At 64.1% G+C, this 57,193-nt stretch carries 49 protein-coding genes and 1 tRNA gene (2 of these 50 running past the window's edge); 19 read left to right on the forward strand and 31 right to left on the reverse strand.

Translation table 11 applies throughout. The features are described 5' to 3' along the window. The 4 genes from AC1PLU_RS14635 to AC1PLU_RS14650 form a co-directional block, all read right to left on the reverse strand. Positions 1-740: the start of an efflux RND transporter permease subunit gene (locus AC1PLU_RS14635; protein WP_006451893.1), read on the reverse strand. Its footprint begins 2,434 nt before the window's first position; 740 of the gene's 3,174 nt are visible here — the first part of the coding sequence; its start codon is at positions 738-740; its stop codon lies off the left edge, out of view. A gap of 181 nt (positions 741-921) precedes the next feature. Beyond that, positions 922-2,112 (reverse strand): efflux RND transporter periplasmic adaptor subunit, encoded by a 1,191-nt coding sequence (locus tag AC1PLU_RS14640; protein WP_481106598.1) that lies wholly within the window; start codon positions 2,110-2,112, stop codon positions 922-924. Beyond that, positions 2,109-2,876, reverse strand: a complete 768-nt coding sequence (locus tag AC1PLU_RS14645; RefSeq protein WP_168959963.1) for an SDR family NAD(P)-dependent oxidoreductase — start codon at positions 2,874-2,876, stop codon at positions 2,109-2,111. Before AC1PLU_RS14645 ends, AC1PLU_RS14640 begins: the two co-directional genes overlap by 4 nt. Then, positions 2,873-3,100 (reverse strand): hypothetical protein, encoded by a 228-nt coding sequence (locus AC1PLU_RS14650; RefSeq protein ID WP_085462307.1) that lies wholly within the window; start codon positions 3,098-3,100, stop codon positions 2,873-2,875. The genes AC1PLU_RS14645 and AC1PLU_RS14650 overlap by 4 nt, the downstream gene beginning before the upstream one ends. A 129-nt stretch (positions 3,101-3,229) precedes the next feature. On the opposite strand from AC1PLU_RS14650, the gene AC1PLU_RS14655 reads away from it, so the two are divergent. Beyond that, a complete protein-coding gene (locus AC1PLU_RS14655; RefSeq protein WP_023903516.1) occupies positions 3,230-4,264 on the forward strand; it encodes an XC_2801 family transcriptional regulator in 1,035 nt (344 codons plus the stop codon). 519 nt (positions 4,265-4,783) lie between these two features. On the opposite strand, the gene AC1PLU_RS14660 is transcribed toward AC1PLU_RS14655, so the two are convergent. From AC1PLU_RS14660 to AC1PLU_RS14700, 9 genes are all read right to left on the reverse strand, one after another. Further along, positions 4,784-5,509: a YiaD family glycine zipper/OmpA-like lipoprotein gene (locus AC1PLU_RS14660; protein WP_023903499.1), complete on the reverse strand. Its 726-nt coding sequence runs from the start codon at positions 5,507-5,509 to the stop codon at positions 4,784-4,786. A gap of 134 nt (positions 5,510-5,643) precedes the next feature. Further along, entirely contained in the window at positions 5,644-7,071 is a 1,428-nt protein-coding gene (locus AC1PLU_RS14665) for a cryptochrome/photolyase family protein (protein ID WP_481106599.1), read from the reverse strand. A gap of 718 nt (positions 7,072-7,789) precedes the next feature. Then, positions 7,790-9,220 (reverse strand): replicative DNA helicase, encoded by a 1,431-nt coding sequence (locus AC1PLU_RS14670; protein ID WP_006451927.1) that lies wholly within the window; start codon positions 9,218-9,220, stop codon positions 7,790-7,792. Positions 9,221-9,440: 220 nt separating this feature from the next. Beyond that, entirely contained in the window at positions 9,441-9,995 is a 555-nt protein-coding gene (locus AC1PLU_RS14675; protein ID WP_168959965.1) for an NADPH-dependent FMN reductase, read from the reverse strand. A 259-nt stretch (positions 9,996-10,254) separates the two neighbouring features. After that, positions 10,255-12,195, reverse strand: coding sequence for an asparagine synthase (glutamine-hydrolyzing) (gene asnB, locus AC1PLU_RS14680; RefSeq protein WP_481106600.1), 1,941 nt, complete (start codon positions 12,193-12,195; stop codon positions 10,255-10,257). 40 nt (positions 12,196-12,235) lie between these two features. Then, a complete protein-coding gene (locus AC1PLU_RS14685; protein WP_481106601.1) occupies positions 12,236-12,880 on the reverse strand; it encodes a glutathione S-transferase family protein in 645 nt (214 codons plus the stop codon). 267 nt (positions 12,881-13,147) lie between these two features. Then, positions 13,148-15,652, reverse strand: coding sequence for a DUF3857 domain-containing transglutaminase family protein (locus AC1PLU_RS14690; protein ID WP_481108527.1), 2,505 nt, complete (start codon positions 15,650-15,652; stop codon positions 13,148-13,150). A gap of 121 nt (positions 15,653-15,773) precedes the next feature. Next, positions 15,774-16,949 (reverse strand): acyl-CoA dehydrogenase family protein, encoded by a 1,176-nt coding sequence (locus AC1PLU_RS14695; protein ID WP_481108528.1) that lies wholly within the window; start codon positions 16,947-16,949, stop codon positions 15,774-15,776. A gap of 172 nt (positions 16,950-17,121) precedes the next feature. After that, on the reverse strand, positions 17,122-17,913 hold the full coding sequence (locus AC1PLU_RS14700) for a glycine zipper 2TM domain-containing protein (protein WP_168959969.1): 792 nt from the start codon (positions 17,911-17,913) through the stop codon (positions 17,122-17,124). A gap of 145 nt (positions 17,914-18,058) precedes the next feature. Here AC1PLU_RS14700 and AC1PLU_RS14705 point away from each other — a divergent pair, with 145 nt between their 5' ends. Beyond that, complete coding sequence (locus AC1PLU_RS14705; protein WP_006451920.1) at positions 18,059-18,274, forward strand: DUF6116 family protein; 216 nt, start codon at positions 18,059-18,061, stop codon at positions 18,272-18,274. After that, positions 18,274-19,056 carry a TatD family hydrolase gene (locus tag AC1PLU_RS14710; protein ID WP_481106602.1) on the forward strand — a complete coding sequence of 261 codons (783 nt, stop codon included), beginning with the start codon at positions 18,274-18,276 and terminating at the stop codon, positions 19,054-19,056. The genes AC1PLU_RS14705 and AC1PLU_RS14710 overlap by 1 nt, the downstream gene beginning before the upstream one ends. Before the next feature lie 36 nt (positions 19,057-19,092). Here AC1PLU_RS14710 and AC1PLU_RS14715 read toward each other — a convergent pair whose 3' ends face one another. Then, positions 19,093-19,929 (reverse strand): tRNA threonylcarbamoyladenosine dehydratase, encoded by an 837-nt coding sequence (locus tag AC1PLU_RS14715; RefSeq protein ID WP_481106603.1) that lies wholly within the window; start codon positions 19,927-19,929, stop codon positions 19,093-19,095. Between the two features lie 75 nt (positions 19,930-20,004). Between AC1PLU_RS14715 and AC1PLU_RS14720 the strand changes: the two genes are divergently transcribed. Both AC1PLU_RS14720 and AC1PLU_RS14725 read left to right on the forward strand, forming a co-directional pair. Further along, the gene (locus AC1PLU_RS14720) at positions 20,005-20,433 is read left to right on the forward strand and encodes a hypothetical protein (protein WP_481106604.1); all 429 of its coding nucleotides are present in this window, start codon (positions 20,005-20,007) and stop codon (positions 20,431-20,433) included. A gap of 121 nt (positions 20,434-20,554) precedes the next feature. After that, positions 20,555-21,034, forward strand: a complete 480-nt coding sequence (locus AC1PLU_RS14725) for an outer membrane lipoprotein (RefSeq protein ID WP_180315864.1) — start codon at positions 20,555-20,557, stop codon at positions 21,032-21,034. Positions 21,035-21,122: 88 nt separating this feature from the next. On the opposite strand, the gene AC1PLU_RS14730 is transcribed toward AC1PLU_RS14725, so the two are convergent. Further along, the gene (locus AC1PLU_RS14730) at positions 21,123-21,338 is read right to left on the reverse strand and encodes a cold-shock protein (RefSeq protein WP_003483561.1); all 216 of its coding nucleotides are present in this window, start codon (positions 21,336-21,338) and stop codon (positions 21,123-21,125) included. 227 nt (positions 21,339-21,565) lie between these two features. Here AC1PLU_RS14730 and AC1PLU_RS14735 point away from each other — a divergent pair, with 227 nt between their 5' ends. From AC1PLU_RS14735 to AC1PLU_RS14745, 3 genes are all read left to right on the forward strand, one after another. After that, the gene (locus AC1PLU_RS14735; RefSeq protein WP_481106605.1) at positions 21,566-22,051 is read left to right on the forward strand and encodes a DUF456 domain-containing protein; all 486 of its coding nucleotides are present in this window, start codon (positions 21,566-21,568) and stop codon (positions 22,049-22,051) included. A 204-nt stretch (positions 22,052-22,255) separates the two neighbouring features. After that, positions 22,256-23,389 carry a phospholipase A gene (locus AC1PLU_RS14740; RefSeq protein ID WP_481106606.1) on the forward strand — a complete coding sequence of 378 codons (1,134 nt, stop codon included), beginning with the start codon at positions 22,256-22,258 and terminating at the stop codon, positions 23,387-23,389. 170 nt (positions 23,390-23,559) lie between these two features. Beyond that, positions 23,560-24,669, forward strand: a complete 1,110-nt coding sequence (locus AC1PLU_RS14745) for a sterol desaturase family protein (RefSeq protein ID WP_115036566.1) — start codon at positions 23,560-23,562, stop codon at positions 24,667-24,669. 459 nt (positions 24,670-25,128) lie between these two features. Here the strand turns inward: AC1PLU_RS14745 and AC1PLU_RS14750 are convergent, their stop codons facing one another. From AC1PLU_RS14750 to AC1PLU_RS14765, 4 genes are all read right to left on the reverse strand, one after another. After that, positions 25,129-25,767, reverse strand: a complete 639-nt coding sequence (locus AC1PLU_RS14750) for a carbonic anhydrase (protein WP_481108529.1) — start codon at positions 25,765-25,767, stop codon at positions 25,129-25,131. Positions 25,768-25,954: 187 nt separating this feature from the next. Continuing rightward, the gene (locus tag AC1PLU_RS14755) at positions 25,955-26,590 is read right to left on the reverse strand and encodes a glutathione S-transferase family protein (RefSeq protein ID WP_023903479.1); all 636 of its coding nucleotides are present in this window, start codon (positions 26,588-26,590) and stop codon (positions 25,955-25,957) included. 14 nt (positions 26,591-26,604) lie between these two features. Next, positions 26,605-27,030, reverse strand: coding sequence for a hypothetical protein (locus AC1PLU_RS14760; RefSeq protein WP_317062893.1), 426 nt, complete (start codon positions 27,028-27,030; stop codon positions 26,605-26,607). Positions 27,031-27,224: 194 nt separating this feature from the next. After that, positions 27,225-28,742 (reverse strand): fumarate hydratase, encoded by a 1,518-nt coding sequence (locus AC1PLU_RS14765; RefSeq protein ID WP_481106607.1) that lies wholly within the window; start codon positions 28,740-28,742, stop codon positions 27,225-27,227. A 264-nt stretch (positions 28,743-29,006) separates the two neighbouring features. Between AC1PLU_RS14765 and AC1PLU_RS14770 the strand changes: the two genes are divergently transcribed. After that, positions 29,007-30,887 carry an ABC transporter ATP-binding protein gene (locus AC1PLU_RS14770; protein ID WP_481094415.1) on the forward strand — a complete coding sequence of 627 codons (1,881 nt, stop codon included), beginning with the start codon at positions 29,007-29,009 and terminating at the stop codon, positions 30,885-30,887. Positions 30,888-31,082: 195 nt separating this feature from the next. Beyond that, complete coding sequence (locus tag AC1PLU_RS14775; RefSeq protein ID WP_481106608.1) at positions 31,083-31,862, forward strand: ferredoxin--NADP reductase; 780 nt, start codon at positions 31,083-31,085, stop codon at positions 31,860-31,862. A 162-nt stretch (positions 31,863-32,024) separates the two neighbouring features. Here AC1PLU_RS14775 and AC1PLU_RS14780 read toward each other — a convergent pair whose 3' ends face one another. Continuing rightward, positions 32,025-32,510: a glutathione peroxidase gene (locus AC1PLU_RS14780; RefSeq protein ID WP_481106609.1), complete on the reverse strand. Its 486-nt coding sequence runs from the start codon at positions 32,508-32,510 to the stop codon at positions 32,025-32,027. A 497-nt stretch (positions 32,511-33,007) separates the two neighbouring features. Here AC1PLU_RS14780 and AC1PLU_RS14785 point away from each other — a divergent pair, with 497 nt between their 5' ends. Beyond that, positions 33,008-35,206, forward strand: a complete 2,199-nt coding sequence (locus AC1PLU_RS14785) for a M3 family metallopeptidase (RefSeq protein WP_481106610.1) — start codon at positions 33,008-33,010, stop codon at positions 35,204-35,206. A 99-nt stretch (positions 35,207-35,305) separates the two neighbouring features. Here AC1PLU_RS14785 and AC1PLU_RS14790 read toward each other — a convergent pair whose 3' ends face one another. The 3 genes from AC1PLU_RS14790 to AC1PLU_RS14800 all read right to left on the reverse strand — a co-directional run bounded on the left by AC1PLU_RS14790 (position 35,306) and on the right by AC1PLU_RS14800 (position 37,055). Continuing rightward, positions 35,306-35,806 (reverse strand): MarR family winged helix-turn-helix transcriptional regulator, encoded by a 501-nt coding sequence (locus AC1PLU_RS14790; RefSeq protein WP_115038071.1) that lies wholly within the window; start codon positions 35,804-35,806, stop codon positions 35,306-35,308. Positions 35,807-35,872: 66 nt separating this feature from the next. Next, complete coding sequence (locus AC1PLU_RS14795; RefSeq protein ID WP_481106611.1) at positions 35,873-36,718, reverse strand: DUF3298 and DUF4163 domain-containing protein; 846 nt, start codon at positions 36,716-36,718, stop codon at positions 35,873-35,875. A gap of 49 nt (positions 36,719-36,767) precedes the next feature. Continuing rightward, complete coding sequence (locus AC1PLU_RS14800) at positions 36,768-37,055, reverse strand: GNAT family N-acetyltransferase (protein ID WP_115038067.1); 288 nt, start codon at positions 37,053-37,055, stop codon at positions 36,768-36,770. Positions 37,056-37,282: 227 nt separating this feature from the next. Between AC1PLU_RS14800 and AC1PLU_RS14805 the strand changes: the two genes are divergently transcribed. Continuing rightward, positions 37,283-37,471: a hypothetical protein gene (locus tag AC1PLU_RS14805; protein WP_006450869.1), complete on the forward strand. Its 189-nt coding sequence runs from the start codon at positions 37,283-37,285 to the stop codon at positions 37,469-37,471. 147 nt (positions 37,472-37,618) lie between these two features. Here AC1PLU_RS14805 and AC1PLU_RS14810 read toward each other — a convergent pair whose 3' ends face one another. After that, positions 37,619-38,227: a rhomboid family intramembrane serine protease gene (locus AC1PLU_RS14810; protein ID WP_006450868.1), complete on the reverse strand. Its 609-nt coding sequence runs from the start codon at positions 38,225-38,227 to the stop codon at positions 37,619-37,621. Positions 38,228-38,234: 7 nt separating this feature from the next. Continuing rightward, positions 38,235-39,800 (reverse strand): POT-type proton-dependent oligopeptide transporter, encoded by a 1,566-nt coding sequence (locus AC1PLU_RS14815; protein ID WP_481094411.1) that lies wholly within the window; start codon positions 39,798-39,800, stop codon positions 38,235-38,237. Between the two features lie 296 nt (positions 39,801-40,096). Here AC1PLU_RS14815 and AC1PLU_RS14820 point away from each other — a divergent pair, with 296 nt between their 5' ends. From AC1PLU_RS14820 to AC1PLU_RS14835, 4 genes are all read left to right on the forward strand, one after another. Continuing rightward, on the forward strand, positions 40,097-41,866 hold the full coding sequence (locus AC1PLU_RS14820) for a M14 family metallopeptidase (protein ID WP_481094410.1): 1,770 nt from the start codon (positions 40,097-40,099) through the stop codon (positions 41,864-41,866). 181 nt (positions 41,867-42,047) lie between these two features. Continuing rightward, entirely contained in the window at positions 42,048-44,228 is a 2,181-nt protein-coding gene (locus AC1PLU_RS14825; RefSeq protein WP_481094517.1) for a beta-glucosidase family protein, read from the forward strand. A gap of 142 nt (positions 44,229-44,370) precedes the next feature. Then, positions 44,371-44,457, forward strand: a tRNA-Leu gene (locus tag AC1PLU_RS14830). 201 nt (positions 44,458-44,658) lie between these two features. Continuing rightward, entirely contained in the window at positions 44,659-45,528 is an 870-nt protein-coding gene (locus AC1PLU_RS14835) for a DUF2884 family protein (RefSeq protein WP_481094409.1), read from the forward strand. Between the two features lie 29 nt (positions 45,529-45,557). Here the strand turns inward: AC1PLU_RS14835 and AC1PLU_RS14840 are convergent, their stop codons facing one another. The 5 genes from AC1PLU_RS14840 to AC1PLU_RS14860 all read right to left on the reverse strand — a co-directional run bounded on the left by AC1PLU_RS14840 (position 45,558) and on the right by AC1PLU_RS14860 (position 52,324). Beyond that, positions 45,558-47,123, reverse strand: coding sequence for a serine hydrolase domain-containing protein (locus AC1PLU_RS14840; protein ID WP_481094408.1), 1,566 nt, complete (start codon positions 47,121-47,123; stop codon positions 45,558-45,560). A 458-nt stretch (positions 47,124-47,581) separates the two neighbouring features. Further along, on the reverse strand, positions 47,582-49,162 hold the full coding sequence (locus AC1PLU_RS14845; protein ID WP_115038057.1) for a DHA2 family efflux MFS transporter permease subunit: 1,581 nt from the start codon (positions 49,160-49,162) through the stop codon (positions 47,582-47,584). 6 nt (positions 49,163-49,168) lie between these two features. Continuing rightward, positions 49,169-50,362, reverse strand: coding sequence for an HlyD/EmrA/EmrK family protein (locus AC1PLU_RS14850; RefSeq protein WP_115038055.1), 1,194 nt, complete (start codon positions 50,360-50,362; stop codon positions 49,169-49,171). A 10-nt stretch (positions 50,363-50,372) separates the two neighbouring features. After that, positions 50,373-51,860: an AdeC/AdeK/OprM family multidrug efflux complex outer membrane factor gene (locus AC1PLU_RS14855; protein ID WP_481094516.1), complete on the reverse strand. Its 1,488-nt coding sequence runs from the start codon at positions 51,858-51,860 to the stop codon at positions 50,373-50,375. Positions 51,861-51,883: 23 nt separating this feature from the next. Then, the gene (locus AC1PLU_RS14860; RefSeq protein ID WP_006453275.1) at positions 51,884-52,324 is read right to left on the reverse strand and encodes a MarR family winged helix-turn-helix transcriptional regulator; all 441 of its coding nucleotides are present in this window, start codon (positions 52,322-52,324) and stop codon (positions 51,884-51,886) included. A 123-nt stretch (positions 52,325-52,447) separates the two neighbouring features. On the opposite strand from AC1PLU_RS14860, the gene AC1PLU_RS14865 reads away from it, so the two are divergent. From AC1PLU_RS14865 to AC1PLU_RS14875, 3 genes are all read left to right on the forward strand, one after another. Beyond that, entirely contained in the window at positions 52,448-53,299 is an 852-nt protein-coding gene (locus tag AC1PLU_RS14865) for an AraC family transcriptional regulator (RefSeq protein WP_481094407.1), read from the forward strand. A gap of 62 nt (positions 53,300-53,361) precedes the next feature. After that, complete coding sequence (parC, locus tag AC1PLU_RS14870; RefSeq protein ID WP_023903461.1) at positions 53,362-55,605, forward strand: DNA topoisomerase IV subunit A; 2,244 nt, start codon at positions 53,362-53,364, stop codon at positions 55,603-55,605. A gap of 435 nt (positions 55,606-56,040) precedes the next feature. Further along, positions 56,041-56,697: a thiopurine S-methyltransferase gene (locus tag AC1PLU_RS14875; protein WP_481094406.1), complete on the forward strand. Its 657-nt coding sequence runs from the start codon at positions 56,041-56,043 to the stop codon at positions 56,695-56,697. Between the two features lie 281 nt (positions 56,698-56,978). Here the strand turns inward: AC1PLU_RS14875 and bfr are convergent, their stop codons facing one another. Further along, positions 56,979-57,193, reverse strand: the end of a protein-coding gene (gene bfr / locus AC1PLU_RS14880) for a bacterioferritin (RefSeq protein WP_043889738.1). Its footprint extends 271 nt past the window's final position; only the last 215 of its 486 coding nucleotides appear in the window; the start codon falls outside the window, past its right edge; it ends in the stop codon at positions 56,979-56,981.

Raw genomic sequence — 57,193 nt, forward strand, 5'->3', positions numbered from 1 at the left:
TCTTCGGTGGTGAGGCGGCCCTGCGCGTTGATCGACAGCAGGAAATCGCTCTTGTTGGGCATCGGCTCGGCACCGAGCTGACCGGCGGAGACCTGCACGTTCTGCTCGCGGATCGCAGCAACCACGTCGCTGGCAGTGAGCCCGCGTGCGGCGACCTTGTCCGGATCCAGCCAGATGCGCATGGCGTAATCGCCTGCACCGAAGATCTGGATCTGGCCCACGCCCGGCAGGCGCGACAGCTCGTCCTTGACCTTCAGCAACGCGTAGTTGCTCAGGTACAACGAGTTGTACTTGCCTTTGGGCGAGGTCAGATGCACGACCATGGTCAGCGTCGGGGACTGCTTCTGGGTGGTGACACCCTGCCGGCGCACGTCTTCGGGCAGACGCGCCTGCGCCTGGCTGACGCGGTTCTGCACCTGCACTTGCGCCTGGTCCGGATCGGTACCCGGCTTGAAGGTCACGGTGACCACCAGCACGCCATCGGAGCCGGCGACCGACTTCATGTACATCATGTCTTCCACGCCGTTGATGGCTTCCTCAAGCGGCGTGGCGACGGTCTCGGCGATGACCTTGGGATTGGCGCCCGGATACACCGCACGCACCTGCACGCTCGGCGGCACCACTTCCGGGTACTCGCTGATGGGCAATAGCGGCATGGCGATCAGGCCGGCAGCGAAAATGATGATCGACAGCACCGCGGCAAAGATCGGCCGGTCGATGAAAAAACGGGAAAAGTCCATTGGGGTGGTCCTGAAAGAGGTTGCCGCCAGGTGGCGGCGCGGCACGCGCCGCCCTGAACCGGCCCGATGAGAAGGCCGGTGGTCATGGGCGTGCGATGCAGCGATGAATCAGTGCAGCGGTCGAACCTGCTGCGCAGTCGCACTGCGGACGCGACTGCATGCGAGGTGTAATCGACGCGATTTATTTCGACGCAGTGCGCTTGTCCGAGGTGGGCACCATCGCCACGGTCTTGGCATCGACCGGCATGCCAGGCATGAAGATCTTCTGCACGCCGTCGACCACCACGCGGTCGCCAACGGCCAGTCCCTTGCGCACGATGCGCAGACCATCGGCATTGCGGCCGAGCTCCACATCGCGCCGCTGCGCCTTGCCGTCCTTTTCCACCACGTAGACGTACTTGCGGTCCTGGTCGGTCAGCACGGCTTTTTCGTCGACCAGCATGGCCTTGAACTGGCCGCTGCCCAGCAATTGCACGTGGGCATACAGGCCCGGCGTGAACTGCCGCTGCGCGTTGTCCAGCACCGCGCGCACGCGGATGGTGCCGGTGCTGCGGGTGACCTGGTTATCCAGGAAATCCACGCGCCCGGCATGCGGGAACCCCTGCTCGCCGACCAGGCCGATGCGCACCGGCAACTCGCCGCCACGCGCGTCCGGACGCTCGCCATCGCGGGTCATCTGCGAATAGCGCAGGAAGGTGCCTTCGTCGGCATCGAAGTAGACGAACATCTTGTCCAGCGACACCAACGTGGTCAGCACGCTGGCGCTGTCGCTGGCCGTGACCAGGTTGCCGGCAGTGACCATCGCACGCCCGGCGCGGCCGTCGATCGGTGCGCGGACGCGGGTCCAGTCAAGATTGAGCTTGGCGGTATCCACTGCGGCCTGCGCAGCCAGCACTTCGGCATCGGCCTGGTCGCCAGCGGCGCGGCGCTGCTCCCAGGTTTCGGTGGAAATGGCCTGCTGCTCGGACAACTTGCGCGCGCGTGCCGCTTCGCTGCGGGCCAGGTTGGCCTGCGTGCGGGCACGCACCAGCGCTGCATTGGCGCGTGCGAATTCGGCGCGGTAGCTGCGGTCATCGATGCTGAAGAGCACATCGCCCTTCTTCACTTCGGCGCCTTCGACATAGTTGACCTTGTCGATATAGCCGGACACGCGCGGGCGCAGCTCGACGCTTTCCACCGGCTCGATACGGCCGCTGAATTCGTCCCACTGGCTGATTTCCTTGCTCAGCACCGGGGCGACGCTGACGCTGGGCGGCGGCGGTGCACCGGTCTCGGCGGCCTGGCTGCCGCAACCGGCCAACACGACCGCCAGTACGGCGCCCGTCAATACGGTACGCAAGGGAAAACGGAACGGGGTGGCGTTCGTAGTCATGGGGAAATCTCTCGGGTGGGGATGGGGAAATGCAGACCAGCCAGCCGGTCCGCCGACGGAGCGGCATGCAGGCGACGACTGACGGTCACGACAGGTTGTCCGGGCTGGCCAGGCCCGACGATCAACGACACGGCGGCGCGACCGACATCCACGGCGCGGATCCATTCCGGACACGCATCCTTGGCACGGCCGGGCGTACACACCGGTTGCTCGATCGACAGCAGGTGGACACGCACGCCCAGCGGCTTGGCTTCTTCGTGCAGCACCTGGGCGAGCATGCGGGTGGCCGCAGCGGCGATGGAAATATCGCCATGCGCGGCCCAGGCGCGCAGCGGGCTGCCGAGCAAGAGATAGCGGCCACCGCCATCGGCCTCGCTCAGCAGCGGCAACAGATGGCGGGCAGCAGCCAGATGCGGCAGCACGTCGCGCTCCAGGCGGCGACGCAACGCGGTGACCGGGCGGTCCAGCAAGCGGCCGGCCTTGAGCGGGCTGCCCAGGCTGGCGATCACTGCCGCCAACGGATGTGGGCGTTGCGCCAGTTCGGTCGCCAGCGCCTGCGCGGAGGTGTCATCGGCCACCGAGCCTTGCAGGGTGTCCAACAGGGGAGAGTTGCCGTGCTCCGCGCGTAGCGCATCGAGCTTGGCAGCATCGCGTCCAATCACGAGTACCCGCATGCCGGCGTCGAGCAGCGCGGCGACGATACCGGCGCCCACATTGCCCGCGCCACCGATGACAGCCGTCTCGGATTGAACCATCCCATTCATGGGACTTTCACTCCCGACATCGGGACAATTCCGCTCTGCATCCAGCGCGCCGGCAGTCCAGCCCGTTTGGCCGGCGCACCGCCGGCCTGACGCTTCGGCGACGCTGCAAATGTGCGCGAAACGCCGGCACGCGGGCTTTTCGCCGACGAAATCACTGGATCGAAGGCACCTTCAATCGCGTTGCGTGAGGTGGAGGACAAACCGAAAACGTCGCACAACCACATGGCCGTGCTCCTGCATGAAGGGGATGACGTACAAGTTAGGCCTCAAAGCAGGACTTGATTAGTCCTGATTTAGGGGAATAATCGTCCCGTAAGCGGTCCAATCCTCCTGACCCCCTGGAAGGCACCCCCATGATCCACGATCTCAACGACACCCTGATCTTCGTCAAGGTGGTCGAGCAAGGTAGTTTCATCGCCGCCGCCAACGCGCTCGGTCTGCCCAAGACCACCGTCAGTCGCAAGGTGCAGGAACTCGAAACCCGGCTCGGCGCGCGCCTGCTGCATCGGACCACGCGCCGGATCGGCCTGACCGAAGCCGGCTCGGTCTATCACGAACATTGCCAACGCATCGCCCGCGAACTGGAAGAAGCCGAAAGCGCGGTCGGGCAATTGCAGTCAGGCCCGCGCGGCTGGTTGCGCTTTACCGTGCCCTACTCGCTCGGCATCACCTGGATCGCACCGTTGCTGGGCGAGTTCCATGCGCAGTATCCGGAGATCCAGCTGGACATGCACCTGGGCAACGAGAAGCTGGACCTGATCGGCGGCGAAGCCGATCTGGCGCTGCGTGTCGGTGCGCTGCCGGATTCGAATCTGGTCGCACGCAAACTCGGCAGTCTGCGCACGCAGGTCTTCGCCAGCCCGTCCTATATCGAACGCTATGGCGAGCCGCTGCATCCGGACGAGCTGCAATTCCATCGCACGCTGGCACTGCGCAAGAACCGCAACGTGCACAACAACCGCTTTTTCTGGTCGCTCAGCGACGGCAGCGACGTGCGCGACTTCCCGGTCAATCCGCTGATGGTGGCCAACGATCCGGCCGCGCTCAACGGTGCAGTACTCTGCGGCGAAGGCCTGCTATTGACTGGCGATGTAATGGCCAAACCGTTCGTGCAATCGGGCTTGGTACGCCGCGTGCTCGCTGGTTGGACAGGCCCGGAGGTCGACTTCAACGCAGTGTTTGCCGGCGGCCGTCTGGTCTCGCCGAAAGTGCGTGCCTTCGTGGACTTTCTGGTCACCCGGATGAACTTCGACGCCGACTACATGATGGCGCAGTGCCCGGCACGACTGGCTGCGCAGAAAGCAGACAACGATGCGAAAGTGGAGGTGGTCACAGAGGCGAAATTGCGCGCCGAAGGCAAGCGCATCCTGGAAAACGTCACCGCGTAATACCGAATCAAACAGCCGCCCAACGGAGTAACCCTTCTCTCTCCGGCAGAAGGTGCCGAAGGGCGGATGAGGGTACGGTTGCACGTTTGGATGCAGTCACTTGGTTAGGTCAAAAGCAGCGTTAGTCGAGGGCGCGGTGCCCTCACCAGAAAGTTTGTAGGTCGCTTCGTTGAAAGCCTGCCTATTATCTGGTGTGCGTTGCAATGCTGATCGGACGCGCCGTCATCAAAAAATGCGTCATGCACTGCTTGCAACCATGCATACCGACACTCTCGATTGGCCCTTGCCCGCCCACCGTCGCGGGACCTTACGCGGCATGGATGCCGCGTAAGAGCCTACACGGACGTACTTGCGGCGTGTCCCGCGACGGTGGGCGGGCAAGGGCCCTGCAGCCAGGTCTCAGATCAGCCGCACTTAACCAACAAAATCCGTAGCACAAAAAAACAGGCGGCTTTCGCGACCTGTTTTTTTGACATCGCGGTTTCGTCAATCGATTCGCCGCGATCCACTGCGTCAAACTCAACGCATACCCGTGTTGTTACCAGTGCCCTCAGAGCGCAGCGGAATCAAACGGATTTCCACGCGACGGTTCTGTGCGCGACCGGCGTCGGTGTTGTTGTCGGCGATCGGGTAACGCTTGCCGGCACCCATCGTTTCCATGCGCTCGCGCTGCACGCCTTGCGCGGTCAGATACTGCGCAACTGCGCCGGCACGTTCTTCGGACAGACGCTGGTTCACCGCATCGCTGCCGACGCTGTCGGTATGACCGACTACTTCCACCATGGTCTGGTTGTACTCGCGCAACGTAGACGCCACACCATTGAGCGCGGTGTAGAACTGCGGCTTCAACGCCGACTTGCCGAAGTCGAAGGTGATGCCGTCGGGCAGGTTCAAGGTGATGTTGTCGCCCTGGCGCTGCACTTCGATACCGGTGTTGGCGGTACGCTCGCGCAGTGCGCGCTCCTGACGATCCTGGTACTGACCCACGGCCGCGCCACTCAACGCGCCGATACCTGCGCCGACCATCGCGTGCTGACGGCGCTCGGTGGCGCTGTCGCCGGTAAGCAACCCTGCAGCGACACCAATGGCGGTGCCGATCAGCGCATTGCGGCCGGTGCGGTTCTGCTGTTGGGTCTGATCGCCGTACTGGTCGCGCTGCACATACGAGCCGCCGGTGGCGCAAGCGGACAGCGCAATGGCGCTGGCCAGGGCAACGGCCAGACTCTTGGTGGCTGCTGGGGACATGGTGTTCTCCTGTGGCCGGACCATCCGGCACTCAATCGTGTGGGCGAGGATAAACAGACCAACGCGACTGGCACATGATGAAAGCGGCCGCAGATTGCCTGCGACAGGTACTGCATTCAGGAAAACGTTTCCGGCTATCCCCGCGTCTTCGCATACGCCGCCAACGCCGCATCGCGACCTTCGGCCAATCCGATAATTGGCGTGCGCGGGTACTCCGGCGCGAATCGCGCCAACGATAATGGAGACAACCACGGCGCGAAACGCTCCTTCACTGCAAGCTTGCCGAGCTCCGGCACCCAGCGCGTGATGTAGGCTGCCTGCGGATCGAATTTCTCCGCCTGCGTCACCGGATTGAACACGCGAAAATACGGCGCCGCATCCGCGCCGGTACCGGCCACCCATTGCCAGCCCAAGGTGTTGTTGGCCAGGTCCGCATCCACCAGCGTATCCCAGAACCAGCGCGCGCCTTCGATCCAGTGGATGCGCAAATGCTTGCACAACAGACTCGCCACGATCATGCGCACACGGTTGTGCATCCAGCCGGTGTGCCAGAGCTGACGCATGCCGGCATCGACGATCGGAATACCGGTGCGGCCGCGCTGCCAGGCCTGCAACGCGACCGGGTCGACCTTGGCCCAATCGAAGCCTTCGAAGCGCGGATTGAGATTCTGGTTGGTGGTGTCGGGAAAGTGATGCAGCAGGTGATAGGCAAAATCGCGCCAGCCCAACTGGCGGATGTAACCATCGATCTCTGCGCTGTTGCGCGCGTTGCGGTTGGCTTCCAGCGTGCTGGCGATCCGCCATGGCGCGATCTCGCCGAAATGCAGATGCGGCGACAGCTGCGAGGTGCCGACCCGATCGGGCCGATCGCGGTTTTCGCGATAGCCGGACAGCGCGCCGTCGATGAAAATTTCCAGCATCTCGTGCGCACCGGCCTCGCCAGGCTGCCAGTGCTCCCAGAAACCCTGATCCCAGTCCAGCTTCGGCACTAACTCCAGCGTCTCCAGCGTCTCCAGCGCGGCGCCTTTCAACGTCGCAGGCAGCGGCGGCAGGCTGCGTGGCGCAGCAACTGCAGCGGGCAACTGCAGTTGCGTGAGTGCGTTGCGCCAGTACGGAGTGAAGACCTTGTACGGGCCGCCCTGCTGGGTCGACAACTGCCACGGCTCCATCAACAGCGCGGCATTGCAGCTCTGCACTTCGATGCCGCGCTCGCGCAAGCTGCGCTTGATCTGCGCATCGCGCGGCTGGGTGGCCGGTTCGTACTTGCGGTTCCAGTACACCGCCACCGCACCGGTCTGCGCGATCACCTCGTCCAGCACCTGGGCGCTGTCGCCCGCACGGACCACCAGGCCGCTACCGAGTACGCGCAGCGCTGCATCCAGGGCCGCCAGCGAGCGATGCCGCCAACTGCGCGAGGCGGCACCGGGCGTCCACTCGCCTTCTTCGTGCGGTGCATCGATATACAGCGGAATCGGGGCATGCCCGGCCTCCAGCGCAGCGCGCAAGGCCGGGTTGTCCTGAAGGCGCAGATCGCGACGGAACCAGACGATGGCGTAAGACATACGAACTCGGCAGCGACGATAAGGCTGCGCAGCATAAGCCAGCAGGTGCAACGATGGCGCGATGCAGAGGCGAACACTCCTCGCCCGGCTGAGAGTAGCCAACAAACCCTCTCGAACGCTGTAGCGATGGCGGTAACGTGTTGGCCACGATCGCCTTCGTTGACGAGTGAAGTAATGTCGGGAATGGCAGCGACATCGATCGGATCGAAAGGCGCCGATCAGACCGCACCGCATCAACCGGACGCGCAGCATCCACTGCTCGCAACCATGCACACCGACCATCTCCACTGGTCCTTGCCCGCCCACCGTCGCGGGACCTTATGCGGCATGGATGCCGCAGAAGAGCTTACAGGGACGTACTTGCAGCGTGTCCCGCGATGGTGGGCGGGCAAGGACCCTGCAGCAGACCCGCAGATCATCCGCTCTACAACCGACACATCCAAATGGTTCGAGCAGCTCTCAAGGCGCCCGAGAGCTTGAGCTTCAGCGTCGTCTGGATGTTCCCAACCGAGTAGGTCGAGGGTGCGATGCCCTCACCGCTCGCGGGACACGCCGCAAGTACGTCCATGTAGGCTCGGTGGCGGCATCCATGCCGCCACACGGTCCCGCAAGCGGTAAGGGCATCGCACCTGCCAATGTGGTCGTGTACGGATGGGAACCACAACGCTGCTCGCGCCCGCTTAGCGCAGTAGCTTTTTGGCGAACCAAAACAAAACGCTTACTCGAAACTGCCCACCGAATCGTGCGCCAGATTGTCGAAACGGGTGTATTCGCCGAAGAATTTGAGCTTGCATGAGCCGGTCGGACCACCGCGGTGCTTGCCGATGATGATCTCGGCCAGGCCCTTGTCCGGCGAGTTTTCCTTGTTGTAATAATCGTCGCGGTAGATGAACACGATCATGTCGGCGTCCTGCTCGATTGCCCCGGATTCGCGCAAGTCGGCCATCACCGGACGCTTGTCGGTCCGCGTTTCCAGCGAGCGATTGAGCTGCGACAACGCAATCACCGGCACGTTGAGTTCCTTGGCCAGCCCCTTCAGACCACGCGAAATCTCCGAAATTTCGGTCGCGCGGTTTTCGCTGTTGCCAGGCACCGACATCAGCTGCAGATAGTCGATGACGATCAGGCCCAGATCGTGTTCGCGCTTGAGCCGGCGGCACTTGGAGCGCAGCACTTCCGGCGACACGCCCGGCGTGTCGTCGATGAAGATCTTGGTTTCCTTCAACATCTTGATCGCACCGGTCACGCGCGCCCAATCCTCGTCTTCCAGCGCACCGGTACGCAGGCGCTGCGCGTTGATGCGGCCATTGGACGAGATCAAGCGCATCGCCAACTGCGAGGCGGACATTTCCATCGAAAACACCGCAACGCCTTTCTTGGACTTGATCGCGGCGTATTCGGCAATGTTCAGCGCCAGCGTGGTCTTGCCCATCGCCGGACGTGCGGCCAGGATGATCAGATCGGTCGGCTGCAGCCCGGCGGTCATCGCATCGAAATCGGTGTAGCCGGTCGGCAGGCCGGTGATGTTGCCGCCGTTTTCGAAACGATTGCGCAGCTCTTCGAAGGCATCTTTTAACGCGCCCGGCATCGCCACGAAGTCGGTGCGCCCGCGTGCGCCGGCTTCGGCGATCTTGAACACCGCTTTTTCCGCCGACGCCAACAGCTCCACGCTCTCGCGGCCTTCCGGCTGGAAGCCATCGTTGACGATGGTGGTACCGACTTCGATCAACTGCCGCAGCACCGCCTTGTCGCGCACGATTTCGGCATAGGCGGCGATGTTGGCCGCCGACGGCGTGGTGCTGGCCAGCTCGATCAGATACGCGCCATCGGCCACCTGCTCCAGCTTGCCTTGCGATTCGAACCATTCGCCCAGCGTCACCGCATCGAACGGGCGGTCTTTCTCGTTCAACTCGCGAATCGCGCGGTAGATCAGCCGGTGGTCGCGGCGGTAGAAATCGTTGTCGGTGAGCTGGTCGTTGACCCGGTCAAACGCCTCCGGCGCCAGCATCAACCCGCCAAGCACAGCCTGCTCAGCCTCGACCGAATGCGGCGGCACGCGCAGCTGGTCCAGCCGCGGCTCGGGACGATCGTAATCGTCGTCGTCGCGATCGCGATTGCGTTTGGAACGGAAACCAGGACGAGCGGACATGGACAAACAGACCTGACGCTAGGGAGACGAGGGCAGGAAGCATAGTCATCGACGGCGTCGAGGACCATGCACAACTCTGTGGATAACCGGTGCACAGCCGGTGCATCACGTTCTACGCGCCGGCTGTCGCAGCAGCCGCGACCCCTGCCCCACCTGCGTTTTGGCCGCGTGGCCGGGTCCGCCCGGCGCAGTGCGTCAGGCGGACCACATCACCTGCGACTCAGCGCTTGAGCTGCTCGATCAAGCCCAGGAACGTGTCGATAAAGCCCTGCAGAAACGCGCGGCTGTCGGCGTTGGCAATCTGATCGTCGGGACCGAACAAGCCTTCCTTGTACTGCAGGAACACTTCCGGCTGGCCGAGCACATGCATGTTCAGATACGACAACACATTGCGCAGATGCTGCTGCGCGGTCGCCGTACCGATCGCTCCGACCGAGATGCCGACCACCGCCGCCGGCTTGCCGGAAAACGCGCTATCGCCATACGGCCGCGAGCCGGTGTCGATGGCATTCTTGAGCACGCCGGGAATCGAACGATTGTATTCGGGGGTCACGAACAACACCGCGTCGGCGGCACGCACCTGCTGCTTGAAACGGGTGCCCTGAGCCGGGAAATCCGCATCGTTGTCCTGGTTGTACAGCGGGATATCGCCGATCTCCAGATACTCGAACACCGCCTTGTCGCCAGCCAGATGCTCCAGCGCGCGCGCCAACTGGCGGTTGTAGGACGCTGCGCGCAGGCTGCCGACCAGGACGGCGATGGTGATCTTGCTCATGGGGGACGCTCCGTGGAAACAGGGCCCCACCCTATCCAGCGCGACGCTCAGAGCCGGTGAAGTGCCGCCCGGCACCGGGCGATCAACCGCAGATGCACGCACACGGCGGCGTCTCAATCTGCAAGGCGTCAACGCCCCTACCTGGCCTGATGTCCGAGCGGCAGCTTCAAGCGTCAGAAACAACTCGGCAACGGCAGCCCGGTCTCGCACACCGCGCAACGGTTGGTCGCCGCGCGCAAGATCAACACGTTGACCAAGATCAGCGCGTCATCGCCGCCCGCTGCGCGCGCCAGTGCGCCTGCCAGGCCTGGAACATCAGCACCGTCCACAGATGCGTATGCCATTTGCGCTCGCCGCAGTTGAAGTCGCGCCACAGCCCGGCCACGGTGTCGGCAGCGAACACACCCTCGCGCTCCAGCGTGCCGTGCGCCAGCAGATCGTCGGCCCAGCCGTTCAGATCGCCGCGCAGCCACGCGCTGACCGGCGCGCCAAAGCCGCGCTTGCCGCGGTAGACCATCGGGTCGGGCAGATAGCGGCACAGCACGCGCTTGAGCAGGTACTTGCTGACCCCGTCGCGGTACTTCAACGACAGCGGCAGCGACCAGGCGAACTCGGCCACGCGCCAGTCCAGCAACGGCGCGCGCGCTTCCAGGCCCACCGCCATGGTGGTGCGGTCCACCTTGCACAACAGATCGTCGGGCAGATAGGCGGCGAAGTCGGCCAGCATCATCGCGTCGGCCGGTGTGCCGGAGCCATGCAGCGGGTCGGCCAGGCTGTAGAAACTGTCCGGCTCTGTCGCGCCCAGCACCACCGCGGCCGGGTCGCGCCAACGCGAAATGCGATTGCGATAAATATCCCCGATGCCGCGTGCGCCGGCTTCGGCTACCAGCGCGGCCAGGCCACCGGTGCGCGAGGATTCGCCATTGCGACGCGCCGCCACCGCCATCAGCTTTCGCAGCGGCCCTGGCACCAGCCCGTGCATGCGCCAGTTGCGCAGCGCGCGCTGGTAACGCCCGTAGCCGAAGAACAATTCGTCGCCGCCGTCACCGGACAGCGCCACCGTCACCCCGCCACGCGCCAGCCGCGCGACCAGCGCGGTGGGCACCTGCGAGGCATCGGCAAACGGCTCGTCGAACATGTCCGGCAAGCTCGGCACCACCGCCAAGGCGTCGGCACCGCTGACGTAGAGCTCGGTGTGGTCGGTGTGCAGGTGCGTGGCCACTTCGCGCGCCAGCGGCGCTTCGTCGTGATGCGAGCCTTCGAATCCGATGCTGAAGGTGTGCACTGGCTGGCTGCTCTGCGCCTGCATCATCGCGGTGACGATCGACGAATCGGTGCCGCCGGACAGGAATACGCCCACCGGCACATCCGCCACCATGCGCAGCGCCACCGCATCGCGCAGCACCGCATCGAGTTGTTCTTCGGCCTGCGCATCGCTGCCGGTGAACGGCGCAGCCAGGGCGCGCTGCATCGCTTCGCGCGCGTTCCAGAACGGCTGCTGCGCCTGGTCCGGCCGATGTGCCGCCGCGCCGGCCGCCACCGCCTGCGCATCCAGCCGCAGCACCCGGCCTGGCATCAGCTTGAAGGTGCGCTCATGGATGCAGGCCGGCGCCGGGATGTAACCCAGCCGCAGCAGCAAGGTCAGCGCATCGCGATCCACGCCGTTATCGAAATCCGGGTGCTGCCACAACGCCTTGAGCTCGGAACCGAACACCAGCGTGTCGCCGGCCCAGCCGTAGTAGAGCGGCTTCTTGCCGACGCGGTCGCGCGCCAGCGACAGACAGGTATCGCGTTCGTCCCACAGGGCGAGTGCGAACATGCCGTTGCAGCGGGTCAGGGTGTCGTCCAGGCCCCACTCCACCACCGCAGCCAACAGCACTTCGGTATCGGAGTGGCCACGGAAACGATGCCCGAGCGCCGACAAGGCCGCACGCAGCTGCGCGAAGTTGTAGATCTCGCCGTTGTAGGCCAGCACATAACGGCCGTCGGCCGAGCGCATCGGCTGATGGCCGAGCGGCGACAGATCCAGGATGCTCAAGCGTTGATGCGCCAGCGCCACGCCGGCCTGCGCATCGCACCAGGTGCCGGCATCGTCGGGGCCGCGATGACGCAAAGCCGCGCCCATCGGCCGCACCAGGGCATCGAGTTGTTCGCCATGCAGGCGCGGCGACGCCAGCAGCAGTCCTGCCAATCCGCACATCGTCAGCGCTCCTGCAGCTTGCGCATCGCGCGCGCGCCGCTCATGCCGGCACCGAGGCGGATGCAGGCGCCGGCATCGCGATGAAACCGGGCAAGGCCTGCACGCGCTGCAGCCAGGCGCCGATCGCCGGCCAGCGTTCCAGATCGAAGCCGCCGTCTTCGGCGCAATGGGTGTAGGCGAACAGCGCGATATCGGCGATGCCGTACTCGCCACCGGTAAACCAGGCGTGCTGCTGCAGATGCTGTTCCATCACCGCCAGCGCCTGCTCGCCACGTGCGCGCAGCTGCGGCAGTTCGGCCCGGCGCGCCGCATCGCGCGGCGTCCACAGGCTGATGAAACGCGCCACCGCCACATATGGCTCATGGCTGTACTGCTCGAAGAACATCCAGCTCAAGGCCTGCGCGCGCTGCCACGCGTCGGTGGGCAGGTAGGGCGTGCCTTCGGCCAGCCAGAACAGGATCGCATTGGATTCGGTCAGCACACGGCCGTCGTCGCGCTCCACCATCGGCACCTTGCCGTTGGGATTTTTGGCCAGATACTCGGGCGTGCGGGTCTGCCCCGCGGCGCTGTCGACCTCGACCCAGTGATAGCGGCTGCCCAGTTGCTCCAGCAACAGCCGCACCTTGTAGCAGTTGCCGGAACTGGACATGCCATGGACGGTCAACGGGGGACGCACGGTCGACATCAAGCTGGCTCCGCGGCAACAACGAGGGGGCTGGCAGTGTCACAGCCCGGCGCATCTTTGCAAAGCCCTGCCGGATTGCGCAGCACAGCTGCACAACGGTTACCTGGACCGATGCGTCTACTGGCTGGCGCCCCAGCGCTGACGATTACGCAACGCAGACCATGCCGACACGTCCGCAGTGTGACCAGGGCATCCGATTGCCGCATGCCGAAGCCGCAGACGGCTCGGCACACCGCCGCCGACACGATGGGATGCAAGCGCAACGTGTCAGTACATCGCCACCAAGGCTACCGGCACACCCAGCACCGCAATCAGCACGCCCAGCGCCGACAGCGTCAATGCCACTGCGCCGAATGCGCGTGCACGCCCGCAGCCGGCCGCACCCGCCACCGCCTGCACCGCGCACACCGACCACCACAGCACGCCCAGCATCAGCAACAGCGCGCACATCGCCAGCTGCGCCACGCCGGCCGGATCGCTTGCGCCGGTGTGTAGCAACGCCACATTGCCGGCGAGTGCGACCAACGCCGCCAGCAGGCAGACCAGCCACGGCAAGGCGCAGCCCAGCACGGCCGGCAACAACCGCCCGACCTGCGCCACGCACCCCAGCCAGCGCAGCACCTGCCTGAGCAACACGCAGCTCAGCACGGCGATCGCCACCACCGTCACGACACCCAGCGCCTTGGCCCACCACGGCAAGGCATGCAGCCCCATCCAGGCCGACAACAGCGTGGTCAGCGCAAACACGCTCCAGGCGCTCCAGCGCAAACCAGCCTGCTGGGGCATGCGCTGCGCGGTGGCGTACGGATCGAACACCATCCCGCCCAGGCCACCGCTGCGCCACCACACCAGGCACGCCAGCAGCAACACGATCAACACCAGCAGCCCCGCCGCCGGATAGCTCAGCGCACTCCAGTCGGCCTCAGGCCTGCGCCGCTGCGGCTTGAAATCGTGATTGAAGTACAGCAGGTCGCGCGCGCTCTCCATGTCGGCTGCTGCGCGCGCCACGCCATCGGCGGGAATGCGGTCGGTGAACCGCTGCCACTCGCCCACGATGACGATGCGTCCATCGTGCATGGAGACCGTGCGCGAGAACCGGAACCACGGGTTGGCGACAATCTGCTCTTCCGGTTTCACCCGTACCACCGGATCGGTCTGCACCCGTACGGTCTGCCGCGCCCGTTGCGGCCCTCCCAGCGCCAATGGCCGCTTGCGCGCCTGTTTCGGCAAGGCATCCATCCACTCGCCGAGTTGAAACAGCGGGAAGCCGACCTCGTCGCCCTCCTCTGCCGGCCATTCCAGGCGGTAGGTTTCGTGCGTTCGCACATCGAGCGCATCGGCATCGTCGATGCTGGGCACGTCGACCTGGGTCAGCGCGGTGTAGTACTTCTGCATGAACTCCAGATAGTGCTCACCAACCGTTTCTGCGCCATGGTCTTCGAAGCTGGCAGAGACGCGATCGCCGCGGCCTTGGCGATAACGCGTGTCCACGGTAAAGCTCGCCACGCGCTGCGGTTTGCGCAGTGAGATCGCCACCTCCTCGTTCACTTCGATCTGCGGCAGCGTCGGCATCGGCGATGGCACTGCGACCAATCCGCTCTGCCCGGCCAGCACCGGCAACCCGCGCACGAACGGCAAGGGCCGGCGCTGGGCCAGCGCGCCGTCTTCGCGATCGCGCGTGGCATCCACCCAAACCTCGCCCTGCGGCAGATGCGCGCGCACCACCACATGATCGAACGCATAGGGGCTGGGCAGCCGTGCATCCAGCCCATGACCCTGGTCGCTGTTGACCAGCACCGGTTCGGCGCGAATGCCGGCCAGCTGCAGCAGCGCGATCAACAGCGTCGCCTTGTCCTTGCAGTCGCCATAGCGATTGCGCAGCGTCACTTCCGGTGCGTGGGGGGCATGCGAGTTCTCGCCCATGTCCAGGCCGACGTAGCGGATGTCGCCCTGCACGAACGCCACCGCACGCAACAACGCGCCCTGCGGGTCGTCGCTGCGCAGTTGCAGACTGCGCACCATGCTGGCGGCAACCTGCGCATCCTTGAACGCGCGCGGATACAGCTGCGCCGCCCATGCCGCCACCGCTTCCCAATTGCCGGCGGTGGAGAGTTCGATCAAGCCATAGGCATCGACATCGTCCGGCGCGTCTTTTTCTTCCTGCACGGCGGCGATGTTGCGTGCGGCGATCTCCAACGTAGCCACCTCACCGGCGCGGCTGACGTTGCGGCTGAAGCCCGGCGCGCTCACCCGCCACTGCAACGGCATGGCGGTGGGATACCGCACGCGCACGCGGCGCTCGCCCAGCGCCACGCCATAGCGCGCCTCGAACACGTCGTAATAGCCCTTGCCGAACACCGGATTGCTACCGGTGGTGGTCACGGCATAGTCGACCCGGTCGCCGACGCGCAGGTCCGGCAAGGTGATCGACAGCGTCAGCGCGCCATCGATCAAGCCTTGTTCCAGCCCGCTCTCGCGACGCAACCTGGCGTAGTGCGCCCGACTGCGCATGTCGATGCGCTTGCCGTCGCGCCACACATCCAGGCTATTGAGTTCCAGGCGCTGGTACTGCGGTTGGTAATCGATGGAAATCTGCCCGGCTTCGTCCAGGCTTTTTGCACGCTGCACGCTATAGCTGAGCCGGCGATACGCCTGCGGCGCGGCGCCGGTGAGATCGATCTGATCGGACACCAGCTCATAGCGCATGCCGTTGGCGCCAGGCACGTTGCCAGGCACCGCATCGGCCACCACCCAGGCCGGCGGCGGCGCCATGCTGGGCGCCTCGCTGGCCTGCACCGGCGCAACGATCGCGATCACTGCGACCACACACAGCACCCAGAACACGCCGCGCAGGCGTCGCACCACATCCTTGCTGATCAACATCCACTCCTTGTCAGAACGCATTGAGTCCGGTCAGTGCTCGCCCTACCACCAACTGATGCACGGTCTCGGTGCCCTCGTAGGTGATCACCGATTCCAGGTTCAGCGCATGCCGGATCGCCACATGCTCGGTGGTGATGCCGGCCGCGCCCAGCAGATCGCGGCACTCGCGTGCCACGTCCAGCGCCATGCGGCAATTATTCCATTTTGCCAGCGAGATCTGTTCCGGCCGCAGCGTACCGGCTTCTTTCAGGCGCCCCAGCTGTAGCGCCAGCAATTGCGCGGTGGAAATCCGCCGGGCCATGTCGGCCAGTTTGATCTGCGCGCTTTGCGTGGCCGCCAGCGGCCGGCCGAACAGAATGCGCTGCCCGCTGTAAGCCAGCGCCTCGCGCAGGCAGGCCACCGCCGCACCGATCGCCCCCCAGGCGATGCCGTAGCGCGCCTGGTTGAGGCAACCCAGCGGCGCCTTCAAACCGGCCGCGTTCGGCAACCGCATCTGCTCCGGCACGTAGACATTGTCCAGGAACAAACCCGAGGTCACCGACGCGCGCAGGCTCATCTTGTGGGCGATGTCCTGCGCACTAAAACCGGCGCTGCTGGTCTCGACCAGAAAGCCGCACACGCCATCGTCGGTATGTGCCCAGATGATCGCAAGACCAGCGATGCTGCCGTTGGTGATCCACATCTTGGACCCGTTCAAGCGCCAGCCATCGCCCTCGCGTACCGCACGGGTGGTCATCGCCGCCGGGTCCGAGCCGCCCTGTGCTTCGCTCAATCCGAAGCAGCCGATCAAGCGACCGGCGGCCATGTCCGGCAACCAGCGTTGGCGCTGTTCATCGCTGCCGTAGGCGTGGATCGGATACATGCACAGCGACGATTGCACGCTGACGAAACTGCGCAGGCCGCTGTCGCCACGCTCCAGTTCCTGGCAAATCAGCCCGTAGGCCACCGCGCCCAGGCCTGCGCCACCATCGCGCACTGGCAGGCTGGCGCCCAGCAATCCCAGCCCTGCCAGTTCCGGCACCCATTCGCTGGGGAAGCGTCCCGCATCGAAGGCATCGCCGATCGCCGGCAACACCCGTGTGTCGGTGAAGCGGGCCACCGCGTCCCGCACCGCACGCTCCTCATCGGTCAGCAGTGCGCGTACATCGAACAGATCATCAGGGCGCACCGGCATGCTGGCTTCCACCACAGGAGAAGCGGCGATTATCTGCCAGTTGCCGGCCGAACATTGCGCCGACGTGTTCAGCGCACCCGCTTGCATACGCTGGTCGCAGGCAGTACCTGAAAACGAAAAGAGCCGGCAATGCCGGCTCTTTTCTTGCTATCGCAGCGATCCTGGGCGGATGACTGCCAGCGATTTACTGACGCGTGCTGCCCGTCTCCACACGAACGCCCTTGTCACTGGCCGTCGAAGCGGTCTGGGTCACCAGCTGACCGTCGACCACCGGCAGACGATCGCTGGCCGGCTTGTCGTTCATGCGCACGGTCTTCTCGAAACCGTCGTAGCGGTAGGTCACGTCGTAGGCCACCACGTTGTCGGCATCGCCCAGCGAGATGCGCTCGCCCGGCTTGCTGTCCATGCGCATGGTGCCGGTGGTGCCATCGGCGTTGCGGTAGGTCACGTCATAGCCCACCACACGCGAGGACTGCGAGTTGGCGTTTTCGGTATGGCACTGGCGCTCGGTGCGGTCCACCACGCGGCCGCCGACATGGTTGCGGTCCACACGATTGCCGACCATGCCGCCACCGACTGCACCGGCCACCGTGGCCAGCTTGCGGCCATTGCCGCCGCCGACCTGGTTACCCAGCAGGCCGCCGATCACCGCGCCGGCGACGGTGCCGCCGACATTGCCATCACGCTCGGGCAGGCGTTCCTGCACCACCACGTCGCGGCAGACTTCGCGCGGCGAGGAGCTGGTGGTGGTTTCGCGGATGGCGGCGCTGTTGACGACCTGCGCGTACTGCGGCTCGCGCTCGGTGATCGGGGCAACCTTGACCACGTCGGCGTACTCCAGACCACGCGGTGCCGGCTCGCCGTTGGCGACGAAATCGCCGGACGACGGGCGATTGTTCATGAAGGCGGCCGTGGCCACGCCTCCGACCAGCAACGCACCAGCAGCGACCAGTATAGTTGTCGTATTGCTCTTCATGATCCAGCTCCGTGCGGACACGCCGCGTTGTTGACGGCGTGATTCCAGCACGCGAACCCTGAACGAAAACGCCCTCGCTCATGAATGGCGTCGTTAAGTTCAGCTAGCGGTTACTTCATGCACTTCTAACAGCCGGAGCATTCGCATGCGAAATCCCCTGACCTCGCGCGCCTTGGACTGGGCCAGCAAGCTGCGCTACCCCACCTTGTTCAAACTGGCAGCCGCGCTGTTTCTGGTGGACCTGGTGATCCCGGACCCGATCCCGTTCCTGGACGAACTGTTGTTCGGCCTGACCACGCTGCTGCTGGCCAACTGGAAAACGCGCAAGGCGCCGCTGCCCGCCCCAGTCCGCCGCGATTGATGCAGCTGGTCGATAGCCACTGCCATCTGGATGCCGGCGAGTTCGACCACGATCGCGCCGCCGTGATCGCACGCGCGCAGGCCGCCGGTGTCGGGCAGCAGGTGATCCCTGCGATCACCGCCGCCAGTTGGCCGGAACTGCGCACCGTCTGCACCCAGGCACCGGGGCTGTACCCCGCCTATGGGCTGCATCCGATCTTTCTGGATCAGCATCGTCCCGAACATCTGGAGCTGCTCGCCGAGTGGATCGAGCGCGAGCGCCCCTGCGCCATCGGCGAGTGCGGGCTGGATTTCTATCTGGACGGCCTGGACGCGCAGCTGCAGCGCGATTACTTCGAAGGCCAATTGCAGTTGGCCAAGCGCTTCGACCTGCCGCTGATCGTGCATGCGCGCCGCGCCACCGAAGAAGTCATCGCCCGCATCAAGGCGGTGGGCGGCCTGCGCGGGGTGGTGCACAGCTTTGCCGGCAGCCCCGAACAGGCGCAGCAACTGTGGAAGCTGGATTTCATGATCGGCCTGGGCGGCCCGGTGACCTACCCGCGCGCCAACCGCCTGCGCGGCCTAGCCGCAACGATGCCGCTGCAGTACCTGTTACTGGAAACCGATGCGCCGGATCAGCCCGACGCCGGCATCCGCGGCCAACGCAACGAGCCGGCATATCTGCGCACGGTGCTGGCCTGCATCGCGCAGCTACGCGGCGAGCCGGAAGAGCGCATTGCCGCGCAGACCAGCGCCAACGCGCGGCAGTTGTTCGGATTGCCTGACTTGGCATTGCCCGGCTGATGCAGGCGCGCTGCCGAAGCGCGCCATGTACAAACGTTACGAACTTGCAGCCACCTCGGCGGTCGGCGACGCAGCGGCGGCAACCACCTTTGGCTTGAGCAACATCTCCAACGCCTTGCCCACTGCCACAAACGCGAAGGTGCCGGTGATATGCGTGGCGGCGCCCAGCCCTGCCCCGCAATCCAGCTTGAGCGTGGCATCGGCATCCAGTTGCGGGCGAATCCCGCAGACGCTGCCATCGGCCTGCGGATACTTGACGTTCTCCAGCGAGTACACCGCCGGCACGCCGAAGTAACGCTGCGGATTCTTGGGAAAGTTGAACTCGCTGCGCAGCTTCTTGCGGATCAGCGCCAGCATCGCGTCGTGCTCGGTGCGCGAGACATCGCGCACGCGCACCAGCGTGGGATCGGTGCGCCCACCAGCGGCGCCCACCGTGAGCAACGGCAGCTTGCGCCGGCGGCACCAGGCGATGGTTTCCACTTTCACCCGGAAGCTGTCGCAGGCATCGATCACCAGATCGAAGTCATCGCCGAGCAGGCTTTCGATATTGCCCGCGGTGAGAAACGACTCCACCGCATCGGCGGCAATCTCCGGATTGATCGCCACACAGCGCTCGGCCATCGCGCGCGCCTTGTTGCGTCCGTATTGCCCGGCCAATGCCGGCAATTGTCGATTGGTGTTGGACACGCACAGGTCGTCGGCATCGATCAGGCGGATGTGCCCGACGCCGGTACGCGCCAGCGCCTCCACCACCCACGAGCCCACGCCACCCATCCCCACCACGGCCACACGGCAGGCCGACAGCCGCTCCACCGTGCCGACTCCGTACAGCCGGTCGATACCGGCAAAGCGTTCACGCCATTGTGCTTTCATCGGCCTATTTTACGCGCGCCGCTCAACAAGCGCTTGCTTACCCCGCGCCCTCACCGGGCCTTCAATGGAGCCGCCATGTCCGCCACACCCCCTCACCAATCACGTGCGTCCCGCTACGCGTTCATGCTGATCCTGGGCTCGTTGATCGGCCTGGTCTGCAGCGTGATGGTGGCGCGCGCGCTGCAGGCCAGGCGCAACCCGGTGCCGGACAGCTTGATGCAGGTGATGGCCTATCAATTGCGCTCTTTACAAGCCGCTGCCGGCGAGGTCTGCAACCCGACGCAACAGCAGGCACGACTGCAATCGCTACGTCTGCTTGCAGACGAACTGGAACCCGCATTTGCAGACATCGGCGAAGACAGCCGCTTTGGCGAGCATGCGCAGGCGCTGCGTGCCGCGCTGGATCAGGCGCAGCGCGCGCCATTGCACGATTGCGCCGCGATCGCTGCAGTCAAAACACCGCTGTCGGACGCCTGCGACGCCTGCCACCGTGACTTTCGATGAAGAACGCGCTCGGGTTTCGTTAAGCCTGGAGCGATCCAGTTGGCAGACCGTTCACCTGGACCACCACAGGATGACGTCGCCGCGGCCCTGACCGCTTTTCGAACCACCCCGGAGAGATTTCATGAAGACCCGACTGCTCGTCATTGGCCTGGCTGCAACCACCACCCTGGTTGGCTGCGCCACCTCTCAACCTCAGTACGGCAGCTATCGCGGCGACCGCGGTTACGACCAGGGGCAGTCGCAGCAGGCGCGCTGCGTGGATTGCGGCATCGTGACCCGCATCGATGAAGTCGGCCCCACCCGCAGCGCGCCCACCGGCACCGGCGCAGTGCTCGGCGGCATCGTCGGCGCGGTGGCCGGCCGTCAGATCTCCAAGGAGACCGGCGGCAGCAAGGGCAACAAGAACGTCTCGGCCGTGGCCGGTGCCGCCGCTGGCGCGCTGGCAGGCAACGCGATCCAGAACAACGTCACCAGCGACAGCTTCGATGTGCAGGTGCGCATGGACGATGGGCGCGTCATCGTGGTGAACCAGCGCGACCTAGCCGGCGTGCGCGAAAACGCCTATGTGCGCGTGGTCAACGGCAAGGTCGTGCTGCGCTGATCGACTTACCCGCTGAGTGACATGACAGAAAGGCCCGGCAACGGGCCTTTCTGCTGTTTGCGTGGTGGCTCGAAGTGCTGCGCTGCACTCAGACCACCTGTACCGCATCGGCCTGTAGGCCTTTCTGCCCTTGCACGACGGTGAAGCTGACCTTCTGACCTTCCTTGAGACTCTTGAAACCCTGGATCTGGATCGCACGGAAATGGACGAACACGTCCTCGCCGTTTTCGCGACTGATGAATCCAAAACCCTTGGCATCGTTGAACCACTTCACGACACCATTCTCGCGTTCGATGTTGGACATCTCGACTGACTCCCTACGACACTGTGGTGGACTGGCGGTGGTCGCTGTGATTGCAAGGAGGAGCCGAGGTACAAGGATGTAGCGGATCGGACGATCTGCCGCATCAGGCCACGATTCACGGTGACCGTTGCAAACAGCAGCGCTGGCAACTTAACCCGCACAAAACGATTTTTCAAGAACCCCTTGCGCATTTTTGTCAAGCCTGAAATAGGATATTTCTAAACCATATGGACACCACCGTCGTTTATTACATCCTGGCCGGCGTGCTGGTGCTGATCGGCCTGGCCGGAGTCATCCTGCCGGCGCTACCGGGCCTGCCATTGGTGTTCGTGGGGTTGCTGGTGGCCGCCTGGGCCGATGGCTTCACCCACGTCGGCTGGGTCGCGCTGGTGATCCTGGGCCTGATCACCGCGCTGTCGTTCGCGATCGACTTTCTGGCCACCGTGTACGGCGCAAAGCGCGTCGGCGCCAGCAAGATGGCGTTATGGGGATCGGTGATCGGCTCCGTCGTCGGCATCTTCTTCATGCCGATCGGCTTATTTATCGGCCCGTTTGCGGGCGCTTGGATCGGCGAGTACTGGCAGACCCGCAAATCCGACCAGGCCACCAAGGTCGGCATCGGCACCTGGATCGGCATCATGCTGGGCACCGCGAGCAAGCTGGCGCTGGGCCTGTGCATGCTTGGTGTGTTTGCGATCGCCTGGTTTTTCTAGTCTCTCCAGCGACCACTGGCGTTGGTGGCGCCAGACGGCTGTTTCGGTGTTGGCAGCGCGGGCAGGCATTGACCTGTCGCTGCCCCGCCGACGTAGCCGCCTGATCGAATGTTATGCCGCCGTGTACACACCGCGTATGCAGGCGCGACCGTTAAGCTACAAACCTCTGCGCCTGCCTGGCGCCTTCATTCGGCCAGACTGCCCATGTCAAAGCACCGCACCCGTCCCTTGATGCTGATTGCGCTGGCGGCCGCGCCGCTGGCGCACGCGCAGGAAATCGCCGCAACCCCCGCCTCGCCGCAGGCCTGCACCTCCGTCACCTCGGATGCGGCGCGGCTGGCGTGCTACGACCAGGCGCTGGGCTACACCCCGCAGCTGACCGCAGAAGCCGACGCCGCCGCGCAACTGGCCAAGCAGAAAGAGGCCAAGCCACAGGACGAACGCGCCATCAGCCGCGTCGGCGATTTCTTCCGCGCCGATGGACAGGACCAACCCAAGGCCGAGGTGGTCGCCAATGCCGGCCGTGGCTCGCTGCTGGATCGCCGCTGGGAGCTGGCGAAGGATTCCAAGCTGGGCACGTTCCAGCTGCGCGGCTACAAGCCGGTGTATCTGTTGCCGGCGTTCTGGACCAGCGACTCCAACCGCACCCCGCAGTCGCCCAACCCGGCCAACTCGGTGTCCACCCCGCAGCAACTGGACAGTGCCGAGCTGAAGTTCCAGCTCAGCTTCAAGACCAAGGTGGTCGAGGATCTGTTCGGCGACAACGGCGATATCTGGATGGGCTACACCCAGAGCTCGCGTTGGCAGGCTTACAACACCGATGCCTCGCGCCCGTTCCGCGAAACCAACTACGAGCCGGAGGCGATGTTGGTGTTCCGCAACAACTACAGCCTGTTCGGCTGGAAGGGCCGCATGAGCGGCATCAGCATCAATCACATGTCCAACGGCCGCGAGGACCCGCTGTCGCGTTCCTGGAACCGGGTGATCCTCAACATCGGTCTGGATCGCGAGAACTGGGCACTGACGCTGCGTCCGTGGTTCCGCATCAAGGAAGATCGCGCCGACGACAACAATCCCGATATCGAGGATTACATGGGCCGCGGCGATGCCACCCTGGTCTACAACAAGGATGGCCACGAGTTCGCGTTGATCGCACGACATTCGCTGCGTGGTGGCGATCGTTCGCACGGTTCGGTGCAGCTGGACTACGGCTTCCCGATCACCAACCTGTTGCGCGGCCACGTGCAGGTGTTCGACGGCTACGGCGAAAGCCTGATCGACTACAACCACAAGGCGACCTATATCGGCCTGGGTGTGTCGTTGTTGGAGTGGTTCTAACCGCGTGCCGTTTCACTGGCCGGCGCATTGCCGGCCAGTCCTAGCGCCGAGGTTTGATCGGAGCTGGCGTGCCCGTCGCAAAACGCTTGCGGCCGAGCACGCGTACTGGGAGCATGGATGCACGCACTCCGTGCACGGCCAACCAGGCCGCCCCGTCGACAGGACGTCCCATGGCCCGCCCGCACCGCTCCTTCTTCGCCCATGCCTCTGCGCTGCTGGGCGTGCTCAGTCTGATGGGTGTGGTGTGTTTCCACTTTCCTGATCTGTTGACCAGCCGCGAGTTCCGCGCCGCCTATAACGAGCAGTTCGCACGCCATCTCCTGCTGGTCGGGCTGGTTGCCGCGTTCCTGCTGGGTACCTTCGCCATTCTGCGCGACCGCAACAAGCGCATTGCGATGGTTGGTGTGGGCAGCGCAACGTTGGCGGTGTTGTTCGGTGGCACCAACGTGCAGTTCGATACGATCGGGCGCACGCCCTATTCGCTTGGCCTGGACTGGTTTGTGATTTCGCTGTTCTTCTCGGCGCTGGTGTTCGTGCCGCTGGAACGCTATCTGGGCAAGCGCCGCATTTCGCCGCTACGTCCGGGCTGGCGCACCGATATCGGCTACTTTTTCATGAGCCATGTGCTGGTGCAGTTCATCCTGATTCTGGTCACCGCCTCCACGTCGAGTATCGCCGGGCTGGCCGCGTTTCCATCGCTGAAAGCGGCAATCCAGTCCCTGCCGGTGTGGGGACAGTTTCTGATCGCAGTCTTCGTTGCCGACATGGCGCAGGCATCGCTGCATCGGGCGTATCACAACATTCCGTGGCTGTGGCGCTTCCACGCGGTGCATCACTCCAGCCGCGAGATGGACTGGCTGGCCGGATCGCGCATCCATTTTGTGGAAATCGTGCTGACCCGCAGTGCGGTGCTGCTGCCGCTGTTGATTCTCGGTTTTTCGACCCCGGCGGTGAATGCGTACGTGATTCTGGTCGGCCTGCAGGCGGTGCTCGCACATTCCAACCTCGGTCTGCGTTTTGGCTGGCTGGAATATGTGCTGGTCTTGCCGCGTTATCACCATTGGCATCATGCGCGCCAGCAGGACTATATCGACGTCAACTACGCCATCCATCTGCCCTTGGTGGACATGTTGATGGGTACGTTTAAACTGCCGCCGAGTCGCGATGCGTGGCCGCAGGAATATGGCGTCATGAAACTGGAAACGGTGCCCAAGGGGCTGATGCGCCAGCACCTGATGCCATTCCGTCGGCGCAAGACGTTCGACGATTATGTGGACTAAAACTCGAGATACGGTTTGCGTTGGAGTGTTTGCCCAGCACAGATAATCCCGTGCAGAACGGCTGATCTGCCACTTGGCTGCAGGGCCCTTGCCCGCCCACCATCGCGGGACACGCCGCAAGTACGTCCGTGTAGGCTCTTACGCGGCATCCATGCCGCGTAAGGTCCCGCGACAGTGGGCGGGCAAGGACCAGTCGGGATGGTCGGTGTGCATGGTTGCTAGCAGTGCATGCAGCGCGGTCTTCCGATGAGCTGCAGTTTGGTCAGCGCCTGTCGATCTGATCGATGTTGTGGCCATTCCAGACATCACGCAATTCGGTCAACGAACGCGACACGTTGCCTCCATCGATACAGTGTGCGGGAGGTTGTGTCAGAGCTGACGACCGCGCTGCACCGCACATATGAAAACAGCGCAGGAGATCATCCTGCGCTGTCATTGCCCGAACCACTGCAGTAACCATCAGACGTCGAAGAAATCCACCTTGCCGTCTTTCAGGGTGTAATACGCGCCGACCACGCGGACATTGCCTGCGCGCAGCGGTTCCAGCAGTGCCGGCTCGGAGGCGGCACGCAGGCGGTCGACGGTGCGCTTGACGTTGGCCTTGACCGAGTCGGCCAGCAGATCAACGCCGCCCTTGCTCTTGGCAGTCAGCACGGCGGGGACGATCGGTTCGATCATCGAGCCGATCGCGCCGGGGAAGAACGCGCCCTGCTCCACCACCGACACCGCGGCGGCAACCGCGCCGCAACTCTCGTGGCCCATCACCACCACCAGTGGCACGCCGAGCTGACTCACCGCATATTCGATCGAACCCAATGCAGTGGTATCGACGGTGTTGCCGGCGTTGCGCACGATGAACATCTCGCCAAGGCCGCGACCGAACAGCAGTTCCGGCGGCACGCGCGAATCCGAGCACGACACCAGGATCACGAACGGGGTCTGGCCCAACGCCAGTTCCAGCCGGCGCTTGCCGTCGGAAATCACCTTCCTGGGACGGTTCTCGACAAACGCAGCGTTGCCGTCACGCAGGGTCTGCAACGCCTGCTCGGCGTTTAGATCGGTTTTCTTCGACGGCGCGGCGCGCACAGCGAATGGCAGTGACGCGGCGGCGGCGGCGACCGGCGCGCAACAGGCGCATTGCAGCAATTTTCGACGGGATGCGGAATGCGACATGGACGAGCCCCTGCTCTCTGGTTGGTGTCGCGATCGTACTACGCGGCAAGCGCAGCGGAACGCTTTGAAGCGCGCTGATGGACGCCGCACAACGCCTGCTGCGGCTGGAGATTCAGGTCCAGTCCGTTAGACCCTCGCGGCGATAGGTTTCCTGAAACGCCGGCCGGGCTTTCATTCGCTGCGCATGCGCGTGCAGCGCCGGCCAGGTATCGCTGGGCCGGGGCATATTGCGCGACCAGCGCATCATCATGGTCAGCATGAAATCGGCTGCCGACAGCGTCTGTCCCAGCAGATACGGACCATTAGCTTGCAGGTGCGCATCGACCTGAGTCCAGGCCGCTTCGAGTTTTTGCCGTGCCTGCGCCTGCGCCGCATCGCTGTGCGCGGCACCGGCCGGCTCGCTCGGGTAGAACCAGGCGCGATACGCCGGCTGCAAGGTGTTGGCGCAGAAGAACATCCACCTGTAGTAGTCCGCACGCGCAGGCGTGCCGACCGGCGGTGCCAGCCCGGCCTGCGGATACAGGTCGGCCAGATGCAGCACGATTGCTGCTGCCTCGGTCAACACCTGGCCCTCCAGCACCAGCGTCGGCACCACGCCGGCCGGATTGAGTGCCAGGTATTCAGGCGATTTCTGCTCGGCGCGATCGAAATCCAGCGGATGCAGCACGTGCGGCACATCCAGTTCGATCAGCAGCCAATGCACGACCAGGGCGGCGGTGCTGGGGGAGTGATAAAGCGTTGTGGTCATACGGATTCCTGAAGTCAGTTGGTGCAGGCGCGCAGGCAGGCGAGCTTGCGTGGTTCACAGCGATTGTCGTCACTCTGTTGACTGCAATCGAAGACCTGCGCGAGGCAGTTGGCCCGCTGTGCCGGATTCTGCACGTCATCGCAGCGTTTTCCGCGCGGCGCCACCGAGGCGCTGCAACTGCTCTCGCTGGGCCGATCGGCGCGGCATTGCCTGGCACTCTGGTTGCACTGCGCGATGCAACGGTCCGACGCTGCGGGCCCGCTGAATCGTGTGGAGGGCTCGCTTGGCCTGAGTGGCTTTTTTTCTTCAAACGGCACCGGCGCGGCTGGTCTCGGTGCGTAGTTGCCGGAAGGAAACAGCACCGTCGGTGCTGTCTTCTGCTGTGCTGCCACACCCTGGCTGAGGCAGACCAACAACGCGATGCAGATGAGTCGGAGCATTCCTGTTCTCCTGTGACCGTCAGTACGCCGAGCATATCGGGTTGTCGTTCGGCGTTGCCTGGCCGCGTGGTCGATCCGGCAGGCCGTCTTCATCCCGATAGACAGACACCGGCTGATGACGGGGACCTACGCGTATTAACTTGGTTGCGGGACGCGGCGACGCAGTGCAGTTGCGTCGCCGCTCCTGGCCAAGCTTATTCCACCACCACCGGAATCTTGCCGATGCGCGACTGCCACAAACGCGGCCCGGTCTTGTGCACCGACTCGCCGGTGGAATCCACAGCGACCGTGACCGGCATGTCCTTGACCTCGAATTCGTAGATCGCCTCCATGCCCAGATCTTCGAACGCCAGCACGCGCGCAGCCTTGATCGCCTTGGACACCAGATACGCCGAGCCGCCGACTGCCATCAGATACACAGCCTTGTTGTCGCGGATCGCATCGATCGCCGCATCGCCGCGCTCGGACTTGCCGACCATGCCGAGCAGGCCGGTTTGTTCCAGCATCTGGCGGGTGAACTTGTCCATGCGGGTGGCGGTGGTCGGGCCAGCCGGGCCCACCACTTCGTCGCGCACCGGGTCGACCGGGCCGACGTAATAGATGAAGCGGTTGGTGAAATCGACCGGCAAGGTTTCGCCCTTGTTGAGCATGTCGATCATGCGCTTGTGCGCAGCGTCGCGGCCGGTCAGCAGCTTGCCGTTGAGCAGCACCACTTCGCCGGGCTTGAAGCTGGCGACTTCCTCGCGGGTGATGGTGTCCAGATTCACCCGGCGCGCGTTGGTCGGGTTATAGGTGAGCTTGGGCCAGTCTTCCAGCGACGGCGGCTCCAGCATCACCGGGCCGCTGCCGTCCAGGGTGAAGTGCGCGTGGCGGGTGGCGGCGCAGTTGGGAATCAGCGCCACCGGCAGGTTGGCGGCGTGGGTCGGGTAATCCTTGACCTTGATGTCCAGCACCGTGGTCAGGCCGCCCAGGCCTTGCGCGCCGATGCCGAGCGCGTTGACCTTTTCGTACAGCTCCAGGCGCAGTTCTTCGGCGCGATTGGAGGCACCGCGCGCCTGCAGGTCGACGATGTCGATCGGCTCCATCAACGCTTCCTTGGCCAGCAGCATCGCTTTCTCGGCAGTGCCGCCGATGCCGATGCCGAGCATGCCCGGCGGGCACCAGCCGGCTCCCATGGTCGGCACGGTCTTGAGCACCCAGTCGACGATAGAATCGGACGGGTTGAGCATGGCGAACTTGCTCTTGGCTTCCGAACCGCCACCCTTGGCCGCGACGATCACCTCGACATGGTGACCGGGCACGATCTTGGTGTTGACCACCGCAGGCGTGTTGTCCTTGGTGTTCTGCCGCTTGCCGGCCGGGTCGGCCAGCACGCTGGCGCGCAGCTTGTTGTCGGGGTGGTTGTAGGCGCGGCGCACGCCTTCGTTGACCATGTCTTCCACACCCATGGTGGCGTCGTCCCAACGCACCTGCATGCCGATTTCCAGGAACACGGTGACGATGCCGGTGTCCTGGCAGATCGGGCGGTGGCCTTCGGCGCACATGCGCGAGTTGATCAGGATCTGCGCGATGGCGTCCTTGGCGGCCGGCGACTCTTCGCGCTCGTAAGCGGCGGACAGATTCTTGATGTAGTCGACCGGGTGGTAATAGCTGATGTACTGCAGCGCGTCGGCGACGGACTGGATGAGGTCTTCCTGCTTGATCGAGGTCACGGCTGGCTCTACGGCTGGCGGGGGCAATCCGGGCATTTTAGTCCAAACTTCCAGCGCGTCCTGCGGCCGCGTCAATGGCTGCGATTGACTAGGCCAAGGATTGCGTGGCGCCCGACCCAACGCCCGGGTGCCCTGCGATACACCGGCCGCATCGATTTGCGAGGGCGCAGTCAGCGACAGAGCAGCTATCGCGCGCCAATGCAGGGATGCGCACTGGCGCCTTCCAACACTTCACGCCTACGCAAAGCGCTGCACACTAGTGCGATGTCAGCATCCCGTTCCGGCGCCACCGCGCCCGCCGCACCCCGTACCGGCCCCACCCTGCGCGAGCGCTTGAATGCGCTGCGTAACCTGCCACCGTTTCTGCGCCAGATCTGGCAGACCAGCCGCTGGCTGAGCGCCAGCAGCATCGGCCTGCGCGTACTGCGCGCGTTGATGCCGGTGGCTTCGCTGTATATCGGCAAATTGATCATCGACGAGGCGATCCATCTGGTCGGTCAACCGCCGGCCTTCGATTCGCTGACCCAGGCACTGGGCAGCGGCCGCCTGAACCGGCTGCTGGAATTGCTGGCGCTGGAACTGGCGCTGGCAATCGGTTCGGACCTGCTCGGCCGGCTGGTCGGCTACGCCGATGCGCTGCTGTCGGAACTGTTCAACAACGCCGCCAGCGTGCGCCTGATGGAACACGCCGCGCAGCTGGATCTGGAGGACTTCGAAGATCCCGACCGCCAGGACAAGCTGGATCGTGCGCGGCGCCAGACCATGAACCGCATGAACCTGATGAGCCAGCTGTTTGGCCAGGTGCAGGACGCCATTACCGTGGTCAGCCTGGCGGTGGGCCTGGTGGTGTATGCACCGTGGTTGATCCTGCTGCTGGCGATCGCCCTGATCCCGGCGTTTATCGGCGAGGCGCATTTCAATGCGCTGGGCTACTCGCTCAACTTCCAGTGGACGCCGGAGCGGCGCCAGCTCGATTACCTGCGCCAGGTCGGCGCCAGCGTCGAGACCGCAAAAGAAGTCAAGATCCTCAACCTGCACCGCTTTTTGATCGCACGCTATCGCCGGCTGGCCGACAAGTTCTTCCAGGCCAATCGCGCATTGGCGCGCAAGCGTGCGTTGTGGGGCGCGCTGCTGGCTGCGCTGGGCACCTTGGGTTACTACATGGCCTATGGCTATATCGCATGGCGCACCGTGCGCGGCGATTTCAGCATCGGCGATCTGACCTTTCTGGCCGGCAGTTTCCTGCGGCTGCGCCAGTTGCTGGAAGGCCTGCTGATCGGGTTCTCGCAGGTCGCCGGGCAGGCCTTGTATCTGGACGATCTGTATTCGTTCTTCAACATCGTGCCGGAAATCCGCTCGCGCCCGAATGCGCTGCCGGTGCCGCGACCGATCCGCCAGGGCTTCGTGTTCGAGGATGTGGGTTTTCGCTATCCGGACGCCGAACAATGGACTGTGCGGCACCTGGATTTCGAGCTGCGGGCGGGCGAAGTGCTGGCCCTGGTCGGCGAAAACGGCGCCGGCAAGACCACCCTGGTCAAGCTGCTGGCACGGCTGTACGACCCGGACGAAGGCCGCATCCTGCTCGATGGGCAAGACCTGCGCGATTACGATCTGGACGATCTGCGCGCCAACCTGGGCGTGATCTTTCAGGACTTCGTGCGCTATCACTTAAGCGTTGGCGAGAACATCGGCGTTGGCCAGGTCGATGCCATGGGCGATGCACCGCGCATCCGCGCCGCCGCCCAGCGCGCGATGGCCGGCGAGCTCATCGACAGCCTGCCCGATGGCTACGATCAATTGATCGGCCGACGCTTCAAGAACAGCGTGGATCTGTCCGGCGGGCAATGGCAGAAGATCGCCATCGCACGCGCCTACATGCGCGATGCGCAGCTGATGATCCTGGACGAACCCACCGCCGCACTGGATGCACGCAGCGAGTTCGAGGTGTTCCAGCGTTTCAAGGAATTGTCGGACAATCGCACCGCGGTGCTGATCTCGCACCGCTTCTCCAGCGTGCGCATGGCCGACCGCATCCTGGTGCTGGCCGCTGGCCGCATCGAGGCCAACGGCACGCATGCGGAGTTGATGGCGCAGGGTGGCCGGTATGCGGAGTTGTTCGAGTTGCAGGCGGCGGGGTATCGGTGAGACCGGGATTCGGGATTGGGGATTGGCCTGAGCTGCCAGCCCGTCCACGAGCCCGAGAACGTCCAGGACCCAAGGATCCGATCTTGCGAATCACCAATCCCGACTCCCGAATCCCGGCCACCTAAATGAGAGTTCATCTCATTTGGCCGCCTTGAGGTAGAATTGGCAGGTACTCTTCCCACGACACTCACCGGCATGTCTTCTGCTTTTGGCGCCCAAACGGTGCTCGAGGTCCGTCACTGGACCGACGCCTATTTCAGCTTCACCACGACCCGCGATGCCGGTTTCCGTTTCGAGAACGGTCAGTTCGTGATGATCGGCCTGGAAACCGAGACGCGCCCGTTGCTGCGTGCGTACTCGATCGCCAGCGCCAACTGGGAAGAGCATCTGGAGTTCTTCAGCATCAAGGTGCCGGACGGCCCGCTCACCTCGCGGCTGCAGCACATCAAACCGGGCGATCAGGTACTGGTCGGCAAGAAGCCCACCGGCACGCTGCTGATCAGCGATCTGCACCCGGGCCGCAACCTGTACCTGCTGGGCACCGGCACCGGCCTGGCGCCGTGGTTGTCGGTAATCAAGGATCCAGAAACCTACGAACGCTTTGACAAGGTGATCCTGACCCAGGGCGTGCGCTTCGTGCAGGATCTGGCCTATCGCGACTACTTCGAGCGCGAGCTGCCGCAGCATGAGTTTCTCGGCGACCTCCTGCGCGACAAGTTGCTGTATTACCCGGCGGTGACGCGCGAAGACTTCGCCAACCGGGGCCGCCTGACCGAGCTGATGGAAGACGGCCGCATGCAGCAGACGCTGGGCTTGCCGCCGCTGGATCCGGCCAACGACCGCTTCATGATCTGCGGCAGCCCGCAGATGCTGGCCGACCTGCGCAACGTGCTGGATGGGCGCGGCTTCGAAACCTCGCCACGCATCGGCACGCCGGGGCATTACGTCTTCGAGCGCGCGTTCGTCGAGAAGTGATGCGGCGCGCGTGAAACGCCAGCGATGGTGCGGCGTTTTACGTAGACCGCATCGCCAGCGCGCGTGCGTCGTAGGAGCGCCCCTGGGCACGATGAAGCATTCCCGGTAACGCCTCATCGCGCCCAAGGGCGCTCCTACGTTTGAGCAACACGCCCTGCAAAATCACGTGCCCAGCGCGCGCTCGATATCTGCAGCCAACGCTTCCGGCTTGGTGGTCGGCGCATAACGCTCCAACACGCGGCCATCCCGGCCGATTAGGAACTTGGTGAAATTCCACTTGATCGCCTCCGAGCCCAGGACGCCGCGCTGTTCGTGCTTGAGGTGCTGCCACAGCGGATGCGCGCCGCTGCCATTGACCTCGATCTTCTCAGCCAGCGGAAAGTCCACTGCGTAATCGAGCGAGCAGAACTGGCGGATCTGCGCCGCATCGCCCGGCTCCTGATGGCCGAACTGATCGCACGGGAATCCGATCACCACCAAGCCACGTTCGCGATAGCGCTGCCAAAGCGCCTGCAGGCCTGCGTATTGCGGCGTAAAGCCGCATTTCGAAGCGACATTGACCACCAGCAGCACCTTGCCGGCATAGTCGCGCATCGACTGCGTGCGACCGTCCAGGTCGGTGAATTCAAACGCGGAGATGTCGCTCATGGCGTGCTCGGATGCTCAGGGAAACTGCAGCGTAGCCCAGCTGTCGACATTGCGGCACTGCATCCGCACTGCGCGTGCTCAGCACGCGCGCGCCAGCAGAAAGACGCGACAGATCGACGCTCTGTTGGGGCCATCCCCACATTTCATCCAATGTCTCCGAATCATTGTTGGCGCCGCAGGTGAAACGCCAGGCGGCCCCACAAAACGAACGAGACCCAAGCGAGCAATCATTGGACCAGCCCAGATGGCGCACCTCGCCGCAGCGTTTGACTACGGCATTTCACGGTAACGCAGCGTCTTGTGAGTCGCGGTCCAGCGGCGCCAGCTAACGGCAGAGCCCGCGTGCACTGCCGCCGACCAGCTGGTCGAGCTCGGCCTCGTCCACAGGCGACGTTCGCGGATTGGCTACACGATGACACTATAGCCATGCCTTTTGTCACACGCCTGTCCCGGCCGGCTGGGTTAGCCTCGGCTGTTCGCACTTTGGAGCCACTCTCTTGACCACCCGTCTCGCCTTTGCCCTGGCCGCTTCCCTGGGACTTGCCATGCCGTCCTACAGCATCGCCGCACCTGCCGCCACGCAGGCCGCCACCCAAGCCAACCCGTTCTTCGCCGACAGCACGCTGCCGCTGCATTACCCGCAGTTCGACAAGATCACCGACAGCGATTTTGCTCCCGCCTTCGACGCCGGCATGACCGAGCAGTTGAAGGAAGTGGAAAAGATCGCCAACCAGAAAGCCAAGCCGAGCTTCGACAACACCATCATTGCGCTGGAAAAAAGCGGCGCCACGCTCGATCGCGCCACCACGGTGTTCTTCAACCTGGTCGGTGCCGACACCAACGATGCGCGCAAGAAACTGCAGGCCGATTATTCGGCGAAATTTGCCGCGCACCGCGACGCGATCTCGCTCAATAGCAAGCTGTTTGCGCGCATCCAGACCTTGTACGACCAACGCAGCAAACTGGGCCTGGACGCGCAAGGCCTGCGCCTGGTCGAGAAGTACCACAGCGACTTCGTGCGCGATGGCGCCAAGCTCTCCGATGCCGACAAGACCACGCTCAAGGCGATGAATGCCGAGCTGGCCAACCTGGGCACCACCTTCAGCCAGAACGTGCTGGCCGAAGTGAATGCCGCCGCCGTTGTCGTCGATGACGTCAAGCAGCTCGATGGCCTGTCTGAAGAACAGATCGCCGCCGCTGCCGAAGCGGCGAAGGCGCGCAAGCTCGACGGCAAATACGTGATCGCGCTGCTCAACACCACCGGCCAGCCGCCGCTGACCCAGCTGAAGAATCGCGAACTGCGCAAGAAGATCTACGACGCCTCGGTGTCGCGTGGCAGCCACGGCGGCCAGTACGACAACACCGCGCTGGTCGCACGCATCATGAAGCTGCGCGCAGACAAGGCCAAGCTGCTCGGCTTCCCCACCTACGCCGCCTATTCGCTGGAAAACCAGACCGCCAAGACCCCCGAGGCGGTCAACGCAATGCTGGGCAAACTGGCGCCGGCCGCAGTGGCCAACGCAAAGCGCGAAGCGGCCGATCTGCAGGCGATGATCGACAAGGAACAAAAGGCCGCGCGCAAGCCCACCTTCAAGCTCGAAGCCTGGGATTGGGCCTACTACAGCGAGAAGGTGCGCCAGGCCAAGTACAACTTCGACGAGTCGCAGCTCAAGCCGTATTTCGAGCTGAAGAACGTGCTGGAAAACGGCGTGTTCTATGCGGCCAATCAGGAATACGGCCTGACCTTCAAGCAGCGCACCGACCTGCCGACCTACCGCGACGACATCACCGTCTACGACGTGTTCGATGCCGACGGCAAGCAGCTGGCGATCTTCATCGCCGACATGTACGCACGCGAATCCAAGCGCGGCGGCGCGTGGATGAACTCGTATGTATCGCAATCGGATCTGACCGGTTTCAAGCCGGTGGTGGCCAATCACCTCAATATTCCCAAGCCGCCGGCCGGCCAGCCCACGTTGCTGACCTGGGACGAAGTGACCACCATGTTCCATGAGTTCGGCCATGCGCTGCACGGCATGTTCTCTGACGTCAAATACCCGTATTTCTCCGGCACCAGCGTGCCGCGCGACTTCGTCGAGTTCCCCTCGCAGGTCAACGAGATGTGGGCCGACGAGCCGTCCATCCTGAAGAACTACGCCAAGCATTATCAGAATGGCACGCCGATGCCGCAGGCATTGCTGGACAAGGTGATTGCGGCCTCCAAGTTCAACCAGGGCTTTGCTACCACCGAGTATCTGGGTGCGGCGATGCTGGATCAGAACTGGCACCAACTCAGCGCCAACCAGGTGCCCGACGCAGCCGGCGTGATGGCCTTCGAAGCCAAGGCCCTGCAGCAGGACGGCATTGCCTACGCGCCGGTGCCGCCGCGCTACAAGACGCCGTATTTCAGCCACATCATGGGCGGCTATGCGGCCGGCTATTACGCCTACATCTGGTCCGAAGTGCTGGACGCAAACACCCAGCAGTGGTTCAAGCAGCATGGCGGGTTGAGCCGCGCCAATGGCGATCGTTTCCGCCAGACCCTGCTCTCGCGCGGTGGCAGCGTGGATGCGATGGAGCTGTTCCAGAACTTTGCCGGGCATGCGCCGCAGATCGAGCCCCTGCTCGAAAAGCGCGGCCTGAGCGCGCAAGGCGGCGATGGTGCAACGCCGGAAGCACCACAGTCCAAGCCGTAATCGGGACCTGCGGGAAATAAAAACGCCGCCCGGAGCGATCCGGGCGGCGTTTTTCATGCGTGCGGTGGCGCGTCCTGCGGCAAGCCAGACGCCTGTCGTTCAGAGCTCGACAGCATCCACACCTTCCAACAGTTTCCTCAGCAGTTTTTCCAGACGCACCTGCTCTGCCTCGCTCATGCAGGCAGTTTCTGCATTCAACAGCGTGCAGGCGTCGGGAAGCAGACTGTTGATCAAGGCCAGGCCTGCCGGCTGCAACGTCAGCACGATCTTGCGCCGATCGTCGGGGCTGCTGCCACGCGCGATCAAGCCCTTTTCGCAGAGCTGATCGGTGAGCCGGGTGATGTTGGCCGGCTTCTCGCTGGCCGCTTCGGCCACTTCGGTAGGCGTGATCGCCTGCTCCGGCGTGCCGTAGAGCATCATCAGAATTTCGTATTCCGGTGGACTGATCCCATACGGCTTGAGCGTTATACAGCCCTGCGTATGCAGCCGCTTGTAGAGATGCTTGATCAACCTCACCAGGACAGCCGGCTCCCGTGGGAACGCCGGGTAACGCACGCAGGTGTGGTCCACGCGACTTGCGGTTGGATCGAAACTACTCATATCACCCGTTTGATTACATTACTGAATGGCCAAGCCATTCAATCACATCATCTGCGGGGTGACATCTCAGCGAGCGAAGAGATGTGCATATTCCGGCGCGACCCAGGCCAACAATGTGGAGGCAGCGACATCGGCGGTCTGCGTGCCATCCGAATACGGCCCCACCTGATACGGCGGAAACACGAACCGTAGCGCAGTGATCTGCCCTGCCGGGTTCAGCACCGGAACGAACTGGGCAAAGTTGTCGACCTGCGCCGCGGTGCCTTCGGCAATCATGCGATCGGCCGAGGCCACCTGTTCGGCCTGCTCCTCGACCGGTACGCGATCGGCTTCCACGCGCTGGGCGGCGGCGTTGTGCAACTGCGCGGCGACCTCGCGTGCGATCTTTTCCCAGCCCGCCGGGTCGGGAATCAGCGCCTGCGCCGTCAGTTGCTTGCGCTCCTTGACCAACCAGACGAAGCGCGCCACCAGCGGCTCGCCATGCGCGCCGCCGGTGTAGCGGCTGCCATCGGCAGACACCACGATCAGATCGGCAGTCTGCAGCACTGTCTCGAACGCCAGCGACAGTTCATAGGGTGCAGCCGGTTTGTCGTTACCAAGACCAGAGACGGCTTCCATCAATTCGGCGCGCGCGTCCTGCGAATAGCTGCGGATCAGCGCGGCCAGTTCCGGGTACGCATCCAGCCCACGTGGATAGCTGATGCCGACCATATAGGCAGGCGCATGCTCGATCACATCTTCCAATGGGCCGCTCTGGACGACGACGGGCTCCGGAGGCGGCACCGCTTGCGCTGTTGCGTCCGCTGCCGGCTCCGTCGTTTCTGCCGTTGTAGGTGCGCGCTGTGTACACCCCGCCAGCAGAGCCAGCATCAGCACGCCCCGCATTCCATTCACTGCAAACAACCGCCCCATCCCACCTGCCCCTCATCGAAGTCACGCTGCAAAGACACGTTGCCGGCAATCAGGCCAGCAGATCCTGAAACTGTTGATGCCGACGTACATACGCCTCGGCGTAGCTGCACTCGGGTACGACCTTCCACCCCGCCTGGCGCGCGTAATGCAAAGCGGCCTCGACTAGCACGGCAGCGATGCCGCGCCCACCGATCGCCTCCGGCACATGCGTATGCGTGATGGTCATGCGCTCGCCCTCAAGACGGTAGGCCAGTTCGGCGCGTTGTCCATCGGTGTCTACGCTGAAGCGTTGCTGGGTCGGATCGTGTTCTGCCTGCACTGTCGCGGCCTCCATCATGGTCTGCGTCTGGCAGTGAATGTGGCGATGAGTGTGACCAGCGCGGCGCCGCGCCTGCGTGAAAATGAATCGATGCTGTGACACGTAGCGCAGCGCGTCGAAGGCGCACTTAAGTTCGTTCGCGTAGCGCCGATAGCTGAGCCGAAGGCATTCGCTGCGCATGGCCGGCTGGCACGGGCTGCCGGCCATCTGCCGACGTCTTCGCCTTACCTACGAGGAGTCACCGCATGAACAACGATTCGGCAGGACACAGCACAGACAGCGATAGCTCGTTGCTTGAGGGCCTGTTCCAGTTCGCCATCAACGGCGATACCCACAACCCGGACTTCGCGCAGCTCAACGATACGGTGTACGAGCGCTTGCAGCAGGCCTACGGCAGCACTGCCGTTGCCGACCAGGAACGCAACGCGGCCTGAGCCAAGCGTCGCGTTACCCGCCAGGGCCAATCGCATCGATGGCCCTGGCCGGTTGCCTCAGGCAACCCAGCCATCACGATTTCCGATCACCTCCGCGCGGCCTGACGGCCACGCTGTCCTTCGGCAAACCTTGCTAAACCGACGCGCTTAACCGAAGCGCGGATTGGACAGCTGCTCCAGAAACACCTGCCACACCCGCGGCTCCATGATCAGCATGAACATCACACCGAAGGCCGCACCGGCCAGATGCGCGCTGTGGTTGATACGATCGCCGCCACGGCGGTCCATCCACAGGCTGTAGCCCACGTAGAACACCGCATAGATGATCGCCGGCGCCGGAATGAACAGCACCAGGATGATCGTCCACGGCTTGAGCAGGATGAAGGCGAACAACACCGCCGACACCGCGCCGGAAGCGCCCAGGCTGAGGTAATTGGGGTTCTTCTGATTCTTCAGATAGCTGGGCAGGATCGACACCACCAGCGCGCTCAGATAGAACAACGGATAGGTCAGCACGCTGCCGCTCAGCCGCGTCATCACGTCTTCGATGTACCGGCCGAAGAAGAACAGCGTGATCATGTTGAAGACCAGATGGCCCAGGTCGGCATGGATGAAGCCGTAGGTCACCAGGCGGTCGTATTGCTTTTGCTTGTCCAGCGCCGGCGGCCACAGCACCAGCCGGTCGGCCAGCTTGCGGTTGTTGAACGCCATCCACGAGACGATGCCGGTGATGGCGATCAGGATCAGGGTAATCATGCGGACCTCAGGCAGAACGGTAATTGTCGACCATGCGATACCGGCGTGCGTACAGGCCGAAGGCCAGTGCCGCCAGAAACGCGAAGGCCGCGAAGAAGAACATCAGAAATGCCGCTTCGCTGAGCCCAGTATCGGCGATATGCGCGGTCACCGTCTCGTTGCGCACCGCCACGTTCGACAACAGCACCCAGAGATTGCCCACCGTGGTGGTCAGGTACCAGAAGCTCATCACCACGCCCTTCATCGACGGCGGCGCCTGGCTATAAGCGAATTCGATACCGGTGGCCGACACCAGCACCTCGCCAAAAGTCAGCAGCGCGTACGGCAGAATCTGCCAGGCGATATGCATCGGCTCGCCACCATCCATGCCGATCTGGATGGCGCCGACCGCGATCCAGGCCAGGCCGCTGAAGGCGATGCCGCAGGTCATGCGCCGCAGCGCTGTCGGCTCCCAGCCGCCACGGCGCAATAGCGGATACAACACCAGATTGTTGAACGGAATCAGCAGCATCACCAGCAGCGGATTGAGCGCCTGCATCTGCGAGGCGGTGAACCAGGCCGGCATCGTCATCTCGCGTCCCTGCAGCACCCAGGTCGAGGCCTTCTGGTCGAACAGCGAGAAGAACGGCGTCACCAGCGCGAAGATCACCAGCACCCGCAGCAACGCACGCACGCCTTCGACCGCGGTATCGGGATGGATACCGCGTGCACGCTCCAGCTGCCACCAGGTGCCGCCACCGATGCCCGCCAGCAGCAACACCAGCGCCATGCACAGGCAGATGACGATGCCGAGCTGTTCGACCAGCGCGAAGCAGGCCAGCGCCAGCAGTACCGACACCACTGCCAGCATCAGGCCGGGACGGCCCTGCCCCGGCGCATGCGCCAGCAAAGCGGTGCGCATCACCGCACCGAAGCCATGCGGATCCTTCGGTGGCAGCGGCACCCGCACGTAACGCTTGCGGCCCAGCCAGAACACCAGCGTGGCCACGAACATCAGTATGCCGGGAATGCCGAACGCCCACGCCGGGCCCAGATGTTTCAGCGCCAGCGGAATCAACAACGAAGCGAACAACGAGCCGAAGTTGATGATCCAGTAAAAGGCGTCGAAGACCACCTTGGCCCGGTGCTTGTTGGACTGGTCGAACTGGTCGCCCATGAACGAGGCCACCAGCGGCTTGATGCCGCCCGCACCCAATGCGATCAGCCCCAGCCCGACGAAAAATCCGTTGCGGCTGCCTTCGAACAGCGCCAGGCACGCATGGCCGGCGCAGTACACCAGGCTGAACCACACAATGGTGTTGTATTTGCCGAAGAAGCGATCGGCCAACCAGCCACCGAGCAGCGGAAAGAAAAACACCCCGATCATGAAGCTGTGCAGGATGTGCTTGGCCTCGGCCTCACGGCCGGGCCCGCCAACTTCCTGCAACAGCAGCGAGGTGATCAGGAACTGCACCAGGATGTTGCGCATCCCGTAGAAGCTGAAACGCTCGCAGGCCTCGTTGCCGATGATGAAAGGAATCTGGCGCGGCAGCCGCGCCCCGGCAGTAGAGCCCGGCAAGGTGGTAGTGGTCAAAGGCAGTCCGGTCGAGCAGAAAACACGCGCTATCGTACCGGCGGCTGCGGGTTGGCCGCCATCGCGACCATTGGATAAGGCATCGGTGTAGGACGTTGCATGCGTCGACCCCGCTGCGGCCGTTGCTACGGTCGTGGCTCGGTTCGGAAAGTCGTCCGGCCAGGCGCATGCTGAAAAACACGTATCGAAACCCCGCCGCCAAGCCGATCACGCACAAGTCATGACGCAGTGCAGATTGGCCTGCTGCGCCGGCTCGGCTACATTGCAAACGTTTTCCTGGAACACTGGACCGCTGGATGCCCCGCTTCACCCGCCTGGCCCTGAGCCTGTTGCTGCTGACCACCGCCCCCGCCGCACTGGCCGCCGAACCGCTGACCACCCAGGCCGAGCGCAGCGGCTTTGCGCAAACCGGACGCTACGATGAAGTCATCGCACTGTGCGATGCCTTCGCCCAGCGCTACCCGCAGGCGGTGCGCTGCATCGAGTTCGGCACCACCCCGGAAGGCCGGCTGATGAAGGCGCTGATCGTCTCCACCAGCGGCGCGCTGGATGCGGCCAGTGCCGCGCAGCGCAAGTTGCCGGTGGTGCTGGTGCAAGGCGGCATCCATGCTGGAGAGATCGACGGCAAAGATGCGGGCTTTCTGGCACTGCGCGAATTGCTGGACGGCAAAACCGGCAAAGGCGTGCTCGACAAACTGGTCTGGGTATTCGTGCCGGTGTTCAACGTCGACGGACACGAACGCTTCGGCGCCTGGAACCGCCCCAATCAACGCGGCCCCGAACAGATGGGCTGGCGCACCACCGCGCAGAACCTCAATCTCAATCGCGACTACCTCAAGGCCGACGCGCCCGAAATGCAGGCGATGCTGCGGCTGGTGCAGCAGTGGGATCCGTTGATGTATGTGGACCTGCATGTCACCGATGGCGCCAAGTTCGAACACGATGTCTCGGTGCAGGTGGAGCCGGTGCATGCCGGCGATGCCATGCTGCAACGCGACGGTACGCGCTGGCGCGATGCGGTGATTGCCGATCTGGCCAAACAGGGCTCGCTGCCGCTGCCGTATTACCCCTCGTTCGTGCACGAAGACGACCCGACCTCCGGCTTTGCCGACGACGTGTCGCCGCCGCGTTTTTCGCATGGCTATTTCCTACTGCGCAACCGCTTCGGCATGCTGGTGGAAACGCATTCGTGGAAGACCTACCCGGTGCGTGTGCGCGTCACCCGCAACGCGATCGTGTCAGTGCTGCAGCAGACCGCGCGCAACGGTGCGAAGTGGCGCGCCGATGCGCTGGCGGCCGATCAGCGTGCCACCAAACTGGCTGGCGAAATGGAGCCGTTGAGCTTCGCTGCCGGCCCGGCCGCACGCACTGTTGCCTTCCGCGGCTACGCCTACACGCGCACGCCTTCGCCGATTTCCGGCGCGTTGATGACGCGCTACGACGAGACCAAACCGCAGATCTGGAAGGTGCCGTTACGCGATCAGATCACCCCCGACGTGGTGATCGATGCGCCACGCGGCGGCTATCTGGTGCCTGCCGCGCAGGCCGCGCTGGTGGCGGAAAAACTACGCCTGCACGGCATCGCCTTCGACACCATCGCCACTGCAGGCGCGTATCCGGTGCAGAGCTTCCGGGCCGACAAGGCAACGTTTGCCGCACGCTCCAATGAAGGCCATCAGAACCTGGAGATCACCGGGCAGTGGCGCGATGAAACCCGCAGCGTACCGGCCGGCTCGTTGTTCGTCCCGATCGCCCAGGCCAGGTCGCGCCTGGTGATGGCGATGCTGGAACCGCAGGCGCCAGATTCGCTGCTGCAGTGGGGTTTGTTCAACACCGCATTCGAGCGCAAGGAATACATGGAGGACTACGTCGCCGAGGATGTCGCCCGCGACATGCTCGAACGCGACCCGGCAGTGAAGGCGCAATTCGAACAACGCCTGGCCAGCGATGCCGCCTTCGCCGCCGACCCGAAGGCAAGGCTGGAATTCTTCGCCCGCCTGCATTCCTCCTGGGACGAGCGCTATCGCTTGTATCCGGTGTTGCGCACGGCACAGACGCAGTTCTGATACCGCGCTCGATTACGGCAACCCCCTGACTCGGCGCGCACGCGCGCCATTCGAACTTGGGCACTGCGGTGCCCTCCCCTGATTGCAACCGCACCACAAGGACCACCACGTGCCACACCCCGATATGAAAACGTTTACACGCGCCACGCCGCGCCGTCTCGCGCTCGCCATTGCACTCGGCATGAGCGTCGCGTTTGCCGCCCCGCTCAGCGCACAACCCGCCGCTGCAGCGCAGCCGTGGATGGACACCGCGTTGACTGCGGACCAGCGCGCCGACCGCCTGCTGGCGCAGATGAGCGAAGACGAAAAATTCCAGATGCTGCGCAGCTACTTCGGCCTGGGCACCGACAAGATTCCCAAGCCCGAAGGCGCGCTGGGCTCGGCCGGCTACGTGCCCGGCATCCCGCGCCTGGGCATCCCGGCGCAGCAGCTGGCCGACGCTGGCGTGGGCGTGACCAATCCGGGCGGCATTCGCAAGGGCGACTTCGCCACTGCGATGCCATCCGGCCCGTCCACGGCATCGAGCTGGAATCCGCAGCTGGCCTATGCCGGCGGCAAGACCATGGGCCGCGAATCCTGGCAGCAAGGCTTCAATGTCTTGCTGGCCGGCAGCGTCAACCTGCAGCGCGACCCGCGCAACGGGCGCAATTTCGAATATGCCGGCGAAGACCCGCTGCTGGCCGGCACCATGGTCGGCGAATCGATTCGCGGCGTGCAGAGCGAGCACGTGCTGTCGACGATGAAGCACTTCGCGCTCAACGATATGGAAACGCGGCGCAACTTCCATAGCGCCGAGATCGGCGAGCAGGCGATGCACGAATCGGACCTGCTGGCGTTCGAGATCGCATTGAAGATCGGCGACCCCGCATCGGTGATGTGCTCCTACAACAAGATCAACGGTATCTACGGCTGCGAGCACGATTACCTGCTCAACCAGGTGCTCAAGCAGGAATGGAAATACCCCGGCTACGTGATGTCCGATTGGGGCGGCGTGCACAGCGGCTCCAAGGCGGCGTTGGCCGGGCTGGATCAGCAATCGGCCGGCGAAGTATTCGATGCGGCAGTGTTCTTCGATGCCCCGTTGCGCATGGCGGTGTCGGCCGGCGTGGTGCCGCGCGCGCGCTTCGACGATATGGTCAAGCGCGTGCTGCGCAGCCTGTTCGCGCATGGCGCGTTCGATCACCCAACCCAGCGCCAGCCGATCGATGGCAAGGCCGGGCTGCTGGCCGCGCAACATGTCGCCGAAGAAGGCAGCGTGCTGCTGCGTAACGAGCAGGCGACCCTGCCGTTGTCCAAGGATGTGCGCCGCATCGCGGTGATCGGTGGGTACGCCGACAAGGGCGTGATGTCCGGCGGCGGTTCCTCGCGGGTGGACTACACCATCAACGGCGGCAACGCGGTGCCCGGCCTCACCCCGACCACCTGGCCCGGCCCGGTGATCATCCATCCGTCCTCGCCGTTGCAGGCGCTGCGCGCCGCATTGCCGAATGTGCAGATCGATTATGTCGACGGCAAGGACCGCGCTGCCGCAGCACGCGCGGCCAAGGCCGCCGATGTGGCCATCGTGTTCGCCACCCAATGGGCAGCCGAATCGGTGGACCTGCCGGACATGCAACTGCCCGACAACCAGGACGCACTGATCGAAGCGGTGGCCAAGGCCAACCCCAAGACCACCGTGGTGCTGGAAACCAACGGCCCGGTGCGCATGCCGTGGGCCGAACGCGTGCCGGCGGTGTTGCAGGCGTGGTATCCGGGTATCGGCGGAGGCGAGGCGATCGCCAACCTGCTGACAGGCGCCGTCAATCCGTCCGGCCATCTGCCGGTGACCTGGCCGGTGGACGAATCGCAGCTGCCGCGCCCGTCGATTCCGGGCCTGGGCTTCAAGCCGGCCAAGCCGGGCGAAGACAGCATCGACTACGCCATCGAAGGTGCCAATGTCGGCTACAAGTGGTTCGCCGCGCGCAAGCTGACCCCGCGTTACCCGTTCGGCCACGGCCTGTCGTACACCCAGTTCCGCATGGGCGAGCTGCGCGTGGAGGCCAACGGCAGCAAGCTCACGGCGACCTTCGAAGTGGAAAACATCGGCCCGCGCGAAGGCGCCGCCGTGCCGCAGCTCTACGTCACCTTGCCCGACGGCCACGCCACCCCACTGCGCCTGATCGGCTGGCAGAAGCTCACGCTCAAGCCTGGCGAAAAGCGCAACGTGCAGGTGATCGCTGAACCCAAGACGCTGGCCGACTTCGATGCCAAGGCACGTCACTGGAACATCGCGGCCGGCACCTACCGCGTGCAGTTGGCGCGTTCGGCAAGCGAACCGGTGCAGAGTGCGGAGGTCACGTTGCAGGCGGCGCAACTGCCGTAATCCGGCGTCGCGGCGGGCGTGCATTGCGCGCGTCCGCCACGCCGTCTTCTCACGTCGCCGGCAGGCGCCAGCGATCAGGAAAAAATTGTGCGAGATGCGTTGACAGCTTCATGCGCAACTTGCACAATTCGCCTCCTGAGTCGCCCAGGTGGCGGAATTGGTAGACGCACTAGCTTCAGGTGCTAGCGGGGGCAACTTCGTGGAGGTTCGAGTCCTCTCCTGGGCACCACGACTCACGGTAGATCGTAAAAAACCTCGCTCGGGCGGGGTTTTTTGCGTTTGGTCCATACGATTGGACGATGGTCTGTCGGCATTGCTGAGCATGCCGATAGGCAGCGCCAGGACTGCGCTGGCAGTGACTTTCGACACGCGACCACCTGTTGCGGCTTTGGCGACGATGCTTGACGCCCTCACGACCGCAGCACGCTCCATGCGCACCCTCCTCTGGCTTGCCTTGCTAGCTGCCGTTTTCAGCCCGAATGCACGGGCAGACCAGACCGACAAGCACGATGCTCCTCGCCATCGCGCGCATGTGTCTTCGCACCAATGCGGTCTCAGCACGCCGTTCAATGTGCTCGCCGACAGCGGCGGTATCTGGCTTTACCGCGACAGCGATTGGCCGCGCGAAATTTTCTTCCACGGCGGCGGACTGAGCATCGACCACAAGGTGCAGCAGATCAGTGCGGCCGATGCACGACGCTTGTGGGAGATGGAGCAGCAGACCCGCGCACTGATGCCGCAGGTCGCCGGCATTGCGCACGACGTGATCGACCTCAGTTACGACGCACTCGGCGGTGTCATCGAGGTCATGACAGGCAGCGCGCTCAATGCCCGCAAGATCGAGAGGCTGCGCAAACGCGCAAGCGCCTATGTCGATGGCACTCTGGGCAAAGGGCGTTGGGATCAGAAGGCATTCGGCGGCAACTTCGCGAACTACGTCGAACATGAAGCCGAAGAGTTCAAAGGCAGCATCGCGCGCCATATGCTCTGGCAGATCGTCACTGGGCGCTCGGACGGAATCGACAAACGCGCCCAGCAGATGGAAGGCCAACTGGATGCAAGGCTCGACGCCCAAGCATCCACCATCGAGGCCAACGCAAACGCGCTTTGCACACACGTGCAAGCATTGCACCAGTTACAAGACGCGCTTGAGTTCCGCTATCAAGGCAAGCCGCTGCAAATGCTTGCACCGCTGCAGCAATACAAGTCGCGCAATGACACCGGGAATTCAGGATCCCCATCCGACAACGGCGACGCACCGCCGGACAAGGCAATCGAAGTGCAACCGATAACGAACTGATGATGTCTTACGCAATCGGCTCAGGCACATCATTGATTGCCAGGCGTGGCAGATATGCTCTTGATGGTCTGCCTGATGGCGCTCGAACGGATGAGATCCCCATTTGCCTCATATGCCTCGGCAAGGCTGTCCAGCGCATTGCTGGACGTTGGAAACAGCAGCACATTCAGTGCAAACACACGAATCGCCGCTTCTGCGCCGAGATTGGACAGAACGGTGTAGCCCGTCGTGTTGACCACAGCCTCGAGTTGATTCAGGGGGATGCTGTTGTCGGCACGCAGCGCATCAGCCACCAGCTGCGTGTCGTGATCGACAGGCGACTGCAGCGCAAAGGCAATGAGCTTCTCCGACACGGCTTCGGCAGGAAAAGTCTGTGGCGCGATGGTGGCCATGATGCTGTCGACCAGCACCCTGGACCACACACCACGCGCGCTGCCATTGGTCAGGTAAAGGATGGTGTAGCCATCGTCATCCAGAGAACCGGCGAACAGCAGCCGCACTCTCACCATCGCGCCGCCATCATGACCAACATACTGGTAGGCATCACTTGCCCCACGCTCCCAGCCGCTGGCAAACCAGCCACGCCGTCCGTTGGGCAACACCTGCGGTTGCCAGAGCTGTTGCAGCGTTGCCTTGCCGACTAATTTCCCGGTACGTATCGCGTCCATGAAGATGGCCAGATCGTCGATGCCGGTGTACAGCTCGGCATGCCCGAGGGCGTAATCGGGCCAGGCGATCTCTGGCTGTTTCTGCAGCGTTCCGTCTTTGCCAACGTAAGCACTGACCACCTCATCAGCCGGTAATCGGGAGCGTCCGAGGAAGGTATGCGCCAGCTGTAACGGCTCGATGATCCGCTCGGACACGATCTGCGAATACGGCTTGCGGTAATGCGCCTGGAGCAGCTGCGACAGCACCAGATAATTGGTGTTGATGTAGCGCGTGTCGCTGCCGGGTGGAAAGAGCAACGGTTGCCTGCCCAGCGCCGCAAGGACGGCGTGCGCAGTTGCAGGAAACGATGCGTTGGCCTCCGGCGAGCCGCTCATTTGCTCCTGGGTAAAGTACTCGGGCAACCCGGAGGTGTGGTTGAGTAGCTGGCGCACCGTGATCTTGTTCCAGCGCTGCGGCAACTCTGGCAAGTAGACCCGTGCAGGTCGATCCAGATCGATCTGGTCAGCTTCGACCAGCTGCATGATCAGCGTGCTGACCAACAGCTTGCTTACCGAGAACACTGGAAAGATCTGCTCGCGCGTGACCGGCTGTTGGCTATCGAGATCGGCAAGCCCATCGCCACCGCGAAACAGCAGCTTCCCGTTGTGGGCGACGTACACGGCCTGACCCACGATGCCGTAGCGCTGCCGATTGAGCTGCATCTGCTGCATTACGTTGTCGGCCAATGCATCGGCCGCCGCGATCAACGGCAAACACAGCGACAGAAGGAGCACAGTCTGCAACAGACGTCCCATCGCCGTCGCTGCAGGTTGTAACTCACGATGACGATGGACCTCTTGATCCAGCGTGAGCCTGCCTTGGCGCTGCATCGCATCCATGAGGCAGAAGGACTGCGGTAAACCGGTCTTAGAAGGCGTCACTGCCATTGGACTGCTCCCACTTGGAGAGCGTCAGTCTAGTGGGTGTTGACAGGCACAGCACGATTATTAGAGCGGCTCACAAACCTTAGCGAGCGACCGACTAGTGGTGGGTGAGCACAGTGGTTTTGTCAGCTGCCTTTCATTGGATGCAGTCAGAAGCCACGTCAAATACTGCGTCGGTCAAGGCCGCGATGCCCTCACCGCTCCAAACGGTTTGCTGGTTGCTTTGAGAAGCGCTACGCACACCGACCATCTCGACTGGTCCTTGCCCGCCCACCGTCGCGGGACCTTACGCGGCATGGATGCCGCGTAAGAGCCTACACGGACGTACTTGCGGCGTGTCCCGCGAGGGTGGGCGGGCAAGGGCCCTGCAGCCAACTCACAAATCATCCGCTCTGCAGTAGAAAAGCGTGTAGTCGTTTTCTTAGCCGCTCGTAATACAGCTGCGCCCTTGTCACCCGCGCTCAATGCCCACCAGCAGCCGCAGCACCACCGGCACCCGCACCAAACGGCGGTTTGGCCAGCCACAGGAAGAAGATGATCGCCAGGAACGTCCAGCCGAGCAGGTAGAAGATGTCGTTGAAGCCCATCTGCGAGGCCTGGTGGTTGATCATGTTGTTGAGCGAGGCCGCGCCGCGTTGCAGGTCGCCCTGCCCCATTGCGGCGACCTGTTCCTGCATGCCCGGCGTGTACACCGAAATGTGCTCGGTGATGTGCGCGTGGTGCACCTGGGTGCGACGTGCCCACAGATAGGTGGTCAACGATGCGGCAAAGCTGCCGCCCAAGGTGCGCAGGAAGGTGGCAAGGCCCGAGCCTGCCGCGATCTCGCGCCCGTCCAGATCCGACAGCAGAATCTGCAGCACCGGCATGAAGAACAACGCCACGCCCACGCCCATCACCAACTGCACGGTGGCCACGTGATTGAAGTCCACCTGCAGGTTGAAGTTGGAGCGCAGGAAGCTGGTGAACGACAGAAAGATGAAGGCCACGGTGGCGAGCATGCGCAGATCGAACCGCAGCGCGTACTTGCCCACAAATGGCGTCATCAGCACCGGCAGGATGCCGATCGGCGCGGTGGCCAGGCCAGCCCAGATCGCCGTGTAGCCCATGTCGCGCTGCAGCCATTGCGGGATCAGCAGACTCACACTGAAGAACGCCGCATACGCCACCACCATCGCTAATGTCCCGGCGCGAAAATTGCGATGCCGGAACAGCTTGAGATCGACGATGGGGTCCTTGTCGGTGAGCTCCCAGATCACGAATATCACCAGCGCCACCGCAGCGACGCAGGCCAGCACCACGATCTTGTCGGAGGAGAACCAATCCTCGTCGTTGCCCAGATCAAGCACCAGCTGCAGCGCGCCGACACCAACCACTAGCAGGATCAGACCGATGTAATCCATGCGCGGCTTTTCAAGTTGCTCGGGGCGATGGCGCAACTGCGAACCCACGATGCTGCTGGCGATGATGCCTAGCGGCACGTTGATCAGAAAGATCCATTCCCAACTGTAGTTGTCGGTGATCCAGCCGCCCAGGATCGGGCCGGCGATCGGTGCCACCACGGTGATCATCGCCAGCAAGGCGAGCGCCTGCCCGCGTTTTTCGCGTGGATAGATCGACACCAGCAGACTCTGGGTGATCGGGTACATTGGCCCGGCAACAAATCCCTGCAGCGCACGCGACACCACCAGCATGCCCATGCTCTGGGCCAGCCCGCATAGCAACGAAGCAACGGTGAAGGCCAGTGTCGACCACACGAACAACTTGGTCTCGCCAAAACGCCGACTCAGCCAACCGGTCAGCGGCAAGGCAATCGCGGTGCTGACCGCAAACGAGGTGATGACCCAGGTGGCCTGCTGCGAACTGGCACCGAGATTGCCGGCGATGGTCGGCAACGACACGTTGGCGATGGTGGTGTCCAGCACCTGCATGAACGAGGCCATCGCCAGGCCCACGGTGCACAACGCCACGCTCGCCGGGCGAAAGCCGGCGGCGGGCGCAGGCGCCGAGGGGCCGCCGGGCGCGGTGGGAGCTTGCGAAGACATGCTGGCTTAGCCCGCCTTGGAAACAGCCTGCGCGGGCAGGTTGTCCTGGATGATGCGTTGGATATCCGCGTCGGCAGCCTGCAACTGCTGCGCATACACGTCGGTGGAAAATACCGCGCCGTTGGCGAACTTGGTCGGCAACACGCTGCCCTGCTGATCGTGCAGATTGACCTCGACCTTCATCGACAAGCCAATGCGCAAGGGATTGCCGGCCAGTTGCTTGGCATCCACCGCAATGCGCACCGGCACGCGCTGCACGATCTTGATCCAGTTGCCACTGGCGTTTTGCGCCGGCAACAGCGAGAACGCGCTGCCGGTGCCCAGGCCCAGGCTTTCGATCCGGCCGGTGTAGTTCACGCCGCCGCCGTACAGATCCGAATGCAATTCCACCGGCTGGCCCAGACGCATGTGCTTGAGCTGAGTTTCCTTGAAATTGGCTTCCACCCACACCTGCTCCAGCGGCACCACCGCCATCAGCACGCTACCGGGCTGCACACGCTGGCCGAGCTGCGCCGAACGACGCGCCACGTAACCGGACACCGGCGCAATCACACCGGTGCGCGCATGGTTGAGATAAGCTTGACGCAGCTGCGCGGCAGCCGTCTGCACGTCTGGCTGATTCGCCACCGCGCTGTCATCCACCAATGCGCGATTACGCTCGAAGCTCTCGCGCGAACCGCTCACCGCCGCTTCGGCCGCAGCGAGTTCTTCGCGGGCATGCGCCAGTTCTTCGTTGGAAATCGCGCCGCTGGCCGCCAGATCCTTACGCCGTGCGAAGTCGGCGCGTGCACTGCGCAACGTGACCTCGCGCGAGGACAATTCGGCCTGCGCGCCTTCCACACTGCGATACAGACCGCGCACCTGACGCACGGTCTTGGCCAGGTTGGCTTCGGCCTGCTGCAAGGCGACGGCAGTATCGGCCGGGTCCAGCTGCACCAGCAACTGGCCGCGCTCCACGCGCATGCCGTCTTCGGCGCCGATGCTGACCACGGTGCCGCCCACCATCGGGGTGATCTGCACCTGGTTGCCCTGCACATACGCGTCGTCGGTGTCTTCGTGCCAGCGGCCGACCAGGAAGTACCACACCACAAGACCGATGATCGCCAGGATCACCACAATGGCCACGATGCGCAGCGCCGCACGGCGCTTGCTGGGCGCGGCCGGCGCAGGTTGGGAAGAAGTTGCAGTCGTCTGGCTCATCGTTGCTGTCTCAGGAATTCGGTTGTGCGGAAGTGGTCGCGGCGTGTGCGGTGTCGCGCGCAGGTTCCGGCGTGAATCCGCCGCCCAAGGCGCGCTGCAACCTCACCGAGGCCAACAGTTGTTGCGATTGCAGGCTGGCCATGCGCTGGCGTGCGAGCAGCAATTGCTCCTGCACGCTGAGCACTTCCAGATAGCTGCCGATGCCGGCGCGGTAGCGCTGTTGTGCGAGATCGAAGGCGGCAGTGACGGTCTGCACTGCCTCGTCCTGCGAGCGTGCGCGCTGCTCCAGCGAACGCACTGCGTTGACCTGGTCGGCCACCTCGCGCAGCGCATCGAGCACCTTCTGGTTGTAGTCGGCCACCGCCAGGTCGTATTGCGCATCGCTGCCGGCCAGATTGGCGCGCAGCTTGCCGCCATCGAAGATCGGCAAGCTCAAGGCCGGGGCGACCACGCCAAACAGCGATGCACTTTCCAGCAACTGGCCGACATCCCGGTTCACCAGCCCGCCCAACGCGGTGATGTTGAAGCTGGGATAGAAGCGCGTCTTGGCGACCGCAATGTTTTTATCTGCCGCTTCAACGCGCCAGCGCGCGGCGACCACATCGGGGCGATGACCCAACAACTCGGCCGGCAATGCACTTGGCAATTGCAGCGCGCCTGCGCTGCTCAAGGTGGGGCGCGCGATATCCAGCCCGCGGTCCGGGCCCTGCCCGACCAACGCGGCCAACGCCGTGCGCGCTTCGTCGATCTGCTGCTGCGCCGATTGCAGCTGCTGTTGCGCAGCCGGCACGCGTGCCTGCGACTGACGCACCTGCAATTCACTATCGATGCCGGCGCCGCGACGTTGCCGAGTCAAATCCAGGGTCTTCTGCGCGCGCATCAGCTCATCGTTGGCCACATCGTGCAAACGCCACGCGTAATCGAGCTGGGCATAGGCTTCGGCGATCGCCGCCGACAGGTTCAAACGTGCCGCCTGCGCATCCACATCGGCCGCATGCGCCTGGTCCACTGCGGCTTCCCAGGCGGCGCGCTTGCCGCCCCACAGGTCCACGCCGTAGCGGAAATCCAGCACTACCTGGCCGTTGCCGCCGAACTTGCCGCCGCGTTCCTCGCCCACCACCGATTCGGGCAACTGCACGCCGGCATAGCCACCGGACACCGACAGGCTCGGGCCGCGGTCGGCCTGCGCGGTGCCGATGCCTGCCTGCGCCTGGCGCAGGCGCGCATCGGCCGCCGCCAGGCTGGGGCTGCGCTGCAGGCCTTCGGCAATCAGCGCGTTCAATTGCGGATCGCCCAAGGCGCGCCACCAATCGCTGGCCGGCCACGCCGCCGGGCTCAGGGTGGTTTGCGCCAGCATGCGCTCGGCATGCAGCGCGCCCGGTTCCAGCACGGCACCTTGCGGGGCCAGACCACGACTGCTGGCGCAGGCGGCCAATGCCAGCGTCAAGGCGGTCAGCACAAGCGGCCGCGCAAAGCGCGTTGAGCGCAGGCGCAACATCTGGATCGAGGAACTAGCAGCGTTCATGAGTTGAGTGCATCGCGGACACGGATGAGAAGAGAGGTGAGTTGTTCGCGCTCGGGCGCGGCCAGATCGCGCAGACCGTGCTCGATGGCGCGTTCGCCGCGCAGCTTCAGGCGCTCCCACAAGGCCACGCCCTGTTCGGTCATGACGATCTGCAGCGCGCGCCGGTCTTGCGCATGCGGCTCCCGCCGCACTGCGCCCAGCGCTTCAAGCTTGTCGAGCAGCCGGGTCACCGCGCTCGGGGTCTGGTCCAACGCAAGCGCCAGTTCGTTGGCCGTACACGGCGAACGCACTGCCAGAATCTTCAAGCCGACGTAGTGGCTGAAACCGAAGTCGGGCAGTTCGCCCTTCATCTCGGCATCGAGCTGCCGCATCAGCGCGTCGCGCACCTGGCGCAGCAACAAGCCGAACGACGGCGAGGTGGAGGAGAGATCGTTCATGGCCGGCTATTTTCTTCCGGAATATATATTTGTCAATGCAAATATGTCGAAAGGGATTAAACCGCCTGCAAGGATCGCCACGATACGCGCGGGTCTGCCTGGCCTGGTAATACAATTGCGCCAATGACTATCGAAAACCCGCCAACGACGGTCGATGCCTTGCCTCCGGGCGTGCGCGCCAGCTTCGAGTGGGCCGATGGTCCGGAAGTGATCGCTTTTTTGGCCGATCTGCATGCGGTATGGGCGCCGGAGACCGCCCCGCACGCGCATGTGCGCGGCCAGCTGATGTATGTGGAGCACGGCGTGCTGACCGTGCATACCGAACAGGGCACCCTCTCATTGCCGCCGGGCTGCGCCGGCTGGATGCCGCCCGGCCAGCAGCACACCGTGGAGCTGGCCGGGCCGATGCGCGGCTGGGGCGTGGTGGTGCGGCCGGATGTCTGTGCCGCCCTGCCCGCCCAGGGCGGCGTGATTCGCCTGACCGGGCTTGCGCGCGAAGTCATCATGCGCGCAGCAGGCTGGCCGCTGGACCAGCCGCTGGATGCCGCCCGGCAACGGCTGGCCGCCGTGCTGCTGGACGAGCTGTGCCAGGTGCAGATCGACCACCTGCACCTGCCGATGCCAGCCGACCGCCGGCTGCTGCGCATCGCCCGTCAGTTGCTCGACACCCCCGCCGACCCGCGCCCGCTGGATGCCTGGGCCGATTGGGGCGGGCTGTCGCCGCGCAGCCTGAGCCGGCACTTCCGCAGCGAGACCGGGCTGAGTTTCGCGCAGTGGCGGCAGCAGGCCAGGCTCGCCGAAGGCCTGCGGCGCTTGAGTCAGGGCAGCGCGGTGGCACAGGTCGCCGACCAGCTCGGCTACAGCAGCCCCAGCGCTTTCGTCAGCGTGTTCCACCGCCATTTCGGCGCCCCGCCCACGCGTTATCTGGCCGGTGGCCACGCGCGCGGCTTGGCATCCCCCGCCGCATCCGGATAATCGGCGCTCTTCGAGCTCGCGCCTGGCGCGCGGGTTCCTCTTTCGTAGGACCTGGCTTCGCAATGACCGATCTGACCCGCCCCACCTTCCATGGCTTCGAGCAGCTGCCGCTGCGCGAGTACGCCGAACGCGCCTACCTCGACTATTCGATGTACGTGGTGCTCGACCGCGCCCTGCCGTTCCTGGGTGACGGCTTGAAGCCGGTGCAGCGGCGCATCATCTTCGCGATGAGCGAGCTGGGCCTGAACGCCGCCGCCAAGCCGAAGAAATCCGCACGCACCGTGGGCGATGTGATCGGTAAGTACCATCCGCACGGCGACAGCGCGTGCTACGAAGCGCTGGTGCTGATGGCGCAGCCGTTTTCGTACCGTTACCCGCTGATCGAAGGCCAGGGCAACTTCGGTTCCACCGACGATCCGAAGTCGTTCGCGGCGATGCGCTACACCGAATCCAAGCTGACCCCGATCGCCGAAGTGCTGCTGGGCGAAATCAGCCAAGGCACCACCGATTGGGCCGCCAACTTCGACGGCACCCTGGAAGAGCCGACCTGGCTGCCGGCGCGCCTGCCGCACCTGCTGCTCAACGGCACCACCGGCATTGCGGTGGGCATGGCCACCGACGTGCCGCCGCACAACCTCAACGAGATCGTCAGCGCGCTGCTGCGCCTGCTCGACAACCCCGATGCCACGGTCGCCGAACTGTGCGAGCACGTGCTCGGCCCGGACTACCCGACCACCGCCGAAATCATCACCCCGGTGGCCGACCTGCGCGCCATCTACGAGACCGGCCATGGCAGCGTGCGTGCGCGCGCCACCTACAAGAAAGAACACGCGAACATTGTCATCGACGCGCTGCCGTACCAGGTCTCGCCGTCCAAGGTGATCGAGCAGATCGCCCAGCAGATGCGCGCCAAGAAGCTGCCGTGGCTGGAAGACATCCGCGACGAATCCGACCACACCAGCCCGGTGCGGGTAGTGCTGGTGCCGCGCTCCAACCGCGTCGATGCCGAGCAGTTGATGGGCCACCTGTTCGTCACCACCGACCTTGAGCGCAGCTACCGCGTCAATCTCAATGTGATCGGCCTGGATGGCCGGCCGCAGGTGAAGAATCTGCGCCAGTTGCTGAGCGAGTGGCTGACCTTCCGCAGCGATACCGTCACCCGCCGCCTCAACCATCGCCTGCAAAAGGTCGAGCGCCGCCTGCACCTGTTGGAAGGCTTGTTGATCGCCTTCCTCAACCTGGACGAAGTGATCCGCATCGTCCGCAGCGAGGACGAACCCAAGCCGGTGTTGATGGCCAAGTTCGCACTCAGCGAGGAACAGGCCGAATACATTCTGGAAACCAAGCTGCGCCAGCTGGCGCGCCTGGAAGAAATGAAGATCCGCGGCGAGCAGGAAGCCCTCGCCAAGGAACGCGCGCAGATCCTAGCCATTCTCGAAAGCAAGACCAAGCTGAAGAAGCTGATCAAGGACGAACTGACCGCCGATGCCAAGAAGTTCGGCGACGCACGTCGCTCGCCACTGGTGCAGCGTGGCGCGGCGCAGGCGATCGACGAAACGGAGATGGTCGCCAGCGAACCGATGACCGTGGTGTTGTCGGAAAAGGGCTGGGTGCGCGCGGCCAAGGGCCACGAAGTGGATCCGGCCGGCATGTCCTACCGCGATGGCGACAGCCTGCTGGCCGCAGTGCGCAGCCGCAGCACCCATCAAGTGGCGTTCCTGGATTCGGAAGGCCGCGCCTACTCCACCGCAGTGCACACCCTTCCCTCGGCGCGAGGCAATGGCGAGCCGTTGACCGGGCGGTTCTCGCCCGCTTCCGGCGCGTCGTTCCAGGTCATGGCCAGCGCCGACAACGCCACCCGCTTCGTGCTGGCCTCATCGCACGGCTATGGCTTCGTCACCCGCTTCGAAAACCTCACCGGTCGCAACAAGGCCGGCAAGGCGATGCTCAATCTGACCACCGGCGCGCAAGTGCTCACGCCGGCGCAAGTGATCAACCCGCAGAGCGATCGCATTGTCGCGGTCACCAGCGCCGGCAATCTGCTGGCGGTGGCGGCCAGCGATGTGCCTGAGCTGGACAAGGGCAAAGGCAACAAGATCATCGAGATCCCCAAGGCCAAGCTCGGCACCGAGCGCGTGGTGGCGGTGGTGGCGGTGGCGCCGGGCAACACGCTGCTGGTACGCAGCGGAGCACGCACCATGAGCCTGTCGTTCAAGGATCTGGATACGTATGTGGGCGCGCGTGCGAGCCGCGGGGCGTTGTTGCCGCGCGGGTGGCAGAAAGTAGATGGGCTGGAAGTGCAGTAACGCTTGTTCACCTAAGCGGCGCGCGGCGGCGCGTTCGATGCTGTCGTCGCGCCCTCGATTAGTTCGGCTTGGAACATCCAAACGACGCTGAAGTTCAAGCTCTGCGTCGTCTTGAGAGGTCATCGAACGGTGCGGATGCGTCGGTTGTAGAGCGGATGATCTGCGGCTTGGCTGCAGGGTCCTTGCCGGCCCACCATCGCGGGACACGCCGCAAGTACATCCATGTAGGCTCTTACGCGGCATCCATGCCGCGTAAGGTCCCGCGATGGTGGGCGGGCAAGGACCAATCAAGATGGTCGGTGTGCGTGGTTGCGCGCGGTGTCTGCCAGGCAGCTGTGCGATGAGTTGCGGTCTGATCAGCTCCTTTCGAGCGGCAATATCACTCCTATTTTCGCCATCACATCACTGGTCAACGCAAGACAACAAGACAACATCATGGACACAGATTTCTGGCTGCAGCGGTGGCAGGACGGTCAGACCGGCTTCCATCAGGACGAGGTGATGCCGCTGCTGCAAAAGCATTGGCCGGCGTTGCAGTTGCCGAAGGCTGCCCGCGTGCTGGTGCCGTTGTGCGGCAAGACACTGGATATGCATTGGTTGGCCGCGCAAGGCCATCGCGTGCTGGGTGTGGAAGTATCGCCGTTGGCAGTCACGCAGTTCTTCGATGACGCAGGCCTGCAACCGCAGCGACACACCAGCAGCGCCGGCGAGCACTTTATTGCCGGCCCGATCGAAATCATATGCGGCGATGCCTTTGCACTGGACGTAAGCGTGCTGGCCGATTGCAGCGCTGTCTATGACCGCGCTGCATTGATCGCCCTGCCTGCGGCGCTACGTCGGCGCTATCTGGAGACCGTCTATGCGCACCTGCCCACAGGCTGCTGCGGTCTATTGATCACGCTGGAGTATCCGCAAGCCGAAAAAGCCGGCCCACCCTTCTCGGTGGATGCTGCCGAGGTGCACGCATTGTTCGACGCGCAGTGGCAGGTGCAGGCGTTGGAACACCGCGACATCCTGGATCAGGAGCCGCGCTTCCGTGCCGATGGCGTTACCGCACTGTCGACCGGGGTGTATCGCCTGCAACGCAACTGACGATCGCGTTCGAACGCGCTGTCGCGCCCGAACGCCGTCTTCGCATCAGTCGGCCGCTGCATGTTTCGCACAATGCGCGAGTCGCAATCCAATCGAGACCGCGTGACCTTGCACCACGCGGTGGTTATGCACACGCGCGCAATGCGCCAAGCAAGACACCGCAGCAGACGGTCGGTAGATGACGCAAGCAGCGCAGCAATCGCGATGCACAGCGCGGCACCTGCCGACTGCGAAGCTGTGCTGCGCCAGCTCTTCGGCTGCGCAGCGCCCAGTCGCCCGACTCAGCCGGCCACGTGACCCTTGTCGATCTTCGAGGTCTGGTACAACTCCAGGCCAATGCGCTTGATCAGGCCGAGCTGCTGCTCCAGCCACCAGGCGTGGTCTTCTTCGGTGTCCTGCAGCTGCTTGAGCAGCATGTCGCGGCTGACGTAGTCGCCATGTTCTTCGCACAGCTTCATGCCGGCGGCGAGCGCAGCGCGCACTTCGTATTCCACCA

The sequence above is a fragment of the Xanthomonas sp. NCPPB 2933 genome, assembly GCF_056725225.1.

Excerpts from the sequence above, each read along its gene's own strand:
- AC1PLU_RS14640 (WP_481106598.1), bottom strand. The coding sequence starts at position 2,112 with ATGACTACGAACGCCACCCCGTTCCGTTTTCCCTTGCGTACCGTATTG.
- AC1PLU_RS14645 (WP_168959963.1), bottom strand. The coding sequence starts at position 2,876 with ATGAATGGGATGGTTCAATCCGAGACGGCTGTCATCGGTGGCGCGGGC.
- AC1PLU_RS14650 (WP_085462307.1), bottom strand. The coding sequence starts at position 3,100 with ATGTGGTTGTGCGACGTTTTCGGTTTGTCCTCCACCTCACGCAACGCG.
- AC1PLU_RS14655 (WP_023903516.1), top strand. The coding sequence starts at position 3,230 with ATGATCCACGATCTCAACGACACCCTGATCTTCGTCAAGGTGGTCGAG.
- AC1PLU_RS14660 (WP_023903499.1), bottom strand. The coding sequence starts at position 5,509 with ATGTCCCCAGCAGCCACCAAGAGTCTGGCCGTTGCCCTGGCCAGCGCC.
- AC1PLU_RS14665 (WP_481106599.1), bottom strand. The coding sequence starts at position 7,071 with ATGTCTTACGCCATCGTCTGGTTCCGTCGCGATCTGCGCCTTCAGGAC.
- AC1PLU_RS14670 (WP_006451927.1), bottom strand. The coding sequence starts at position 9,220 with ATGTCCGCTCGTCCTGGTTTCCGTTCCAAACGCAATCGCGATCGCGAC.
- AC1PLU_RS14675 (WP_168959965.1), bottom strand. The coding sequence starts at position 9,995 with ATGAGCAAGATCACCATCGCCGTCCTGGTCGGCAGCCTGCGCGCAGCG.
- asnB (WP_481106600.1), bottom strand. The coding sequence starts at position 12,195 with ATGTGCGGATTGGCAGGACTGCTGCTGGCGTCGCCGCGCCTGCATGGC.
- AC1PLU_RS14685 (WP_481106601.1), bottom strand. The coding sequence starts at position 12,880 with ATGTCGACCGTGCGTCCCCCGTTGACCGTCCATGGCATGTCCAGTTCC.
- AC1PLU_RS14690 (WP_481108527.1), bottom strand. The coding sequence starts at position 15,652 with ATGGCGCCGCCGCCGGCCTGGGTGGTGGCCGATGCGGTGCCTGGCAAC.
- AC1PLU_RS14700 (WP_168959969.1), bottom strand. The coding sequence starts at position 17,913 with ATGAAGAGCAATACGACAACTATACTGGTCGCTGCTGGTGCGTTGCTG.
- AC1PLU_RS14705 (WP_006451920.1), top strand. The coding sequence starts at position 18,059 with ATGCGAAATCCCCTGACCTCGCGCGCCTTGGACTGGGCCAGCAAGCTG.
- AC1PLU_RS14710 (WP_481106602.1), top strand. The coding sequence starts at position 18,274 with ATGCAGCTGGTCGATAGCCACTGCCATCTGGATGCCGGCGAGTTCGAC.
- AC1PLU_RS14715 (WP_481106603.1), bottom strand. The coding sequence starts at position 19,929 with ATGAAAGCACAATGGCGTGAACGCTTTGCCGGTATCGACCGGCTGTAC.
- AC1PLU_RS14720 (WP_481106604.1), top strand. The coding sequence starts at position 20,005 with ATGTCCGCCACACCCCCTCACCAATCACGTGCGTCCCGCTACGCGTTC.
- AC1PLU_RS14725 (WP_180315864.1), top strand. The coding sequence starts at position 20,555 with ATGAAGACCCGACTGCTCGTCATTGGCCTGGCTGCAACCACCACCCTG.
- AC1PLU_RS14730 (WP_003483561.1), bottom strand. The coding sequence starts at position 21,338 with ATGTCCAACATCGAACGCGAGAATGGTGTCGTGAAGTGGTTCAACGAT.
- AC1PLU_RS14735 (WP_481106605.1), top strand. The coding sequence starts at position 21,566 with ATGGACACCACCGTCGTTTATTACATCCTGGCCGGCGTGCTGGTGCTG.
- AC1PLU_RS14740 (WP_481106606.1), top strand. The coding sequence starts at position 22,256 with ATGTCAAAGCACCGCACCCGTCCCTTGATGCTGATTGCGCTGGCGGCC.
- AC1PLU_RS14745 (WP_115036566.1), top strand. The coding sequence starts at position 23,560 with ATGGCCCGCCCGCACCGCTCCTTCTTCGCCCATGCCTCTGCGCTGCTG.
- AC1PLU_RS14755 (WP_023903479.1), bottom strand. The coding sequence starts at position 26,590 with ATGACCACAACGCTTTATCACTCCCCCAGCACCGCCGCCCTGGTCGTG.
- AC1PLU_RS14760 (WP_317062893.1), bottom strand. The coding sequence starts at position 27,030 with ATGCTCCGACTCATCTGCATCGCGTTGTTGGTCTGCCTCAGCCAGGGT.
- AC1PLU_RS14770 (WP_481094415.1), top strand. The coding sequence starts at position 29,007 with ATGTCAGCATCCCGTTCCGGCGCCACCGCGCCCGCCGCACCCCGTACC.
- AC1PLU_RS14775 (WP_481106608.1), top strand. The coding sequence starts at position 31,083 with ATGTCTTCTGCTTTTGGCGCCCAAACGGTGCTCGAGGTCCGTCACTGG.
- AC1PLU_RS14780 (WP_481106609.1), bottom strand. The coding sequence starts at position 32,510 with ATGAGCGACATCTCCGCGTTTGAATTCACCGACCTGGACGGTCGCACG.
- AC1PLU_RS14790 (WP_115038071.1), bottom strand. The coding sequence starts at position 35,806 with ATGAGTAGTTTCGATCCAACCGCAAGTCGCGTGGACCACACCTGCGTG.
- AC1PLU_RS14795 (WP_481106611.1), bottom strand. The coding sequence starts at position 36,718 with ATGGGGCGGTTGTTTGCAGTGAATGGAATGCGGGGCGTGCTGATGCTG.
- AC1PLU_RS14800 (WP_115038067.1), bottom strand. The coding sequence starts at position 37,055 with ATGATGGAGGCCGCGACAGTGCAGGCAGAACACGATCCGACCCAGCAA.
- AC1PLU_RS14805 (WP_006450869.1), top strand. The coding sequence starts at position 37,283 with ATGAACAACGATTCGGCAGGACACAGCACAGACAGCGATAGCTCGTTG.
- AC1PLU_RS14810 (WP_006450868.1), bottom strand. The coding sequence starts at position 38,227 with ATGATTACCCTGATCCTGATCGCCATCACCGGCATCGTCTCGTGGATG.
- AC1PLU_RS14820 (WP_481094410.1), top strand. The coding sequence starts at position 40,097 with ATGCCCCGCTTCACCCGCCTGGCCCTGAGCCTGTTGCTGCTGACCACC.
- AC1PLU_RS14825 (WP_481094517.1), top strand. The coding sequence starts at position 42,048 with ATGAGCGTCGCGTTTGCCGCCCCGCTCAGCGCACAACCCGCCGCTGCA.
- AC1PLU_RS14835 (WP_481094409.1), top strand. The coding sequence starts at position 44,659 with ATGCGCACCCTCCTCTGGCTTGCCTTGCTAGCTGCCGTTTTCAGCCCG.
- AC1PLU_RS14840 (WP_481094408.1), bottom strand. The coding sequence starts at position 47,123 with ATGGCAGTGACGCCTTCTAAGACCGGTTTACCGCAGTCCTTCTGCCTC.
- AC1PLU_RS14845 (WP_115038057.1), bottom strand. The coding sequence starts at position 49,162 with ATGTCTTCGCAAGCTCCCACCGCGCCCGGCGGCCCCTCGGCGCCTGCG.
- AC1PLU_RS14850 (WP_115038055.1), bottom strand. The coding sequence starts at position 50,362 with ATGAGCCAGACGACTGCAACTTCTTCCCAACCTGCGCCGGCCGCGCCC.
- AC1PLU_RS14855 (WP_481094516.1), bottom strand. The coding sequence starts at position 51,860 with ATGTTGCGCCTGCGCTCAACGCGCTTTGCGCGGCCGCTTGTGCTGACC.
- AC1PLU_RS14860 (WP_006453275.1), bottom strand. The coding sequence starts at position 52,324 with ATGAACGATCTCTCCTCCACCTCGCCGTCGTTCGGCTTGTTGCTGCGC.
- AC1PLU_RS14865 (WP_481094407.1), top strand. The coding sequence starts at position 52,448 with ATGACTATCGAAAACCCGCCAACGACGGTCGATGCCTTGCCTCCGGGC.
- parC (WP_023903461.1), top strand. The coding sequence starts at position 53,362 with ATGACCGATCTGACCCGCCCCACCTTCCATGGCTTCGAGCAGCTGCCG.
- AC1PLU_RS14875 (WP_481094406.1), top strand. The coding sequence starts at position 56,041 with ATGGACACAGATTTCTGGCTGCAGCGGTGGCAGGACGGTCAGACCGGC.